Origin of the sequence: Stenotrophomonas sp. Sm2128 (genome assembly GCF_030985535.1) — a bacterium.
Classification (GTDB): Bacteria; Pseudomonadota; Gammaproteobacteria; order Xanthomonadales; family Xanthomonadaceae; genus Stenotrophomonas; species Stenotrophomonas maltophilia.
In genome coordinates this window covers 1-53,004 of record NZ_JAPTFQ010000025.1, presented here as the reverse complement: position 1 = coordinate 53,004, position 53,004 = coordinate 1, and the positions used below count along the sequence as shown (strand labels likewise).

Annotated in this window: 61 protein-coding genes, 1 tRNA gene and 1 pseudogene; 46 read left to right on the top strand and 17 right to left on the bottom strand. The window is 61.6% G+C overall.

What is annotated here, in order from left to right:
- Positions 1-250: NAD(P)H-dependent oxidoreductase (locus O0K41_RS09605; protein ID WP_308304494.1), on the bottom strand; the 250-nt coding region annotated here is incomplete at its 3' end.
- Positions 251-377: 127 nt separating this feature from the next.
- Between O0K41_RS09605 and O0K41_RS09600 the strand changes: the two genes are divergently transcribed.
- Positions 378-1,370: a LysR family transcriptional regulator gene (locus O0K41_RS09600; protein ID WP_049449057.1), complete on the top strand. Its 993-nt coding sequence runs from the start codon at positions 378-380 to the stop codon at positions 1,368-1,370.
- Between the two features lie 81 nt (positions 1,371-1,451).
- Here O0K41_RS09600 and O0K41_RS09595 read toward each other — a convergent pair whose 3' ends face one another.
- Complete coding sequence (locus tag O0K41_RS09595; protein ID WP_164222279.1) at positions 1,452-2,522, bottom strand: DUF4241 domain-containing protein; 1,071 nt, start codon at positions 2,520-2,522, stop codon at positions 1,452-1,454.
- Between the two features lie 124 nt (positions 2,523-2,646).
- Between O0K41_RS09595 and O0K41_RS09590 the strand changes: the two genes are divergently transcribed.
- From O0K41_RS09590 to O0K41_RS09540, 11 genes are all read left to right on the top strand, one after another.
- Positions 2,647-2,736, top strand: a tRNA-Ser gene (locus O0K41_RS09590).
- Positions 2,737-2,819: 83 nt separating this feature from the next.
- Entirely contained in the window at positions 2,820-4,343 is a 1,524-nt protein-coding gene (locus tag O0K41_RS09585) for a site-specific integrase (protein WP_032971218.1), read from the top strand.
- Positions 4,343-5,074 carry a hypothetical protein gene (locus O0K41_RS09580; protein WP_006375976.1) on the top strand — a complete coding sequence of 244 codons (732 nt, stop codon included), beginning with the start codon at positions 4,343-4,345 and terminating at the stop codon, positions 5,072-5,074. The genes O0K41_RS09585 and O0K41_RS09580 overlap by 1 nt, the downstream gene beginning before the upstream one ends.
- A 105-nt stretch (positions 5,075-5,179) precedes the next feature.
- The gene (locus O0K41_RS09575) at positions 5,180-5,533 is read left to right on the top strand and encodes a hypothetical protein (RefSeq protein WP_012480712.1); all 354 of its coding nucleotides are present in this window, start codon (positions 5,180-5,182) and stop codon (positions 5,531-5,533) included.
- Between the two features lie 107 nt (positions 5,534-5,640).
- Positions 5,641-6,297 (top strand): DNA N-6-adenine-methyltransferase, encoded by a 657-nt coding sequence (locus O0K41_RS09570; protein WP_049400621.1) that lies wholly within the window; start codon positions 5,641-5,643, stop codon positions 6,295-6,297.
- Positions 6,290-6,541: a hypothetical protein gene (locus tag O0K41_RS09565; protein WP_006375905.1), complete on the top strand. Its 252-nt coding sequence runs from the start codon at positions 6,290-6,292 to the stop codon at positions 6,539-6,541. Before O0K41_RS09570 ends, O0K41_RS09565 begins: the two co-directional genes overlap by 8 nt.
- Positions 6,542-6,550: 9 nt before the next feature.
- Entirely contained in the window at positions 6,551-6,814 is a 264-nt protein-coding gene (locus O0K41_RS09560; protein ID WP_006375902.1) for a hypothetical protein, read from the top strand.
- A gap of 490 nt (positions 6,815-7,304) precedes the next feature.
- Positions 7,305-7,487 (top strand): ribbon-helix-helix protein, CopG family, encoded by a 183-nt coding sequence (locus O0K41_RS09555; RefSeq protein ID WP_141098938.1) that lies wholly within the window; start codon positions 7,305-7,307, stop codon positions 7,485-7,487.
- A gap of 69 nt (positions 7,488-7,556) precedes the next feature.
- The gene (locus O0K41_RS09550) at positions 7,557-9,488 is read left to right on the top strand and encodes a DUF5906 domain-containing protein (RefSeq protein WP_006375901.1); all 1,932 of its coding nucleotides are present in this window, start codon (positions 7,557-7,559) and stop codon (positions 9,486-9,488) included.
- 118 nt (positions 9,489-9,606) lie between these two features.
- The gene (locus O0K41_RS09545; protein ID WP_024956732.1) at positions 9,607-9,822 is read left to right on the top strand and encodes a hypothetical protein; all 216 of its coding nucleotides are present in this window, start codon (positions 9,607-9,609) and stop codon (positions 9,820-9,822) included.
- Between the two features lie 68 nt (positions 9,823-9,890).
- Positions 9,891-10,916 carry a zincin-like metallopeptidase domain-containing protein gene (locus O0K41_RS09540; protein ID WP_006375900.1) on the top strand — a complete coding sequence of 342 codons (1,026 nt, stop codon included), beginning with the start codon at positions 9,891-9,893 and terminating at the stop codon, positions 10,914-10,916.
- Positions 10,917-10,993: 77 nt separating this feature from the next.
- Here the strand turns inward: O0K41_RS09540 and O0K41_RS09535 are convergent, their stop codons facing one another.
- Positions 10,994-11,713, bottom strand: a complete 720-nt coding sequence (locus tag O0K41_RS09535; RefSeq protein ID WP_024956731.1) for a hypothetical protein — start codon at positions 11,711-11,713, stop codon at positions 10,994-10,996.
- A 419-nt stretch (positions 11,714-12,132) separates the two neighbouring features.
- Positions 12,133-12,411 carry a hypothetical protein gene (locus tag O0K41_RS09530; RefSeq protein WP_006375898.1) on the bottom strand — a complete coding sequence of 93 codons (279 nt, stop codon included), beginning with the start codon at positions 12,409-12,411 and terminating at the stop codon, positions 12,133-12,135.
- 203 nt (positions 12,412-12,614) lie between these two features.
- Between O0K41_RS09530 and O0K41_RS09525 the strand changes: the two genes are divergently transcribed.
- Together O0K41_RS09525 and O0K41_RS09520 are read left to right on the top strand one after the other, a co-directional pair.
- On the top strand, positions 12,615-13,187 hold the full coding sequence (locus tag O0K41_RS09525) for a glycine zipper 2TM domain-containing protein (RefSeq protein WP_006375897.1): 573 nt from the start codon (positions 12,615-12,617) through the stop codon (positions 13,185-13,187).
- A 379-nt stretch (positions 13,188-13,566) separates the two neighbouring features.
- Positions 13,567-13,905 (top strand): hypothetical protein, encoded by a 339-nt coding sequence (locus O0K41_RS09520; RefSeq protein WP_032971199.1) that lies wholly within the window; start codon positions 13,567-13,569, stop codon positions 13,903-13,905.
- On the opposite strand, the gene O0K41_RS09515 is transcribed toward O0K41_RS09520, so the two are convergent.
- A complete protein-coding gene (locus O0K41_RS09515; RefSeq protein ID WP_046431413.1) occupies positions 13,872-14,153 on the bottom strand; it encodes a hypothetical protein in 282 nt (93 codons plus the stop codon). The two genes, O0K41_RS09520 and O0K41_RS09515, sit on opposite strands and share 34 nt — an antisense overlap.
- A gap of 347 nt (positions 14,154-14,500) precedes the next feature.
- Here O0K41_RS09515 and O0K41_RS09510 point away from each other — a divergent pair, with 347 nt between their 5' ends.
- The gene (locus O0K41_RS09510; RefSeq protein WP_006375896.1) at positions 14,501-14,857 is read left to right on the top strand and encodes a hypothetical protein; all 357 of its coding nucleotides are present in this window, start codon (positions 14,501-14,503) and stop codon (positions 14,855-14,857) included.
- A gap of 210 nt (positions 14,858-15,067) precedes the next feature.
- Here O0K41_RS09510 and O0K41_RS09505 read toward each other — a convergent pair whose 3' ends face one another.
- Positions 15,068-16,042: a hypothetical protein gene (locus O0K41_RS09505; protein ID WP_006375894.1), complete on the bottom strand. Its 975-nt coding sequence runs from the start codon at positions 16,040-16,042 to the stop codon at positions 15,068-15,070.
- 114 nt (positions 16,043-16,156) lie between these two features.
- Between O0K41_RS09505 and O0K41_RS09500 the strand changes: the two are divergent.
- The 12 genes and pseudogenes from O0K41_RS09500 to O0K41_RS09445 form a co-directional block, all read left to right on the top strand.
- Positions 16,157-16,348, top strand: a pseudogene (locus tag O0K41_RS09500) (transposase); the annotation flags it as partial.
- A gap of 228 nt (positions 16,349-16,576) precedes the next feature.
- Complete coding sequence (locus tag O0K41_RS09495) at positions 16,577-17,008, top strand: hypothetical protein (protein WP_125892011.1); 432 nt, start codon at positions 16,577-16,579, stop codon at positions 17,006-17,008.
- Positions 17,009-17,074: 66 nt separating this feature from the next.
- Positions 17,075-18,277, top strand: a complete 1,203-nt coding sequence (locus O0K41_RS09490) for an ankyrin repeat domain-containing protein (RefSeq protein ID WP_075677511.1) — start codon at positions 17,075-17,077, stop codon at positions 18,275-18,277.
- 216 nt (positions 18,278-18,493) lie between these two features.
- Positions 18,494-18,973, top strand: a complete 480-nt coding sequence (gene radC / locus O0K41_RS09485) for a DNA repair protein RadC (protein ID WP_006375809.1) — start codon at positions 18,494-18,496, stop codon at positions 18,971-18,973.
- 259 nt (positions 18,974-19,232) lie between these two features.
- A complete protein-coding gene (locus O0K41_RS09480; protein WP_099596791.1) occupies positions 19,233-19,529 on the top strand; it encodes a hypothetical protein in 297 nt (98 codons plus the stop codon).
- Positions 19,522-19,977 (top strand): hypothetical protein, encoded by a 456-nt coding sequence (locus O0K41_RS09475; RefSeq protein ID WP_143568961.1) that lies wholly within the window; start codon positions 19,522-19,524, stop codon positions 19,975-19,977. Before O0K41_RS09480 ends, O0K41_RS09475 begins: the two co-directional genes overlap by 8 nt.
- A gap of 117 nt (positions 19,978-20,094) precedes the next feature.
- Positions 20,095-20,595, top strand: a complete 501-nt coding sequence (locus tag O0K41_RS09470; protein ID WP_006375771.1) for a spore coat protein U domain-containing protein — start codon at positions 20,095-20,097, stop codon at positions 20,593-20,595.
- Between the two features lie 130 nt (positions 20,596-20,725).
- The gene (locus tag O0K41_RS09465; protein WP_099596794.1) at positions 20,726-21,385 is read left to right on the top strand and encodes a fimbria/pilus periplasmic chaperone; all 660 of its coding nucleotides are present in this window, start codon (positions 20,726-20,728) and stop codon (positions 21,383-21,385) included.
- Between the two features lie 3 nt (positions 21,386-21,388).
- A complete protein-coding gene (locus O0K41_RS09460) occupies positions 21,389-23,584 on the top strand; it encodes a fimbria/pilus outer membrane usher protein (protein WP_099596795.1) in 2,196 nt (731 codons plus the stop codon).
- A 325-nt stretch (positions 23,585-23,909) separates the two neighbouring features.
- Positions 23,910-25,880, top strand: coding sequence for a site-specific DNA-methyltransferase (locus O0K41_RS09455; RefSeq protein WP_099596796.1), 1,971 nt, complete (start codon positions 23,910-23,912; stop codon positions 25,878-25,880).
- On the top strand, positions 25,870-28,254 hold the full coding sequence (locus O0K41_RS09450; protein ID WP_158230229.1) for a DEAD/DEAH box helicase family protein: 2,385 nt from the start codon (positions 25,870-25,872) through the stop codon (positions 28,252-28,254). The genes O0K41_RS09455 and O0K41_RS09450 overlap by 11 nt, the downstream gene beginning before the upstream one ends.
- A gap of 392 nt (positions 28,255-28,646) precedes the next feature.
- Positions 28,647-29,459, top strand: a complete 813-nt coding sequence (locus O0K41_RS09445) for a hypothetical protein (protein WP_099596798.1) — start codon at positions 28,647-28,649, stop codon at positions 29,457-29,459.
- Between the two features lie 55 nt (positions 29,460-29,514).
- Here the strand turns inward: O0K41_RS09445 and O0K41_RS09440 are convergent, their stop codons facing one another.
- Positions 29,515-29,991 carry a hypothetical protein gene (locus O0K41_RS09440; RefSeq protein WP_099596799.1) on the bottom strand — a complete coding sequence of 159 codons (477 nt, stop codon included), beginning with the start codon at positions 29,989-29,991 and terminating at the stop codon, positions 29,515-29,517.
- Between the two features lie 157 nt (positions 29,992-30,148).
- Here O0K41_RS09440 and O0K41_RS09435 point away from each other — a divergent pair, with 157 nt between their 5' ends.
- Positions 30,149-30,691: a hypothetical protein gene (locus O0K41_RS09435; RefSeq protein WP_099533947.1), complete on the top strand. Its 543-nt coding sequence runs from the start codon at positions 30,149-30,151 to the stop codon at positions 30,689-30,691.
- Entirely contained in the window at positions 30,688-31,302 is a 615-nt protein-coding gene (locus O0K41_RS09430) for a hypothetical protein (protein WP_099533949.1), read from the top strand. Before O0K41_RS09435 ends, O0K41_RS09430 begins: the two co-directional genes overlap by 4 nt.
- 276 nt (positions 31,303-31,578) lie before the next feature.
- Here the strand turns inward: O0K41_RS09430 and O0K41_RS09425 are convergent, their stop codons facing one another.
- Positions 31,579-31,953: an HNH endonuclease gene (locus O0K41_RS09425; RefSeq protein ID WP_087786710.1), complete on the bottom strand. Its 375-nt coding sequence runs from the start codon at positions 31,951-31,953 to the stop codon at positions 31,579-31,581.
- Between the two features lie 297 nt (positions 31,954-32,250).
- On the opposite strand from O0K41_RS09425, the gene O0K41_RS09420 reads away from it, so the two are divergent.
- The 5 genes from O0K41_RS09420 (at position 32,251) to O0K41_RS09400 (ending at position 36,912) form a co-directional block, all read left to right on the top strand.
- Entirely contained in the window at positions 32,251-32,928 is a 678-nt protein-coding gene (locus O0K41_RS09420; protein WP_143568979.1) for a hypothetical protein, read from the top strand.
- A 420-nt stretch (positions 32,929-33,348) separates the two neighbouring features.
- Positions 33,349-33,867, top strand: a complete 519-nt coding sequence (locus O0K41_RS09415) for an H-NS family nucleoid-associated regulatory protein (protein ID WP_099596953.1) — start codon at positions 33,349-33,351, stop codon at positions 33,865-33,867.
- Between the two features lie 2 nt (positions 33,868-33,869).
- Positions 33,870-34,289 carry a hypothetical protein gene (locus O0K41_RS09410; protein WP_099533955.1) on the top strand — a complete coding sequence of 140 codons (420 nt, stop codon included), beginning with the start codon at positions 33,870-33,872 and terminating at the stop codon, positions 34,287-34,289.
- A 429-nt stretch (positions 34,290-34,718) separates the two neighbouring features.
- Positions 34,719-35,141: a hypothetical protein gene (locus O0K41_RS09405; protein ID WP_099596954.1), complete on the top strand. Its 423-nt coding sequence runs from the start codon at positions 34,719-34,721 to the stop codon at positions 35,139-35,141.
- Positions 35,142-35,169: 28 nt separating this feature from the next.
- On the top strand, positions 35,170-36,912 hold the full coding sequence (locus O0K41_RS09400) for a hypothetical protein (RefSeq protein ID WP_099596955.1): 1,743 nt from the start codon (positions 35,170-35,172) through the stop codon (positions 36,910-36,912).
- A gap of 146 nt (positions 36,913-37,058) precedes the next feature.
- Here O0K41_RS09400 and O0K41_RS09395 read toward each other — a convergent pair whose 3' ends face one another.
- The 5 genes from O0K41_RS09395 to O0K41_RS09375 form a co-directional block, all read right to left on the bottom strand.
- Positions 37,059-37,373 carry a hypothetical protein gene (locus O0K41_RS09395; RefSeq protein WP_099596956.1) on the bottom strand — a complete coding sequence of 105 codons (315 nt, stop codon included), beginning with the start codon at positions 37,371-37,373 and terminating at the stop codon, positions 37,059-37,061.
- Positions 37,374-37,484: 111 nt separating this feature from the next.
- The gene (locus O0K41_RS09390; protein ID WP_239503570.1) at positions 37,485-38,324 is read right to left on the bottom strand and encodes an HNH endonuclease signature motif containing protein; all 840 of its coding nucleotides are present in this window, start codon (positions 38,322-38,324) and stop codon (positions 37,485-37,487) included.
- Positions 38,325-38,327: 3 nt separating this feature from the next.
- Entirely contained in the window at positions 38,328-41,708 is a 3,381-nt protein-coding gene (locus O0K41_RS09385) for a UvrD-helicase domain-containing protein (protein ID WP_308304493.1), read from the bottom strand.
- 56 nt (positions 41,709-41,764) lie between these two features.
- Complete coding sequence (locus tag O0K41_RS09380) at positions 41,765-42,130, bottom strand: HNH endonuclease (RefSeq protein WP_099596957.1); 366 nt, start codon at positions 42,128-42,130, stop codon at positions 41,765-41,767.
- Positions 42,131-42,284: 154 nt separating this feature from the next.
- Positions 42,285-43,406, bottom strand: a complete 1,122-nt coding sequence (locus O0K41_RS09375) for a hypothetical protein (RefSeq protein ID WP_143568980.1) — start codon at positions 43,404-43,406, stop codon at positions 42,285-42,287.
- 165 nt (positions 43,407-43,571) lie between these two features.
- Here O0K41_RS09375 and O0K41_RS09370 point away from each other — a divergent pair, with 165 nt between their 5' ends.
- The 4 genes from O0K41_RS09370 (at position 43,572) to O0K41_RS09355 (ending at position 45,296) form a co-directional block, all read left to right on the top strand.
- On the top strand, positions 43,572-43,808 hold the full coding sequence (locus O0K41_RS09370; RefSeq protein ID WP_133120050.1) for a hypothetical protein: 237 nt from the start codon (positions 43,572-43,574) through the stop codon (positions 43,806-43,808).
- Positions 43,809-44,181: 373 nt separating this feature from the next.
- Entirely contained in the window at positions 44,182-44,391 is a 210-nt protein-coding gene (locus tag O0K41_RS09365; protein ID WP_099596959.1) for a hypothetical protein, read from the top strand.
- A 50-nt stretch (positions 44,392-44,441) separates the two neighbouring features.
- Positions 44,442-44,636 (top strand): hypothetical protein, encoded by a 195-nt coding sequence (locus O0K41_RS09360; protein ID WP_099596960.1) that lies wholly within the window; start codon positions 44,442-44,444, stop codon positions 44,634-44,636.
- A 126-nt stretch (positions 44,637-44,762) separates the two neighbouring features.
- Positions 44,763-45,296, top strand: coding sequence for a hypothetical protein (locus O0K41_RS09355; RefSeq protein ID WP_099596961.1), 534 nt, complete (start codon positions 44,763-44,765; stop codon positions 45,294-45,296).
- An 86-nt stretch (positions 45,297-45,382) separates the two neighbouring features.
- On the opposite strand, the gene O0K41_RS09350 is transcribed toward O0K41_RS09355, so the two are convergent.
- Entirely contained in the window at positions 45,383-45,682 is a 300-nt protein-coding gene (locus tag O0K41_RS09350; protein ID WP_099596962.1) for a hypothetical protein, read from the bottom strand.
- A gap of 62 nt (positions 45,683-45,744) precedes the next feature.
- Here O0K41_RS09350 and O0K41_RS09345 point away from each other — a divergent pair, with 62 nt between their 5' ends.
- From O0K41_RS09345 to O0K41_RS09335, 3 genes are all read left to right on the top strand, one after another.
- Complete coding sequence (locus O0K41_RS09345; protein ID WP_099596975.1) at positions 45,745-46,359, top strand: hypothetical protein; 615 nt, start codon at positions 45,745-45,747, stop codon at positions 46,357-46,359.
- Between the two features lie 223 nt (positions 46,360-46,582).
- Positions 46,583-46,951, top strand: coding sequence for a hypothetical protein (locus O0K41_RS09340; protein ID WP_099596963.1), 369 nt, complete (start codon positions 46,583-46,585; stop codon positions 46,949-46,951).
- A 165-nt stretch (positions 46,952-47,116) separates the two neighbouring features.
- Complete coding sequence (locus O0K41_RS09335) at positions 47,117-47,314, top strand: hypothetical protein (protein ID WP_099596965.1); 198 nt, start codon at positions 47,117-47,119, stop codon at positions 47,312-47,314.
- Between the two features lie 144 nt (positions 47,315-47,458).
- Here the strand turns inward: O0K41_RS09335 and O0K41_RS09330 are convergent, their stop codons facing one another.
- Entirely contained in the window at positions 47,459-48,547 is a 1,089-nt protein-coding gene (locus O0K41_RS09330) for a hypothetical protein (protein ID WP_143568981.1), read from the bottom strand.
- 175 nt (positions 48,548-48,722) lie between these two features.
- On the opposite strand from O0K41_RS09330, the gene O0K41_RS09325 reads away from it, so the two are divergent.
- Both O0K41_RS09325 and O0K41_RS09320 read left to right on the top strand, forming a co-directional pair.
- Complete coding sequence (locus O0K41_RS09325; protein ID WP_099596967.1) at positions 48,723-49,424, top strand: uracil-DNA glycosylase family protein; 702 nt, start codon at positions 48,723-48,725, stop codon at positions 49,422-49,424.
- Complete coding sequence (locus O0K41_RS09320) at positions 49,421-50,209, top strand: hypothetical protein (protein WP_099596968.1); 789 nt, start codon at positions 49,421-49,423, stop codon at positions 50,207-50,209. The genes O0K41_RS09325 and O0K41_RS09320 overlap by 4 nt, the downstream gene beginning before the upstream one ends.
- Here the strand turns inward: O0K41_RS09320 and O0K41_RS09315 are convergent.
- Both O0K41_RS09315 and O0K41_RS09310 read right to left on the bottom strand, forming a co-directional pair.
- Positions 50,206-50,502 (bottom strand): hypothetical protein, encoded by a 297-nt coding sequence (locus tag O0K41_RS09315; protein WP_143568982.1) that lies wholly within the window; start codon positions 50,500-50,502, stop codon positions 50,206-50,208. The two genes, O0K41_RS09320 and O0K41_RS09315, sit on opposite strands and share 4 nt — an antisense overlap.
- Positions 50,503-50,598: 96 nt before the next feature.
- Entirely contained in the window at positions 50,599-51,087 is a 489-nt protein-coding gene (locus O0K41_RS09310) for a helix-turn-helix transcriptional regulator (protein WP_308304492.1), read from the bottom strand.
- A gap of 293 nt (positions 51,088-51,380) precedes the next feature.
- Between O0K41_RS09310 and O0K41_RS09305 the strand changes: the two genes are divergently transcribed.
- From O0K41_RS09305 to O0K41_RS09295, 3 genes are read left to right on the top strand one after another with little or no spacing between them, the layout of a single operon-like run.
- The gene (locus tag O0K41_RS09305) at positions 51,381-51,980 is read left to right on the top strand and encodes a hypothetical protein (RefSeq protein WP_239503569.1); all 600 of its coding nucleotides are present in this window, start codon (positions 51,381-51,383) and stop codon (positions 51,978-51,980) included.
- Positions 51,977-52,339, top strand: a complete 363-nt coding sequence (locus O0K41_RS09300; RefSeq protein WP_099596972.1) for a hypothetical protein — start codon at positions 51,977-51,979, stop codon at positions 52,337-52,339. The genes O0K41_RS09305 and O0K41_RS09300 overlap by 4 nt, the downstream gene beginning before the upstream one ends.
- 59 nt (positions 52,340-52,398) lie before the next feature.
- Entirely contained in the window at positions 52,399-52,881 is a 483-nt protein-coding gene (locus O0K41_RS09295; protein ID WP_099596973.1) for an ABC transporter permease, read from the top strand.
- Positions 52,882-53,004 lie beyond the last annotated feature (123 nt).

The window sequence follows — 53,004 nt, the reverse complement described above, 5'->3', positions numbered from 1 at the left end:
GCGCGCCGATCACCACGATGTCAGCCTCCAGGAACTGCTGCATCACCTGTTCAGCATCGGTCGCCTCGGCGGCATCGGTCCTGGCCAGCGAGCTGCTGCGCAGATGCGGTACCGGATTGGCGTCAAGATCGCGATAATCGACCTGCAGGCCATCGATCTGGCCCGTGAAGCGGGCGACCACGGCGGCCGACAGCTGGCGCGAGACGGAATTGTCGCCAAGCACGCTGGCGTCGAGATGCAGAAGCTTCATGGCAGTCACCTATGTTCTGGAGGGAAGGGGCGGGGTGGCCCCGCCGACGGAGAGAACGATAGGTTGTTGCAAAGGCGGAATAAAGGTGATTGAATGCCACGTATTGTTCTAGATATGGAACTCGGGCATGCATGACCTGAATGATCTGTACTACTTCGCGATGGTGGTCGACCACGGCGGATTCGCCGCCGCCGAGCGCGCACTGGGTATTCCCAAGTCGCGACTGAGCCGCCGCATCAGCCAGCTGGAAACCGACCTGGGCGTGCGCCTGCTGCAGCGCTCCACGCGCCGTTTCGCGGTCACCGACGTCGGCACCAGCGTGCACCGCCATGCGCAGACGATGCTGGCCGAGGCTCAGGCCGCGCGCGAAGTGGTGGACCGGCTCAGCGCGGAACCGCGCGGCGTGGTGCGCGCCAGCGTGCCGGTGTCGCTGGCGCAGATGCAGCTGCCCAAGCTGCTGCCCAAGTTCCTTGAGCAGTACCCGAAGGTGCGCCTGCAGCTGAACATCAGCAACCGCCGCGTGGACATCATCAACGAAGGCTACGACGTGGCCCTGCGCGTGCGCTCGCGCCTGGACGATGACGGCAGCCTGGTGATGCGCAGCTTCGGCCAGGTGCAGGAATTGCTGGTGGCCAGCCCGAAGTACCTGGACCGCGCCGGTCGCCCCAAGGACCCGGAAGAGCTGACCCAGCACGTCACCCTCAGCATCAGCGAAGACGAAGCCCGCCAACGCTGGGAGCTGCACGGGCCGGAAGGCGAGGTTCGCCGGGTCGACCTGCAGCCGCGCGTGGCCGGCTTCGACTTCCCGCTGCTGCAGAGCATGGTGAAGGACGGTTTCGGCATCACCATGCTGCCGGAAACCGTGTGCGCCGACGCCGTGCGCAACGGCGAGCTGGAAGTGGTGCTGCCGGACTGGTCGCTGCCGCAGGGCGTATGCCACGCCGTGTTCGCTTCGCGCCGCGGCCTGCTGCCGGCTGTGCGCGTGTTCATCGACTTCCTGGCCGAGCACCTGCCGCCGCAGCTGGAAGCCTCGCGCCTGGATTGCGGTGGCGCCTGTGAAAAGGCCAAGGAGCGGATCAGGGCCAGTGCACTGGGTGCGCTGGCGGTGGACGCGGGCTGAGGTACCTACCCGCAACTGCACCGCCGATCTGTGAAACGGTAGCGCCGGGCCATGCCCGGTGTTGCTGCTTTCTGGCGCCGATTAGTTCCGCCCGAACAGCCGGTCCCAGAAGCTGCGCCGCGGGGGTGCGGCCGGTGTGGGCTCGGCAATGACCGGCGCTTCCAGCACCGCCATCAGTTCCGCGCTGCGCGGCTTCTTCAGGAAGCGCGCGTAGTCCAGATAGCTGGTCACCTTGCTCATGTGCAGGCGCTCGGGCATGGCCGGCAAGGCGCCGCCCTGCAGCAGTATCCGCAACGCCTCTGGGCGGTCCAGACGGATCGCCTCGAACAGGGCGGTGCCACCGCATCCGGGCTCAATCTGGTTGGCGCGCTGTGGCGCATCCTTCAGCAGCTCTCGCAGCGCATCCGGGTCATCGTGGTCCACGGCCGCTACAAGCCGTGCCAGCGCTTCAGCCTCTTCAGGCGGAAGGCTGTCGCGATAGGCCTGGTCGGCGATCTCGCGCTCGTCGCGCCCATCACCGCGCTGGATGCACAGGAAATCGGTGACCAGAGCGACCGGAATGCCGGACGTATCCAGCCCCCAGTAGCTGGGATAGACACCGTCGCCCCAGCCGCTGGTGAATACGACCAGGCCATGCGGTGAGTCCTCGCCCCAGGGACGGTACTCGGCGCCTTCATCCAGGCCGTCATGGTCGATCAGCGCATCCGACCACGCGTTGTCTTCGTCGCCATCGGCCTGTTCGATCAGGGCCAGCAGCGCCCGCTGGGTGTCTGTATCCATGAAGCAGCCGATACCAGCGTCGACCGGATAGCCAATGAAGCTGTCTTCATCCAGGCCGGTCAGATCCTGCGTGGTCCAGCGCGCCATCTGCCAGTGCAGGGCGGTTGCGCTGAGGGCTTCGCGGGGCTTGAACCAGACCACGGCCAACGCCGGGCGGCCGCTGTGCACGATGACTTCGACCGGATGTCGGCCCAGCGGGGCGGTGTAGTCGGCCAGCGCGGGCGCCTCGGCCTGGACCAGCGGATCGCAGACCACCAGATGCCCGCTGCTGACCGGCAGGTGCCCGGCGAACGTGCGATGCAGGGCCATTGCGGCCAGCTGGGTGTCGTCCAGCAGGGTGGTGCGCAGGTTGGCCAGATCGAGATGGGCCATGGCGGCTCCGAGTGCGGTGAAGGCCCCCACCGTGCCGGATGCGGAGGACACGGGCAAGGTGGTCTTGGGCAAATGCCCTTCACGTGCGAGAATACGCCGCTGCCCGGGCGACCGGGACCCGATTGGAGAGATGGCCGAGCGGTTTAAGGCACCGGTCTTGAAAACCGGCGAAGGGTTAAACCTTCCGTGGGTTCGAATCCCACTCTCTCCGCCAATCCTTAGTAAGTGTTTGTTTTTAAACGACATTTTTTAAGGTCTTGAAGGGCGGCTTGGGGCACAAATCGGGGCACAACTCCGATGCGATTACCAAGCTATCTCACTCGCTCTTCCACAGGTCGTTACCAGTTTCGCATGCGCGTTCCGACGGACATGCGCGGTATCGTCGGCAAACCTTTCGTCAAGCATCCCTTGGGCATCCAACTGCATAGCGCAAGAGTGGCTGCCTTGGCCATCGCGCAGCGTTATGCTCAAGCATTCGATGCCATCAGGGATGGGTGCATGACCAAGAAGGGACTCACGGTTGAGGATGTTCTGCGCAGCGTCGCGGAGAACGGCTCCCGGCGTTATGAAATTGACTTGCCGGGCTTCCGTCTTCGGACCACGGATGCGGCCGACCATGCTCGAGCAATGGAGGCGCTGGAAGAAATCGGCAAGTTCCACTTCCGTGATACGGGTGCAGTTCCGGCGGCGGCTGGGCCAAACCCGTTGGAATCAGCGGCGGCGCAGCCCCTGCCATCTGAGACCATCAGCCTGATCGATGCGAAGCGAATCTGGCAGGATAAAGTCGCCGCCGAGGACATCGAGGTCAAAACGGTCGGCATCAAACTGCTTCCCGTGACAGAGCTGATCGAGTTCTTGGGCGCCGAGCGCGAGCTGCACACCATCACGCGGCCTGAGATGGCCCGCTTCTACGACCATTTGGCCAAGCGCGGGTTAACGCGTTCTACGCTCAACAATCGCCAGAGCTACCTCGCAGGAAAGAGAGGATTCTTCACTTGGGCAATGGCTTCAGGCTACGTGCTCAAGGGAGACAATGTCGCCGCAGGTCACGTCAGCGTTTCGATGGCGGAGAAGCGCAAGCGCAGAAAATTTGGCTTCCAGGCCTTTACCTTGGATCAGGTTCATCAACTCTTCGCGCCTGATAGCTTCAAGCAGCTTTCAACGGGAGCGCGCTGGGCGGCTTTGTTGGGCCTGTATACGGGCGCCCGGGCAGGTGAGGTGGGGCAGCTGTTTACCCTGGACGTCAAGGAAGAGGAGGGAATCCCGTGCATACGGTTTACCGATGAGGGGGAGGATCAGCGATTGAAGACCGATGTTTCCAATCGGGTCGTCCCGTTGCATCCCGACCTGATCAAGCTTGGTTTCTTGGACTACGTCGCCGAACGAAGGGAGAGCGGGGACTGGCGATTGTTTCCGCAGGCTGACAGTAAGGCGAAGAATGGTGCGGGGAACTGGATATCGAAGGCGTTCAGCTACTACCTCCAAAAGCACAGTGGTGGGTGGTCGAAAGCGAAACGTGGTTTCCATAGTCTCCGAAAGACCGTGATTCAGGAGATGCAGGGCAGCGGTGTGGCCTCTGAGATGCGAGCCCAAATCGTCGGCCACGAATTGGACGACGAACACCACGCGACTTACAGCAGGCCCTTTACGGTGAGTGAGAAGCTCAACGGTGCCGGAGGAACGCCAGCTTTGGGTGTCCTAGATTACGGAATCGACCTGGAGGCGCTGCGCACCCTGCCGGCGCGCAAGGTCGGGCGGCGAAGCAGCAATGCTGCCGCGCGCTCTTCAAAGGTCGGCCGTAAGGGGAGCGAGCCGAACTAATGGCCCTTACTGCTGCTGATGCTTACCGCCGCGCCATCGATCGCTTTCTCGGCAAGCTCTCTGGCACCGAAAACGTGGGCCAGATGGAGAAGAAGATCGCAGACCATTTGCGCCTAGCGAAACAGCGGCCCAAGGTGGACGTGGCGTTGAGCTTCAATGAGGCCGCTGGGGTGTTGGCGATCAGCACGGCCCAATTGCAACACCTCTTGAAGGAACACTCCCCAAAAGGGACGCTGTTCACGGTGAAGGGAACTCGCAAGCGCTCGACCACCCTTGTTCCGTTGATGGCCTGGGCAGCCGAGCTCAAGGCTAAGGGCCTGTGGAAGCCGTTGAGCGAACGGGGCGTTGCGATCGACACCCTCCTAACTGCAGAACTGCCGTTTCTGGTGGCCAAAGGGTCCAAGGCTAAGCAGTTCTTCCTGGAGCCACTGACTGACCAACCCATCAGCGATGCGTTAATTCGCCAGCTCCAAGCATTGGGCGTGCAAATAGGGCTTGGGATTCGGGTCTGCACGCTGACCGAGGCCTTCGCCCAGCCTTGGCAAAACCCTGACGTCAAGCGCCAGTGGGTGGACGCATTCAACAACGCAGCCCAAGCCCAGGCCAGCCGTCTGCGGGACCTGGCTCAGCAGCTCGACGCCTCGCGAGCTGGGGTGATCGAACAAGCGCTGCACGAACGCCTGCAGCCGGCGCCTCCAAAGATGCCCGACAAGCGCAATGGGCGAATGTAACGGCTGCTAACGGATATTGGAGGCCTCCAATATCCGTATCGATGGAGGCTCTCAGTTCGGATGATTACTCCAACGCCTCGGTGGTCGGGGCGATGGAGCAAGCCGATGGGCCTCGATATGTATGCGGTCAAGACCCGCACTGATGTGCGAGATCGCACTCAAGAACTATTTTTCTACTGGCGAAAGCATCCGAACCTTCATGGTTGGATGTTCAAGTTGCACAGTGCTAGGACGGGGCAGGTTGATCCCTTCGATTTCAACCAAGTTCCCGTATTCCTTGGATTGGACGATCTTGATGCGTTGGAACAGGCTGTGCTGAACGATGATTTGCCTTATACCCAAGGCTTCTTCTTCGGTGAATCGGATCCCGATCGAGCTGAAGAAGATCTGGACTTCATTGCGCAGGCCCGCGCATTGATCAACGACGGTTGGGACGTGTTCTACAACTCTTGGTGGTAACCCGCCGCCAGCAGCGCCTCTCGGGCTGGTTCAAGCCCAACTCCCAAAACCCATTCTTCAACGCGGCAACGCAGCCGTGCTGACGGAGCCTTGCCTGGAGAATCCTCATGCAGCCCAAGTCCAACGTTCTGCCGTTCAACGCAGCAACCCGCTCCAAGCGCCTCGTAGCGGCTAAACCCACCCGGCTCACCTCCGTTTGCTACAAGGCAAGCGACAAGGCCCACACGAGCGTCGATTGGTATACCCCGCCTGCCATCGTCAGGGCGCTGGGGGGAAGGCGCGGCTTTGACCTCGATCCTTGCACGCCCGAAGACCCGTCGCGGCTGCCCGCACCCACGGCCAGCCGGATGATCCCGCCGAGCCAGGACGGCTTGGCTACGCCGTGGCCCAAGCAGGCATTCGTGTGGATGAATCCGCCTTACGGAAAAGGGATTGAGAAGTGGTTGAGCAAGCTGGCCAACCACCCCGGCGGCGGTATCGCCCTGGTGCCGGTCAACATGGAGACGGGATGGATGCACGACTGCGTGCTTTCCCACCCCAACGCGACGGCGATCCTGTTCACCCGTGGGAGGCTGAGGTTTGTGCGTCCCGACGGAACCACCGGCACGGCAGCGCCGTCGGGATCGTTGGTGGTGACTTACGGCAAGCGCGCCGCCGATCACCTTCAGCAAGCGCAGGCGAGCGGTGCGTTGCACGGGAAGTTCTTTGCCATCCAGCGGGTAGGGCAGGTGGCCACGGCGAACCAGGAGAGCTCCAATGGCTGATCGCTGGAACGTTGTTGTCTTGGGCCGCGCGACGGCCGAATTGGAAATCCGAATCGACGCGGACTCAGAGGCGGCAGCCTTGGAGATTCTGAACTCGATGGGAGTGGCTGACATTCATGCCGGTGGCTGGCGTACCGAGTTGGAGGAGATCTACGGCTTTGTGGAGGTCATCAGCCCCGATGGTTCCGAACGCGAAGATCTCAACTGGCCTTGTCCAACCATGCGCCACCACCTCAACTATTAGGAGGAGCCGATGGGAACTTACGAATTCGTCGTCCGGGGTGACTACTTGGTGAGCAAGGTGATTGAGGTCTTTGCCCAGACCCAGTCCGAGGCAATGGAGGCATTCGCGCGACTGTCCTTGGCGGAGTTGGATGCCATCGATTGGCACCATGGCGCCCTTACGATTGAAGAACACGTGGTGGTGACGGAGGTGGAAAGCGGGAGGGAGTTTCAGCATCCGTTCTTGACCGATCGCAAGCGCGAGCAACTGGAGTGTTTGGCCGAAAATGAGTAGGAACTTCCGGCTGCTGGTCTTCCACTAGCCAGCAGCGATCGAAGGCCAGCAGGAAGACCAGTAGTGCAAGGTCGTTGAATCCCAAGGGATTTCTGCGACTAAAAGTGCGCTGCTGGCTTGCTGGCTTTCGATTCAACTCCCCTGTGCAAATGCGTCCAAATCGCATGGAAAGTGTTGGTATCTCAAATTTCAAAACCGATTCTTTTTTGACCCAGCAGACCAGCGGAACGGTTTTCTATGAATGCAAAGCTTTTGGAATCAAGGGTTTGTAGCTGCTGGTCTTCCTGCTGGTCTTCTCTTTCTGCTGGCTAATGGAAGACCAGCAGGGAAGGGAAAGCCAGCAGAACAGGGCTTCCGGAAAAAGTGCGAGAGATTCCGCAGTTTTCGTGTTTAGTCAAAAACCGTGGGTTGCGGAAAGCTCCTGGAGTGGTTGAGTGGAAGTGTCCCCCATGTGGGACACACCAAACCTTTCACCTTCGGAGTTGCCACCGTGAACGCCGCCACCCATCCCTCGTCGCCGCCGACTTACAGCATCCGCGCCAGCGTGAAAAAGCACGTTCGGATCAAACGCCCCTTGGCCGAACGCCTTCGTCTCGCCGCGGCCGAAAACGAGATGACAGAGAGCGAGTTCATTCGCCGCGCCTTGGAAACCGCTCTCCCGCGCGCTGCCTGAGCAAGCCTGTCCCCCCATAACGACAAACCCCCACCGGCCAGGGCGAGGGTTTGAGAGGAGCCAACAACAATGTCTACAACCAATGTGTCCCCAAAAGGGAAGGCTGTCAACCCGACGACGGAAGAGCCAAGCAACATCGTGCCATTCGAAGCGTCGCGTTTCCTGGGTGCGGAAGCCTCCGCCCGCAAGGTCAACCTGGAGGCAGAGGAGCACAAGCAGCTCTACCGCCACTCGGTTGATCGAGAGGGCCAGCGCAAGCCACCGTCGCTCCCCATCCTGTTTGCCCGCCGCACCACCGAATGCGTCGATCGCTTGTGGGCGTGCCAAGCCACCAGCGGCACCGGCGAGATCGTACACCATTGGAACGGTACCTACTGGCAAGCGATCAGCGACGCGGAAGGTGTGGGTGTGGCATCCGATTGGATCGACCGCAACGCCGATTTCGCGGGCAGCCCCAAGCTCGCCAAGGACTGCTGGGACATGGCTTCCCTTCGGCTGCGCCAGAAAAACCCCATGCCAGCCCAAGCCAAGCGGGCCATCGTGCCGGTGGCAGACGGCTACGTGGAAATCCTTCCCGGCGGTTTCCATGTGCTCGCTCCTGATCCCGCCTTGGGCATGACCCACGCGGTCAGGGTGGCCTGTGGTGGCAGGCAGGGCCATGCATACAAGCCCCAGCCTTTGCCGGCTGACTCGCGATTCGCCAAGTTCCTCCGCCAAGCCCACGACGACCCGCGCGTCATCGACCTGCTCCAGGAGCAGTGCGGCATGACCCTGTTGCCGGGTGTCTACAGCCAGGCCGCCTGGTGGCACGGCGTCGCAGGTTCTGGCAAATCCACCCTGGCGGAAATCGTGGAAGCGATGCACCGTCAGGTGGCCCGCTGCAACCTTGAAACTTTGGGCGACCGCTTCAGCCTGGAACCCATGATTGGCGCCAGCCTGATCCTGGTGGACGAAGTGGAGTGCGAGAAGTGGGCCGAAGGTCGGTTCAAGACGATGGTCTCTGGCAATGGCATTGGCATCGACCGGAAGAACCAGAAGCAGCTGGCGAGCTACCATTCCACGGCCAAGTGGATCATCACGTCCAATTCGGCCCCCTTCATCCGCGACAAGAGCAACGGGGTGTGGCGCCGCCTCACCGTCGTGCACTGGAAGAAGGCGGTACCGGTCAACCAGCACGACCCTGATCTGGTCAAGAACATCCTGGCAGAGGAAGGCCAGCTTGTGCTGGACTGGATGCTCGAAGGCGCCCGACGCATCGTGGCCCGTGGTAGGGCGTTGTCCGACACCGACGCCGACATGCCCGAAGCCGTGCGCGCAGCGAAGCTGGCCGCCCGCCATGGCAGCGACCAGGTCATGGCTTGGGCTCAAGCCGAGCGCGTGGTGCGCATTGAGACGGATGAGTGCACGCTTTCCATGCGGCAGGTCTACGAGAACTACAAAAACTGGGGCTACCGACAAGGGCTGGCGGACATCGATCTCCTCACCGGTCGCCAGTTCTGGCGAGGCTTGAAAGAGATGGGCCTGGACGACGGCGCCCGCTCGAACCGTCGCATCAATGGCAAACAGGAAGAATGCGTGCGCCTGCGAATCAACGGAGCAGCCACCGTCGGCGAGGCCTGTGGCGATCTGCCGTTGAGATCATCGGCGACCGTGACAGCACTGCGCGTGGCGCAGGAGCGCTCTCAGTCTTTGGAGCCTTGGGAAACCGATGTGACGCCCACCCTCGAACAGCAAGGGGCTCGGCAGGAAGAGATGGAGCGTCGATTCGACCGCTTGAGCGCTCAGCAGCAGGCGGCTGAGATGGGAGCTCTCCATGCCGATGCGTTGAGGGAGGAGGCAGGGCGCACCAGAGCCAAGGCAATCCAACTCCAGCTGCAGGAACGTATCAATGAACTGGAGATTCGTGCGCTGTTCGGTGAGCCGTTGGCGGGCCGAGAAAGCAGCGAAACCCAAGGTGGCGGAAAGGTGGGAGATGGGGATGCGCGCCAACGGCGGTCGTAAAGGCGGGGCCAAATCCGTGTTCCCATCTTCCGTATCAGCTCTAGCCAATGGATTGGTCGGTGACGCTAACGGTCCAGCCCGGACTTGCCAAATCCGTATCCTGTCGCATGCTGAAACCATGACCCCTTCCGATGCCTTTGTAGACGACAGCATGGACCGCCAGGACTCCCTGGCGGCGTCCCCCCGTTTCACCGTGCAACGAACCCCCGAGGGCATCCGCGTGCAGCTCCAGGAGGGCGACGGGGGCCCCGGCACCGCTTTGACCATCGAACGGGCCTTGGCTTTGCTGGAGAACCTGTTGGAGCAGGGACGCGCCGTCACCATTCACGATTGAAGTTTCCAGCCTAACCCCCTTGGCGTTGCCGACAGGCGCCTTTCCTTGCCTTCCAGGAGAGCCTGCCCGTGTCCGATGCCACCCCCAACGAAAGCTTCCTTCAGCGTCATTCCCGCGACGTCGTCGAGCGCTTGATCCGCCAGATGGAGGAGGGCACCGGTCCCTTTCTCAAACCCTGGGACGCCCGCGTGGACCTCGGGTTGCCCATGAACCCCACGACTGGCAAGAGCTACCGGGGCGGAAACCTGCTCCACCTGTGGGCCCTTCAGAGCGCCTGGGACACCCAGGACAACCGGTGGATGACTTACAAGCAAGCCGCGGCCGTGGGCGCTCAGGTGCGCAAGGGCGAGAAGGCCAGCGTGATTGAGTATTGGGATTGGTCGCGGGTGGAGGAGGCCAAGAAGAGCGGGGACCCCGACCTCATCGCCAAGGCCCACCCCAAGGTCTTCTTCCCACGCGTGTTCAACGCGATGCAGATCGATGGGTTGCCGGCACTGGTCCTGCCAGCCGCGCGCCCAGAGCCCGACATTCACCAGGCCTGCGAAGCGGTGCTGAGAGACAGCGGAGCCGAGATCCACCACGACGGGGGCAACCAAGCGTTCTACCGTCCGATGACCGACAGCATCCACTTGCCCCAGCGCAACACCTTTCACTCGGCCAGCGGCTACTACGCCACCGCGTTGCACGAACTGGGCCACTGGACCGGCTTTCCCACCCGCCTCAACCGCGATCAGAAAGGGGCTTTTGGGAGCATCGACTACGCCAAGGAAGAACTGGTCGCGGAGGTGTCATCCATGCTGATGGGCGAACGCCTGGGCATTGGCCACGATCCCACCCAGCACGCGGCTTACGTGAAGTCGTGGATCCAAATCCTCCGGGACGATCCCCGGGAGCTCTTCCGAGCCGCGGCGGCGGCCGAGCGGGTGGTGGAGTTCCTGAAGGTGCCCGAGTTGGTTCGAGAGCCGCTCCAGAAGGTTGAGCAGCAGCGGCAGTCCGTGGCGGCCAATCTGCATGAGATCGAAAAACATGCCGCCAACGACCGGTCTCGATCGCGCTTCAAGGCAAGAGGGGCGCGCCTGAACTTGGCAGTTTGATTCGTGAACAAGCGACTGAACGCGCACCCGCCTGTCGGGAGGCAGCAGGGTGCGCGACAGTGGCTGACAAATTCTGGTTATTTATTCTTCGACAGCACGTCCATGCGCAGGAGCATCTGCTTGAGAACGTCGATGACGGAAACCTCGTCAGCATCCTTGGCCGGAGCCAGGGCAAGTGCCCAGTTGCGGACCGATGGGCTCAAGTCCTCTCCCAGTTCCACCACCAAGTCCTGAAGGTCGTCTAACGGCAGATAGGCCGTCGCAGCCAAGATATCATCGAGCTTTCCCGACAGGTCTTCTTCGTGTGCCTTCCGAAGTTCTCTCGCGGTGGCTCCGCGCTTTCTAAGCTCGGCGGCGTGCTCCACCTTGATCTCTTCAATCTTTGCTTTCGCTGATTTGCTCTTCTTGCGAACGGCGCCGCGAACAATGTCACGCACCAGCTTGGCGTCGTGCGTGTCTGTAAGGCTGGCAATGAGTGTGTCACTTTTAACGCGTGCCGGTCGGTAGACGCGGACCTTGCTGACCTCATCCCCCAGCACTCGCTGCGTCCACTTTTCCATCGTCTCCTTTGCCTTCTTTTGACCGGTTAGAGGCGACGGAACGTTCTTGAGGCGTGGTTTACCTTCGAAGTCCACCAGCAGGCCATAAGTCTTGAGGATGCGGTGGCTGTAGGTTGTGTCGGACATCCAATTTCCCCCTGTGAGTGATCCTGCAATTTTGCCAGTTCCGTAGACGGTTTGGCAGGTTGAGGGAGAGCGTTCCCACATCATCACAGGTTGAATGTCGATCAGGAACATTGCACGACAGGAGAGCTTGCCGGTTTCAGATTCCTTGCCAGACGCGGAGGGGCGAGAGAGAAAGGGGAAGAAATGGCCAGTCTGATCTACGTGCAGTAACAGAAATTCCGATCCGTGTGCTATCGAGCATGCGCGAACCCATCGTGCATCCCAACGTGTAGGCGCGGACTGCACCGCACTCCGCCGGCTGCTAGCCCTGCATGAACGGCCTCAGTGCGCTCGGGTTTGAGCGTCACGCCGCACTCTGGCTGCGCCAGCGGGGCATTGAGGTCAACGTGGCCTTTTGGTCCAAGGGCTTGAGCCACAAGTTGGTAAGAGCGGCCACCAAGGTTGCTAGCTTGGATGGCCACTTGCAGACATTGACGAAGCCTGCGCGACGTAGAGGGAAACCGCTTGTGGCAGTGGGCCAGGCAGAGCGGTTACTTCTTGGATGCCATGCGCTGGTAGAGCTTGTAGACGCCGAACATCGCCGCACCACCCGCAATTGGTGCAGCCGCGACCACCCCCAGTCCAGCAAGCATGCCACCGCCCACAACGCTCCCGACGGTTGCCAAGCCGGAGGTCACGGCGGCTGCACCGGCGGTCCCGGCCGCTGCACCACTGGTTACGCCGAGGATCGCAGAAGTTGCGCCAGCGACGGCTCCGCCGCCGGTCGAAATCGCGGCACCTGCGGCCGATGAACTCTTCTTCCTTGCCATACATTTCCCTGTTGGTTTTGAGTTGTGGGCAGAATCATCGCCTGAGCATCAATCTCTGTCCATATGCTTCATTTTGTCGCTTTTCCGTCAATTTAATGACGCGGACTGCAGTCTGTGTAACCGCGCTCCGAAGCCCCCCCCCTTGCGCATTCCCAGAATCGATCTATGCATAGGTGAACCTACTCACGAAATGGAGGTGCACCTTGAAACCCATCGTTCTGGCCCTTGCATTGGCGTTGTCTGCTCCGGCCGCCTTTGCCGCCGATTCCACCTCCGCTCGCCGTTACGGTTCGTCCGAGGCCCTATCCGTCCAGGACGCCCGACTGGGCGAGGTCCTGATGGTTCGCACGGTTCAACTGACGTCCGACCAGCGTCTGAACGCCGGCTCCGCCATCGGGGCGGCCGTTGGTTATGGGGCTGCTAACCAGGTCAAGAACCGGGAATACCGCAATGCAGCCCGGGTGACCGGTGGCGTCATCGGTGCGGCTGCCGGAACCGCGGTTCAAAAGGGCCTCAGCGGCCGGCGTGCGGTGGAGATCTACGTGCGCGATCTGTCCGATCGCCGCCAGCGCGTCCTCGCGGTGGTCCAAGACGCCGATGTGGATGTGCGCGAAGGTGATCGGGTCTTCTTGGTGGGGAAGGGTAAGAAGACCCGGGTGGTGCCGCTTGATGCTTCGCCGGTGCGCATTGGCGATTATTCGTGCGGAAGCCCTTGTGCCATTGGCATCAATGCCCGGTCGGACAACAACAGCGCTCGCGTGCGCGTGGGGCCGTAAGGATGCACAAAAGCGAACACGTTGGTGGAGGCGTGTATTGCGAAGGCACGGCTTGCGGGCTTCTGGTTGAGCTCATGAAGCGGCCATCCGTTGCCCACCGCCGCTCCGAAGTCGCCCGGATGGTCCGAGAGGGACACGGCCGCGCCGCCATCGCCCAAGCCCTGGGCGTTCCATCGCCCGTGGTGAGCGCCGATCTGGCCCACCTGGGGTTGCGTCAAAAGCCCCGGCGCCCACTGGCTGACCAACACGCTCTGGTGGTGCGCCTCCTGGAGCAGGGGAACAACGGCCCTGCAATTGCCAAGCGCCTGGGCGTGACCCGACAGGCAGTCCACGCTTACCTGCAGGCCCATGGCCTGCTCCCAACCCAGAGGAGGATCCCATGACCGTTATTCTGGTGGTCGTGCTGTTTGAGCTCGCCATGTTTGCGATCACCTTCGGAATCGCGTGGCTGTGCGCGTCCAAAGCCCGCAGCGCACGCAGGGGCTGGGAGGCGTTCCAAGCCGGCCAAGAGGACGCCCCATCCGTGGTTGCGTTGATGTGGCATTTGGCCGTGTTCTACGCGTGCTTGGCACTGCTGGCTTACCAGCTACAGCACGTGGTGAGCCAAGTCTGGTTGGATCCTTCCAACCTATACCTGTCATCCACGCTGGCTCTTGTCGTTTATTCGATCGCATGCGGGCTGCTTCACGGCAGCGGGCTGGCGCGGAGGCGGGCATGAGAACGAGTCACGGTCGGTTGCGCCCAGACCCCGTCGACGCCCGCCCACGCCACGATGGGCTGTTCCAAGGCGAAGACACAGGCGAAGAGATTCACGAAGAGCGTGACCCGTTGCTTCAAGCGCTTTACACCGAATCGCTCCATGCCCGCGGGGACGTGGACGCTGTCGATCGCTTGCTGGATGCCCACCGAGAGGCGCTTGGGGAGCCCGAGCAAGTCGCCTATGCCCGTCAGCAAGACGAACGCCATGATCGGACGTTGCCATTGCCGAGCGGTGGCCTGCCGTTGAGGCCGTCCACGGAGCGCTACCTAGAGGAGCATCGGTCATGGAACCCGCCGACCGCCAAAGAGGCCGCCATCGCACGTTCCAGGGGTCCCACCATGGTGCTCGAAGGGAAGGCATGGCGCGCTGAAGACGACGTTGCCGAGGTTACGGTGGAGGCTCCCAAGGACGACCCGTGGCAGCGGATGCGTTGAGTTCGTGTCTCAGCTGGAGAGACAGTTGGGCACCATCATTGCTGCTAGGAACACGGTGTTCCCTTCGGCTATCCTGCCCAGGGTATCCATCACTGGTATTGCTAACAACAGGGGGCGTTATGGCAAGCGTGACAGTAAGGACGCGGGATGAGCTGGAAGCGGCCAAGAATGCAAAGGCGCAGCAGATTGTGGTTGTGGGCAAGTTGGCAGACGACCTGAAGAAGACGCGCAAGTTCGCCAAGCTTGGTGCCGTCGGTGTTGCAGCAATCGTTGCTGCAGTTGGGCTCGCTCCAGTAACGGCTGGGCTCAGCACGCTCAGCCTGGGGGCGGTCGCGACAGTCACTGGAGTCGAGATCATCGGCATCATCACCGCCGCAAGCCTTGGTCTCTCTTTGATCCTCGCAATCTACAAAGGCTACGATGTGGAATACGAGGCTGGCGGAAAGGTCATTTTCAAGCGCAAGGAAGGAAAGTGATGCCCGGCTTCGTTCCAGGGGCGCCTTACCTTTTTGTTTGCGAGAAGTGCAGTCATCACTTTCAGCGGAAGATCAACTTGGGGCTCTTCTGTCCGGCATGCAAGTCGCTGTCCGTGAAGCCTCGTTTGGTCTGTAAGTAGTGCTCGTTGGCCGCCATAAAGTTGGCGGCCACTTCCAATGACCGGTCGAATCGGGTTTAACATCGCGGTCTCAGGTGCCCCGTAACCCTTTTGCTTCAAAGCGCTCCAGTATCGCCGTCACGGCTTCTGCGGCACGGTCCGGTGACGCATCTATGCGTTCCAAGCCCGTCATGGCGACGGGCAACGGCGCATTCGGATCGGTCGTGGCCACCACGGCCAGGACTCTTCCTCGGATGGTGTCTTCCACCGTGGTCCATTCGTCGGCGAGACGCTGGGGTTTATCGGTGAGAAGGACCACCATGACGGGGCCGGGTGTCAGCAGGCGGTTGGAGCGTCCCCGAAGTGCTGCGCTGTTGTGGACATGGATGGCCCGGCGGTGCCCATCTTCGGTCAGTTGGACCAGGACGCTGTGGCAGCTCGGCGCGCCCATCTCGTTGCAAACGATGTGGATGCGACCCTTGGCCCATTCCTGAAAGCCCACTGAGGAGGGCGCCAACTCATCGCTGGTAAAACAAGCCTCCACGAACCGTCGGCCTGCGAGGCTCAGTCCTTTCTCTTCGATCAGGCCCCAGCGTTCAAAGGTCTGGCGATTGATGCTGCTTTTCGACTGCAGTCCAAGGAATTCTTTTGGGTCCAGGTTACCCCCGCCGGTGCCAGGAAACACGTGGTGACGCTCGGTGATTAAAGCGCGTCGCAGAAGATCGACCTGGCCAAACGACAGGTCGCTCAGCGCCTTAATGAAGTGGCGCTTGAGATGGCCTGCGGTTTTGCCGGTAGCGATTGAACAGGCAAGGCGGCCATAGACGGTGGCCTTCTCGGCCTCGATGTCCATCTCCAATGCCCGCAGCATGGCCAGAAAATCTTCCGAGGTCATGGCCTCCGCGTTCTCGGGGAACACCTGACCCTCAAGCGCGGCACGGGTGAACTCCCGGTAGCGCTCCTCAGTGCGCTTGGCAAGCCAGGCGGCGATGAATTTTGGGCCCTTCGAAAGAAGGGCGAACGGACCGGAGATTTCCTCCAGGGGGGCAAGGTCAGGGTAGTCCATCGGGGTCTCGTGACGGTTTGCGGGTCCAGGTAGCTCATCCTCAAGCCTTCAAGCCCGTTCTTCAATCCTCCGGTTGAATTCCCCATTGGCAACGCGCGTGAGCTCGAACAGGTTGAGCGCTGGGAGCGCTGCAAGGCTAGTCTGCGCGCGAAGGTCGAGCATCCGTTCCGGGTGATCAAGCGGCAGTTCGGCTACACCAAGGTGCGCTATCTCGGCTTGATCAAGAACACGGCACAGGTGCTCACCCTGTTCGCGCTGTCCAACCTGTGGATGGTGCGCCGGAAGCTGTTGGCGGCACAGGGGTAACTCCGTCTTGAGGTGCCCGCAAGGGCACTTCGAGAGCGGAAAACATGGCAGTCCGCCGCGTCTGAAGGCCCAGGATGACTCCGGCGCTGAAAACCCACGACTCAGTGTGAATTGATCAGACCATCCCTATTTCTACTTTTGGCCGCTGCTAAAAATGGGGGGATTACCCGACGAGCTCCGCCAGGCCGCTTTTGACGAGCATTGGGACGACGAGACAAATTAAGATGAGTGGAAGGAGGACGCCCGCATCGACAGCGGCAAGACTACGAGGCCTTCCTGACGGCCGCGACCGAGTATCCGCTCCACTTCGCTGTTGCATGCGGCGATGCAGAATGGGCCGGTGACCTGCTCAAGGCTGGACGCACGCCTCAGGATCCCGATTTAGAAGGAACAACGCCCACGGATCTTCTGGGGCGGCCAGGTAATGATCAATCCGATCAGGTCATTCGTGCCCACAACCGATCCAAGCTTTTTGACGAGCTCCTTCCCGCTGCCAATGCTTGGAAGCCACCGGAAGGCGGATTTGGGGCCGACGCCAAACGTCAAGTCGGTGCGGCCATGAAAGCCCAGGGTGAGGAAAGGGAAGCCAGAAGCCTCGAATCCGACAACGGTTTTGACATGGAAAAAGAAAGGCGGCAAGAGCCGTCTTCTTCTATTTAATTCCCTTGCGAGGTTCTGATTTTCTGCTAATGGTGGGAGGTCAAAATACTATTGTGGAGGTGTGGGTTGAATATTTCGAATCTCAAAGACGTTCTTCTGAAGCAAATCGGGCTTACCAAAATCCCCGCTGATGTGAACGCAAGGGATGAAGATTGGCTGGATCAAACGCCACTTCATGATGCGCATCACCCGCGCGAAGTTCGGAGGCTGTTGGATGCTGGGGCTGACATCGAAGCGAGGGATGGCCTTGGAAATACGCCGCTTCATTCTGTGACAAGCGAGGGAGCCGTGATTGAACTGATCAAGGCCGGGGCAGACATCAATGCGCAGAATAACCAAGGGGAAACACCGCTTTTTAACGCGAGAGGGCAAGGGGATGCCAGGGCGTTGATTGCGGCCGGGGCAGACATTCATGCGCGCGATAACCGAGGGAAAACGCCCCTTTTCGGAGCGAGCGAAGGGGCTTTAAGGGAGCTCGTGAAGGCTGGCGCTGACATCAACGCTCGCGACACCCAAGGGAACACCCCGTTGTTTGGCGCACACAACGACAGTCTCAAAGCGTTGCTGAAGGCGGGAGCGGATGTCAGCGCGAGGAATAATGAAGGGCAAACCCCTCTCTTCCGAGCAACCGGGCAGACGGAGGCCCGCGCCTTGATTGCGGCCGGGGCAGACATCCTAGCCCGGGATAACCGAGGGCGAACCCCTCTCTTCGAGGCGAACACGGGCGCGCTTAAGGAACTTCTGAAAGCAGGCCTTGATCCCGCGGCGAGCGATGACCAGGGGAATCAACCGCTGCATATAGCCAGGGACCCCGAGGCGGTGGCCTTGCTCACCCGTGCAGGCGCAGACGTCATTGCACGGCGAATGGACGGCCAGGCGCCGATCCACCGTGCGATTTTTCCAGAGACGATTGAAGCGCTCGCCAAGGCAGGGGCGGATATGAACGCCCAAGACAACAACGGGAATACCTCTCTTCATGCGGGCCGCGATGCCACTGTCTGGAGTGCGCTGATTGAGGCGGGCGCAGATCCCCACATCCAAAACCAAAAGGGCGAAGCGCCGATCAACAGCGGCAAGCCATTTTTCAACGACTTGCGGGCTCAAGAGAGGGCCAAGCTCCTGGTCAGCCTGCTCCCGCCCGCCAACGCTTGGAAGCCACCGGAAGGCGGGTTTGGGGCCGATGCCAAACGCCAGGTTGGTGCGGCCATGAAGGCCCACGGGCAGGACAGCCAAACCCAGGAAGCCCCTCGCTTGCGAGCGCGCTTCTAAGCCCAAGGGAAAGGCGGCGAAAGCCGCCTTTTTCTTTTCTAGATCCCGTTGCGCAAACCAAACCTTTTGTTATGGGTAGTGCAACCCATTCATGAAAGGAGGCCTCATGCGCGTCTTGGTTCTTTCTCTGGCCCTTGTCGGCCTGCTCCCACTGACCGCCTCCGCCGCAGACACCACGCCCGCCCGTCGCTAATCCCGCGCCGGTGGAGAAAGCAAGTGAAGCGAGCCAACGACATTCGGGCCCAATACCAGCTGGCCATGGACGATGAGGGCATCCTCTTGGCCGCCTCGCACATCTTGGAGCGTCGCCTGCAGCGCCACGAGGCCATCACCGACCCCTCCAGTGCCAGCAACTACCTCACTGCCCGCTGCGCGCACCTGGATCACGAAGTGTTTGGCACGGTGTTCCTGGACGCCCGCCACCGCATCCTTGCCACCGAGCACCTCTTTCAAGGCACCATCGATGGGTGCGAAGTCCATCCCCGCATCGTCGCCAAGAAGGCGTTGGACCACAACGCCGCCGCGGTCATCTTCTTTCACAACCACCCCAGCGGAAACCCCGAGCCCAGCGTTGCCGACCGCGCCATCACCGACCGCCTCAAGCAGGCCCTTGCCCTTTTCGACATTCGAGTGCTGGATCACCTTGTGATCGCGGGCACCTCGCACGTGTCGATGGCTTCACGAGGGTGGGTGTGACCACCCCCTTTAAAGCAAAGACCTGCGGCGGAAGCCGCCGCCGACCGCTGCGCGCCGGCATCTGAAAAAGCATCCGCATGGATGGAAAGCACCAACGCCTTCGGCGCGATAAGTGATGTTAGGAAAAACTGTGGCCTTAGCTCCGCATTTTTTGCTTTTAGTCAAGATTTTGTCCACTAAGGCCGTGGACAAATTTTCAGGGTGATCTACCTTGAATTCAGTGGTAGGCAATGCCGCCGACCAAGACAAGAGGTGTCACATGAGCGCAACCGTCACAACCAACGAAATCAAGATGATCGCGTTGGGATTGAATCCCGGCTTGATTGAAAATTATGCAGCGGTGTCCTTGGAGCCCGTGAGCTTTGAAGAAGAGGACAGCCTGGGCTGGGCGACCACATTGAGTGCGGTTCATGCCGTCGAGCTCCACAACGGCGGGAAGGTCAACGTTTACGGACGATCCTTCCACGTCCCCCAAGCCAAGCCCGGTTACAAACACCTGCTCAAGTGCTGGCGAGAAGAGCAGGGGCGGCGCGCAGAACTGGCTAATGATGGGTGACGTGACTCCTCCGATGAACGGTTGTTGGGGAGACGGAGAGCTGGGAAAGAGTGAGAGGGCATCCGTGCTTCACGGCATCCATTTCGTCAGTCCCTCGGTGGGTGGCCCGCTCTTCAACACGGTGTGGCTTCCCACGCTTGCCGACTTGCGGGCGCTGCTCACCGACGCCGACCTTTGCAAAGCAGCCGAAACCGAGGTGAGGGCGTTCATTGACACGTTCGTGGACCCGTTGCCCCCTGAGCTCGACGAGGTCATTCACCAGCCATCGATAAAACAGATTTCCAGCTTGGCGGATGATTGCGGAATCGGCGTGGGCGTTTTTGTGACTGACGGGTTTGCGTTCGTCCTTCAGCGGATGATTCAGGAGGCAATGGCTCAGCACCGTGCGCGTGAGCTGGATGGGTTATGGAAACAGTCAGCGGCTGGTGGCAAACGAGCCAGGCTCTGACCGCTGGCTCAATGCCCCCCCCCCCTTGCGCGTTTTCAGATTCGAGGTATCGGTAAGGGGATGGCCCTTTCTGGGGCTACTCATCCCCACTCAATCCCTCTCAAGGAGACGATACCCATGACACGCAAGACCTTCCTTCGCGCCCTTCTGCCCATCGCCCTGGCTTCGCTGGCAGTGCCCGCGTTCGCCGCCGACACCACCGCGGATCTGACGATTCAGGGCACCTTGACCAACACCTGCCAGCTGTCCGTGACCTCCATCGAAGGCATGGACTGGTCGGGCATCTCTGAAGCTGCCGCCCGCACCTCCGGGCTGAGCATCGTGTGCAACGCGGGCACGACTTACTCCATTTCGCCGGGCCAGGGGCAGAACTTCGGCCTGCTGTCCGGGTATGAGACCTACCGGGCTGTGACCAACGGCGCCGGGGCTTACATCCCCTACGGCTTCTTCAAGGACCCGCAGGGAAGCCAAGTCTGGGGGGATGACACCGACGCGTTCACCGGCGTTGGCGACGGCACCGTCCAAAGTTACAACTACGCGGTGCGCTTCCTGGCCCTCAAGCAGGCCGTGGGCGGCAACTACACCGACACGGTCACCGTCACCGCTACTTACAACTGATTCCCATCGGTTGTCCCGACGCCCCCGGCTTGCCCCGGGGGCTTTTTGTTGCTGCAAAGATGAGTAGGTATGGGTTGACGGAATGGTATTCCGATCTAGCTTGAATGGAGACACCCCCAAAGGAGACCCCATGACCCATTCCCAACGTTTTTTGGCCGTGGCCGCCGCGTCCTTGCTGTCCTTTTCGGCGTCCGCCGGTTCCATCTCCGTTGGCCCCACCACCCTGATGGCCGATACCTCGGCCAAGCACGTCGCCGTGACGCTGCACAACAGCGGGGACACCTCGGTGCGTTACCAGGTGAAAGCCGTGGGGTGGAATCAGGCCACGGGGCAGAACGTGTTTTCACCCACCACTGAGATCGTGGGGGCGCCTACCTTCGTGGACGTCCCGCCCCAATCCAAGCGCACCGCCCGGTTGATGCGGGTGGGCGCGCTGGGCGAGCGGCGCTACTACCGCGTGCTGCTGATGCAGCTCAAAGACCCCAACGCCCAAGGCGTCCAGTTGTTGGTCAACCAGGACTTGCCCGTGGCCTTTGAAGCCGCCAACGCCACCGTCCCCCAGGTGACCGTCCAAGCCGTGGCCAAGGGCTACCGCCTGACCAACCACGGCCAGACCGCCGCCCGTGTGTCGTCCATTGGCCCGGCCGGTGGGAAGCCGTGGCGCGAGGGTGCATTGGGTTGGACGCTGCCGGGGGCTTCGATGACCTACGAGACCCAGCCTGGCCAGCGCGCTGAAAACCTTTCAATCACCGTCAACGGTCAGCCCGTCGCCGTCCCTGTGGGGCGGTGATCGATGCGTGGCCAAGCCTTGGCGTTGTTGTTGCTGGCTGCATCGTCGGCCAGCGCAGCGGTGCCCGATGGCGTGGCGCCCGCGTTTCTGGTGCCGGTCATCGGCGGCAAGGCCAAGGCGGATCCGCTCACGTTCTGGCAGCAAGACGGCCAATGGTTCGCCGACCCGGCCACCTGGCGCGAGGTCGGGCTCCAACTTCCGGCCGGTCAAACGGAGCCGATGAGCGCGCAGGCGCTGGGCGTGGGCTTTGCCGTTGACGAGGCCACCGCCACGGTCGCTTTGGACCTGCCGGCAGACCGGCTCAAGGCCCAGCGCGTGGCCCGTGACCGCGCCGAGCGCGGCCACATCGCGCCGCCCGCTCCCGGGGTGCTGGTGAACTACAGCGTGGCTGGCATGGTGTCCGAGCAACAGCAGGCGCTCTCCTTGGGGCATGAGGTCCGCAAGGCCGGGCGTTGGGGCGTTGTCAGCACCAGCGGGCAGGTCAACACGGACGCGTCGGGCACCGGCTACGTTCGCGGCGTGACGCGATGGCAGAAGGACGATTCCAACCGCTTGGTGACTTACCAGGCCGGCGATGTCTTCGCCGGTCCATCGTCCTCGCCGGTCAACCTGGGCGGGGTGCGCGTGGCCAAGGACCCGCGGGCCTTGGATCCGTTGACCCCCACCTATCCCGTCCCGATGCTCGGTGGCGTCGCGCTCGATCCGGCCACGGTCGAGGTCTTGGCCAACCGCGCCCGCGTGCTGCAGGGCCAGGTGGGGAAGGGGCCGTTCACGGCCGATGGCAGTGCCTTGGGCACCGGTGCGCAGCAAACCCAAGTCGTCGTGCGAGACCCTTACGGCCGCGAAACCGTGGTGAGCGATCAGCGCTTCTACGTCGCCCCCACGTTGCTCCGCAAAGGGCTCACCACTTGGGAGGTCGCGGCCGGCTGGGTGCGCCAAGGAGAGAGCGATTACGGGACATTGGGCACGACCGGGTCGGTGGCTTGGGGCCTCAACGACCGGTGGACCCTGCGCGGCACCGCCCAAACCTCAACAGATGGGAAGGCCAACGTGGCGTTGGGGGCCACCACGGTGCTTGGCACCTACGGCACGCTGGATCTGGAAGTGGGCACGTCCACCCAAGGCGGCCAACGCCAGGCCGTGGCCTACGACTACCGCGGCCCGAGGTTTGGCGTCCGCCTGGAGCACGAACGCCAGCAGGACTATTGGCGCCTACGCGCGCCCGGCGCGTTGGAGGTGGAGGAGCGCACCCGGGGCTCGGTCTTCTGGCGGCCCACGCCCCAGTGGTCCATCCGTGCAGGGTTCTCCGACGTGCGCACGCCGCGCTTTCGCACCGCTTACGCCGACGCCGGGCTGACCTGGCGTGGCGACGGGCACACCGTGGCCGTCTCCGCGTTGCGCGATCTGGAGCGCAAGGAAACCCGGGTGGAGGTGGGCTACAGCTACGATTTCGGCCGGGGCAAGGGCGTGAGCGTTCGGGCCCGGCAAGCCCCCGATGCCAACGCCTGGGCTGTCCAGGGACGCGCCCGTCCCACGGTGTTGGGAACCCCGGTCGGCTTGTCCGCTTCGGTGGACGAGGGGGCGGCCGGCCAGACGGCCCGGGCCAACGCCAACTGGACCACCCGCGCAGGGTGGGCCCAGATCAACGCCGAGCACGGACCCAGCGGCGCGTGGGCTTCCGGTTCGATGGCCGGTGCCGTCCACCTGGACCGCCAGGGCGTGACGTTCCTGGGGCCGGCCGAATCCTTCGCCGTCGTGGACGTGCCGGGCCAAGACGGGGTGCCGGTGAGGGTGGGCGGCCGCTTGGTGGGGAAGACCAACGCCCAGGGCCGCCTGGTGGTGGGCGAGGTGACCCCGATGCTCCCCACGGAAGTTCGGGTGGATGATCGGGCGCTGCCGCTGGGCACCCAGTTGGCCGAGATCGAGCAAACCGCCACCGCGGGCCGCCAAGCCGGCATGCACCTCACCTTTCCGGTCCTGACCGAGACCGCGCGCACCTTCCGCTTCACTGGCCCGGCCATCGAAGCGGGCACGGTGGCCAAGACAGCGACCGAGACCACCCAGGTGGGCTACGACGGCGTGCTCTACCTGGAGCAGCCGCGCCCCGGCCAGACGGTGGAGGTGGAAGGGGTCTGCAAGGCCCAACTGCCTGCGGACCTTGGGGCTGCGCAAACGGTGGCTGAGGTGGCTTGCCGGTGAGTGGGAAAAGCGCTGTCTGCGCAGTGCGAGTTGGATGGCATAGATGGTCCCCTAGCGCCTTCGTTGCAGCTCAACGGTTTGCGGGTCCTACATCCATGCGCGGAGGGGCTAACTTGCTGATTGTATTGGTCGAGGCGAAAATGGCGAAGGGGATGAGTTGCGACCTTTCGGAGGCGCAACGGCTGTGCGACGGCGCAGCCCATGAGACGGAGTTCGGGTATGTTCCGAAGCGTCGTCCTAGGGCTTTTTCAGCGCACAGGCTTCCCATGGCCCTAAGGGGCCATTTTTGCGGCTGGTCCGCGATCGAAGAACACAAGGTAATCAGATGAAATACGAAGAGCTGTCCAGGGCAGCGCTCATCAAGCTGCTGCAAGAGCACGATGCCGAACGCGCTGAAGCAGGGAGAGATGGCATCGTCTTGAACTACAGTGGGCGCACAGCTCCTTGGCAGATCGTTCGTCAGGTCAAGCCTCGGATGTTTGACTTCAACAAGCGCGCTTCCGTGGGCAGCGCTGAGGAGGAGTGCGTTAACGAACTCTGGGATGGCGAGAATCTCGCCACCATGGTCACGCTTTACAAGTATCGTGGCCAAGTGGATCTCGTGCTGACGGACCCGCCATACAACACCGGCGAGGACTTCCGTTACAACGACAAGTGGGACAAAGATCCCAACGACCCGGATATGGGCGATTTGGTGGCCAAAGACGATGGTTCGCGCCACAGCAAGTGGCTGCGATTCATGACGCCTCGTCTTTGGATGATGCGAGAAATGCTCAAGCCTGGTGGCGTCATCGCCATCTGCATCGATCATCGAGAACTCTACAGGCTGGGGATGCTGATGGATGAGATTTTCCACGAGGAGAATCGCATTGGCATCATCAATTGGCAAAAGTCATACTCTCCCAAGAGCGACGTAGGTGGAAAGAAGGGCGGCCTCTCTACCGCGACGGAATACGTTCTTGTCTATGCGAAGGATATTGAGCGGGCGAAGACTGGGCTTCTCGACCGAACTGAGAAGATGAATTCGCGCTATCGAAATGACGATGGTGATCCGGAAGGGGATTGGACTGCTGCTGACGCCACTGCCCCCGAGTATCGAACGACCGGAACCTACGCCATTCAATCGCCTTTCACAGGAAAGCTCTACTACCCCACAAGAGGACACTGGGTCTTCGAACGAGCCGAAATGAAGCGCCTGCTCCAAGGCTGGGGTAGTCAGTACGTGTCCCACAAATTGGATGACGAGTGCGAGGCGAGCGCTCTTGTAATCAAAGGGTGTGCCTTTGCAAATGGCGAGCCGGTCTCTGATCAGGTATGCCTTGAGCGTGCAAGAGAAAAGGCGTTTGCTATTCGGAATGGAAGTGTCTGGCCGGGTCTCGTTTTCACGGATGGCGGTGAAGGTGGGCCTCGAGCAAAAAAACACCTTGCCAAAGTGAAGAAGGGTAAAGTGCCGCTCACATACTGGGCGAATGAGGACTATGAAGGTCTTCTAGACTTGGGCGTCCAATCATGGGACCACGCCGAATCCGGCCATAGCCAGGCTGGCATCAATGAGCTGGATTCTATTGTGGGCAAAGGTCATGGGTTCCGAACCGTGAAACCCTTGCGTCTGATGAAGAAGATTATTCAGATTTGGTGCAAGCCGGACGGAATCGTGTTGGATCCCTTTGCTGGCTCTGGCACCACGGCAAATGCGGTGTTGGAACTCAACAAGGAATCCGACGCCAACCGCCGCTTTATTCTTGTAGAGCAGGGCAATGACGAGAAGGGCGATCACTACGCCAAGACCCTTACGGCTGACCGCATCCGGCGCGTGATCACTGGGAAGTGGAAGTCTGGGGATCGTGAGCCGTTGGGTGGAGGCTTCCGCTACTTCACGCTTAAGCGTGAAAAAGTGGACGCCAACGGCGTGAATGCCCTGGCGCGCGAAGAAATGATGGATCTCCTTTTGGTCAGCTATTGGGATCGCAATGACAAGGCCAAATCCTATCTTCGTAGGTTGCCTGTCGGCGGGCACAAGCACCTCTTTGCTGTGAATAGCCGCAACGAAGGCTTCTTCTTGGTCTGGAGCGCTCCAGATCAGCCCTCCATCCTGACGCGGACTGTGTTCAAAGAGATTGTGCAAGAAGCAAAGGCGGTCGGTTTGGCGGGGCGTTATCACGTCTACGCCGCTTTGGCGCCCTACACGGGCAGCGACATCGAGTTCTATCAGATCCCGGACAAAGTTCTGGAGCACATTGGCTTTAACGCCCGCGCGGACGCTTACAACAACGATGGTGGCATGGATGCAGATTGAGCTGAAACCGTTCCAGGTGCGTGCAGCCCAGCAAATCGCTGGCCGATACGCCTTCTTTGCCGGCCACCCTTACCGGCCGGTCTACAAGGGCAAGCTTCCTCGTCCGTTCTATCAGGCGCTGTCGGCCATCACGGGCGCCGGTAAAACACCGGTGCTGGCCGAGGCCGTCACGTTGATGCGCATGCACATGGGCGTTGAGCCCATCGTGTTCTGGATGAGCAAAGCCAAGTCGGTTGTCCAGCAGACCTATACAAATTTTTCCGGTGGCGGAAAGTATGCCGAGATCGTTGACGATTTCCGTGTCATCCGGGCGGCACAGCTGGAACCCAACCTGATCTCGGATGGGAGTTCTCCCCTCATCGTGATGGCCACGACCGGGCTGTTCAACAACAAAGAGCAGGCCGATGGCGCGTTGAACATCTACAAGAAGGATCAAGACCTGTTCGGTGACCAGTCGCCCTGGGAGCGATTGATCGCCCGTGATGTCGGTGGGGTTCGGCGGCCGTTGATCATCGTCTACGATGAAGGCCACAACCTGTCCGAACAGCAGACCCAGATCTTGGCCGAGCTGGAGCCGGAGGCCTACCTCTTGGCCAGCGCGACGCTCAAGCTGCCCTTGAACTTTGCTAAAACCGTGCTGGCTCCCCAGGAAAGCTGGGTCGATGAGGCGGGCGAGGATGAAGCCAGTCTTGAGCGTTTTGCCCTGTTGGCAGCGGTGGACGGGAAGGGTGCTGCCGACGCCACTGCATTTGCCATCACCGCGGTGGACAGCAACGCGGTCATCAAGGCTGAGCTGATCAAGACTTCCATTCAGTTCGACGGCACCACCGCGCCGATGGAACGTTGCTTGGACGATCTCCATGATCGGCTTCAGTTGATTGAGCAAGAAATTCAGGGCCGGGCGCTGGGGTTCACACCGAAGGCCATCTATGTGTGCAAGACCAACATCACCGACGACGGTGATAAGGACGATCACACCAAGCCCTTTGAACACCGCAATGCGCCGCCGATCCGCATCTGGCGCTATCTGGTTGAACAGAAGAAAGTGGATCCGGCCAAGGTGGCCATTTACGCCGACCTGAAGTTCTCCGATGGCAACAAGCCAGATGATTTGAATTTGTTCTCAAAGGGCGAGAGCGACTTCGACGAGTTCCAGGCCGGCGACTTTCAGCACATCATTTTCAACCAAGGCTTGCAGGAAGGTTGGGACGATCCTGCTTGCTACCTTGGCTACATCGATAAGTCGATGGGTTCTCAGATCAAGGTTGAGCAGATCATTGGCCGCGTTCTGCGCCAATACGACGCCAAGCATTACGATTCACCGTTGCTCAATAGTGCCCATTTCTTCTTGCGTGTGGACAAGAAGAATGTTTTTACCGAATCCATCGAGGCCGTGCGGGCCAAGCTCCAAGAATCTGGAGCAGCCATTGAGATCGTTCATACCTATGGCGGTGGGGATGGCGGCTCGGAGGATCTCGCGCCCAAAGAGGGGATCTCGGTGCTCCTTCACCAGGTCCATGCGGACGCCGACGACGCAGTGGGTGCCATTGCCCAGTTGGTAGCGCAGTTCCCCACCTTTAAGGAAGGAGAGATCGATACTCAGGGCGACGCGCACAGCAAGACCGAGACGGTGGACATCTCTGACTTGGCCAAGGAGATCGGCCACGACTGGACGGCCAGTGGGCACGCGAACCGGGTGCGCCTGCGTTGGCTGGTGAGCAACGCCATCCGTGGGCGCTCGAGGGCCGCACTGGCCGTGGTAGACCTAAAGGCTTCCAAGTTTGACGTGAGGGTGGAAGCCGGCAGCAACGCCGCAGCTGCAGCTGACACCCTGGCTAGGGAGATCGTGTCCACCTACTACCAGCTGACCTCGCTGGTGTATGAATCCGAGCTGGAGTTCACGTTTTCGACCATGCGCGTGCCGAAGAAGGCGCAGGCCTTCGAAAACGGCCTCTATCCGCGATACGCAGGCCTCAACAAGTTTGAAGCCCCGTTCGCCGCCGCCTTGGACAAGGCCGGACACACATGGCACCGGAACCCAAGCAATGGCGGTTTCCGTATTCCGCTGTTGTCGGAGGGGGACAGCGCCTCCTTCTCGCCAGACTTCCTAGTCTGGAAGGGCAAGTATGTGTTCTGCCTGGACACCAAGGGCTCGCACCTGCTCACCGATGCCGTGGCTCGCAAGCTGTTCGATATCCAAGACGAGGGGGCGACCAAACTGTTGACCCGCTTTATTTCCGAGGGCAAGCAAACCACGATCGGTGGCAAGGCAACAAAGGACGGCTACACCGTATGGAAGATGAAGAACGGGTCGCCCACTCCGATCCATGTGTCTAATCTCGACCAAGCCGTGAAGGAATGTTTGAAGGCTTAACAGACTGACCCTAGGCATGTCCCATGACTAAGGAATGCTGTCTCACATTGGAGAATGTTGGATGAGTGAAGCGGATCTCGTATGCGAAAGCGTCGAGTGGGTGAGGCGCGAACTGCGTGACCTGATGGGTAAGCAAAGGAAGGAACGTCCGTGGCTCAACTGTCCTACCGAGCGGGAGTGGGCCATTGCCAAGCTTTGGGATCGGGAAATGTCTGAGACGGAGTGGGCCCACGTTCTGAAGGTCCTCCGCCCGATCCTTGCTGAACCAAAGCGACAGCGGAAGCGCCTCTCGGAGGTGGCCGGTGGTGCCGCTGCAAATCCAAGTAGCAAGCCTCGTCGAAAAATGTAGAACCTGCATGCGGCCGTTGTTTCTTGCTCTGGCGATCTGAAAGATGAAGATGGCAGCCAATTTCAACCAAATTCTGATCGTGAATTCCCTCCCGGAAGGCCAACTCAACACCGCAGCCCGCCTTTTCGCGGATGCCCAAGACTGGGCGCGGGTGATCGGCGACGTTCCTCACATCGCCAGCGTTCGTGTTCCTTCCAGCGGGGCTTTTCTCGATCTGTTGGCCCAGCTTGCTCAGCAAGCATCCAAGGAGCCCTACGTGCCGTTGCTTCACATCGAATGCCACGGTGGAGAGGGCGGGCTGGAGTTCGCTGACGGGTCTTGGTTGACGTGGGATGACATGAAGCCGGCGTTCGTAAACCTCAACGTGGCCACGCGCTTGAACCTCATTACGGTGGTGGCCGCATGCCATGGGGGCGCCATCGCCAGTTTTGTTCGTGCTGAGCATCGGGCGCCGTTCTGGGCATTCCTGGCCCCCAAACGGCAGATATTGGCCGGGGATCTGGAGACAGCGCTGTCTGCGTTCTATCAAGCCCTGCTGATGACCCGGTCGTCGGAGCGGGCCATGGGTGCCCTTCGGGCAACCCAAGCTGGCGATGAGTTCTGGCAGTTGAGCGCGCAGACCATCTACCGCTTAATCGTTGAAGGCTACGCGGAACGCCACCTGACGGACGAGGCCGTGGGACAGCAGGCTGAACGTCTCCGGGTCCGCGCTGCGGAACATGGCGCTGTTTGGACGCAGGTGCAAATCGAGGCCATGATCCGTGACCCAGGAATCTTTGAAGGGTTTCGCCGGGAGTTCTTCATGATCGATCTGTATCCGGAACACGAAGAGCGTTTCCCGCCCGTCGCGCTCTAGTCATCCCCTCGATTCTCCAGTGCCTACGCCCGTCCCCCGGAGGCGGCATATCCCTTCATGGGCCCAATCCCGATCTGAGCGTTCCATGGTTCAGCAGGTGAAGCAGGCACTCGGCCACGTCCAGTGCGGCGGCGGCCCACTCGTCATCATCGCCAAAATGCGGCTCTTCCTTGCCCCCGTGGAAGAGGTTGTTGCGCACCCGGCGTGCCGCTTCGACCAAAGCACCGGCATTGGATTGCTGAAGGGGCAGGCGCTGGAAGACAGTGCGGTTGAGGCCGTTGACCACCGCCACCTCCTGGACCATCGGGCGATCACGTGGAGGTGTGAGGATTTGCTCGTGCGTGCTGTCCGACACCCGATCGAAGAAGAGTGAATCGTCCAGCCGTGACACCGCCTCATCCACCGCGGGCCAGTTCACCTGGGCCATTCGGTAAGGACCGGCGCGAAGAAAGCCTGGATCGTTCTTGAGGCGAAACTCCAGCTGCGCGAATGCCCGCAGCAGGTCGAACGCGAGGGGATCAGAGACGGGCATGGGTGCCTTCAAGGTCGGTGGAGGATGCGGGCTTCTGAATCTGTCGGCCAGAGGCCGCAGATTCTGAGTTTAGCCGTCCCGAAGCGCTGGACACCGCGCCGCTCTCTGTTTGCATGGGGGAGAAGGAATACAAACGTATTCCAAAAAAGGAGGGCGCATGAAAGGTTGGGGCCGGGTGTGGGACATCCTGAGCGAGGTTGGCAAATTCACCTTGTGGGCATTGGTGGGTTTTTGCGTGCTCTTCACCATCGCCGTCCTGGCGGTGAAGCTGGAAAAGAAGGATGCGGTGGCCAAGAGGGCGCAGGCGATCGAGGCGGCGATGCCCATGGCTGCCGAGATCATTGCCGTGGCCGACGAGGGCGTTCCCAAAGAATGCTCCGATGGAACGTGGGAGAAAGATGGGCTGACGTGCAGGCTGAACGAGGCGCGTGTGGCGGCGGCCGACAATTTTAAGGTGCTCTACCGGATGAACGTGCCGGGCACTGAGAAGATCGAGGCTTACAAGCTCTTCCAGAGGGGAGAAGGCGAGGTCAAGCGTTACCAATGGGCGGTTTGCCTGAAAGGCGACAACAAGGAATTGGTGGAGTGGGAGGCCGACTACGCGCTTGGCGCTTATGAGTCTTCGAAGAGGGTCCTGGAACTTCTTTGCTGCCATTCCAGCCAATACCCTGAGGCGTGCAAGAAGGAAGGCCTCTGGTGATTGATCTCTCGTGCCTCTCTCGGCAGGACATCATCGCCCACGGCTTTTCCTTCGCTGCGCTGCTGGAGACACCCTTGGAAGCGCTGCGCTGGGGCGGTTCGTGCCTGTCTGTGTTGAAGTTACGCGGACAGGTGACCGAGCAAGCCATGCGGCGCTTCGCGTTGGGCCAGGACTTCGATGGGATTCAGCAATTGTGGGAGGGCGCCGCTCATTACGAACGTGCAGCGGGCTACCGGGTGAGCTTTCGCCTGCGCGAAGGATTCACCGAGGCGTTGGCGATGGCAAACGCCGAACAACGGGACCAGTTGCGGCTTTTCCACCTGCGAGCCGTAGGGAACGCGTTGTTGTCCCTCGCGCTTCAACGGGACCACCAGGTGCTGTTTGTCACGTCCGATCAATTGGAGGGCGACTGGACGCATCACTGGCTGTTCGCCACCGCCTGCGCCCCCGATGGGACCTGGGAGCGCCTGACTGAGGCCTTGCGCGTTGGGATCGCCCAGACGGCCTATGGCCGCGAGATGGAAGCCATGCTGGACAGCGCCAAGTTGGAGCGCTCGCTGGGACGTGTTTTCCCCCAAGCCCCCGTGGGCCGACCGAGGCAGAGGCTGTGACGCTGACGTCCAAGCCTCCCTTGACGGCCGTGCTGCCGAAAGTGTCCCTTTCTTCAACCTTGCGCCAGGCATTGGCCGCACGCGCTAGAGCAGCCGGGGTGAGCGAGAGCGAAGCCGTGCGCCAATGGCTCACCGCCTACCTGGCGCGCCCCCAGCTGCTGCGCTCTCCCGTTGCCGGCCCCAGGGACGACCGCTTGCCGCCTATCCGGGCTTCCCGAGACCTGGCCGACCGCGTCCGCCGCGAGGCGCAGCGCCAGAACGTGAGCGTAGCGGAGCTCATCCGCCGGGTGGTGGCGTTCCAGGTGCTTTGACACGTAGTCTGGCCACCACCGGCGGGTGCCACTTGCCCTTCGCCAAGCGTTTCTGCACGAAGGCGCGGTAAGCCTCGGGGGAGGGCGGCGATTTGCGTTTGTGCCGGCGTGTGTTGCAGAGCCAGCAGGCGGCAGCGATGTTGCCTACCACGTCCTTGCCGCCCTCTTGCTGGGCCACCAGGTGCTCAGCGGTGCAACGGAGCGGCGTGGCCGTTTTGGCGCGCAGGCCGAACGGCTTTAGTTCATCGGGAGAGGCGTTCCACATCGGCACGCTGCAATAGCAGCACCGGCCCTTCTGGGCGAGGAAAGCCTCGGTTCTCAACCGTTGGAGTTTGGGCATGCTTAGATCTCAAAAGACAGGAAAAACCATCCCGTCGTCGCTTGTGCGACCGAATCGGGAACCTGTTGCCTTGAGCTAAGCAGGCAATACGCCGGGGGCATTTCCCCTCGCGGCAAGGGAGTTATCGCGCCCCAGGGCGGTGGGTGTCAAGATGGGCCATGACCACCTTTGACCAAACCAATGATCTGCTCGACGCCTCGGTAACGTTGTGTCCGGTTCCGGCCAGCGGGGAGGAGACCGATGCCTGAGGGCGGAGCAGCGCCGGACGCATGGCCCGTTTGGTTGAGAGAGCCGCGCGTGCAGCGGGCACTGGAGTGGGCCGACCACGTGCGGCGTTGGAACGAAGAGCAACTCTATGGATTGGTGTTGCATGGGCCGGAGCCAGACCACATGGCGGTCGTGGCTTTCGCGGTGGTGCACGAGCACCAATCGTCAGCCATGCTCCTGGTCAAACATGGGTTGTTGGGCTCTGCGACGGCATTGATGCGGCCTGCCTTTGAGGCGTTCGTGCGCGGGCTGTGGCTGCAGTGGGCCGATGACCAAGAGTTGGCACGTTTCCAGAAGGGCCATGACACTGCAACCCCCGAGAAGATGATCCGCAGGGTGGTCCAGCGTTCCGGTGAAAAGCGTTACGCGGATTTGTTGGATACCTGGGAGCAGTCTCAAAAGACGATGCACGGCTACGTCCACCATGGCTACCAGTCCCTGATCCGTCGTTCCGGCGTCATCGACACGTCCCCTGACGAGGTGGTGGACCTGCTGGGATTCAGCGCGTCCATGGCGCTCCATGCTTCTCTCGAAACCGTGGAGCTCGCCGGAAAGCGGGTGCCAGAGGAAGAAGTGGCTACCCGGCCGCAGTGGGTTGCGGAGAAGCAACTCGAGATTGTCACCATGCTGCGCGACATGGGTCTGGTTCAGGTGTTGGGTGACGCGGCGCCTGCCCCACCGACCTTTGACGGTGGCGGGAAGGCGTAGGGCAGGCGTGTTTCAGCGCGCAAAAACTTGCGGGAATTCGTCGCAGTTTTTGAGTGGGGACGTGAGGTGCCCCTTTACAGGCCCCGAAAACGTGGTTTCCTGAAACTGTAGCGCTTGTCCATGAATGGGGTGGTGCTGCACAAGGGAGGCCGGCAAAGCCGGCCTGGTGGATTAAACCTTCATGAATTTGTGAGTAAAATCGTGAAGGAGCTTGATTTCTCGGATCGTTTTCTTGATCCCGAAGCATCTTTGCTGCAAGAGCGGCAACTCATGTAGCAGCCAACGGAAGCTTCAACGCTGTGAGAGGTGAAACTCTTACAGCGTTTTCATTTGCAGAGAAGGGCTGGCCCGGCGCCCGGTCGGGTGGTCATGCGAGGGGCGATGGGCTATAACCGTTGGATTCCCGAACGGAGCGCTCCTTTGGCCCTGACCACCCTGAAATCCCTCAACGCCGAAATCAAACAGCTCGAAGCCCAGAAGAAGCTGGTGGAGAAGCGCGACGGCGAGGTGCCCAAAGCCCTGGCGGTCCTCCAGAAGTATGCGAAGGTCCTCAGTCCGGCCCAGCGGCGGCAGGTGGCCAAGCTCATCGGGGAAACGATCGACGCCAAGCCGGCGCGTGCCGCCAAGGCTGCCCCGGGACCCCGAAAAGGCCGCAAGCTCGGCAAGGTGGCGCCGAAGTATCGCCTTCCTTCCGGTGAGACGTGGGCTGGTCGGGGTTTGGCCCCCAAGGCCTTCACCGCATGGGCCAAGTCCGCCGAGGGCAAGGCGTGGGCTCAGGCCAACCCCGGAGCGAAGTTCCCCCCGGCCGGTGGCACGGTGAAGAAGGCACGCGCTAAGGTTGCCAAGAAGGCAGGCAAGCCGGTGAAGAAGGTCGCCCAGAAGGCCGTCAAGAAACTTGCGAAGAAAGCCGTCGTCAAAAAGGCGAGCAAGAAGGCCTGATCATGCGCGGCCTGTTCCCCAAGAAGAAGAGCCGGCTCTCGCCACAAGGCAAGGCCATTGCGGCCGCCCATGCACTCTTGGACACCATGGAGGGCCGTCTTGACGAAAAGGCGGCCGGGCGCTGGTTGCGAGAAGAAGTCGGGCTTCAGTGGTCCATGCTGACCTGCCTTCAATACCTCTCTGGAAAGGAAGCCCTGGGCGCGCTAAAGGCGCTGCCGAATGATTGGTCGGAGCGCGGTCGCACCAAGCAGCATCTCCAAGGCGCTTCCATCCTGGCCGCACATGCCGTCGCAAACATGAGGCAAGACGGGAGAATGCTGTGCGCCAGCGACTTTGCTCACGAATTCAAAGGAAAGACAGTCGAGCAGTGGTTGGCTGAAGCTTCCATTGGTGCGGCGAGCGGCACGGGGCCAAGCGTCTGACAAACTGGCGTCGGAGCGTTGGCAGCGGATCCGTCAGCCCAATCTCTGTCCCTGATCGGAGGTGCCCCCAACCCTGGCGCCTCTAGGCATGCTTTGACCTCGCTGGCGCCCATGGTCACCCATTGTGGATAGAGCGCGTTTGGCTCCCGATGCTTTGTCTTGTTGGCATTCCTTGGGCCGGCAATGCCGTGTTCGAGAAGCCCTCTATTTTCAGATCGTTAGCTCCTCGATCAAGGTCGCGCTCTACCCGGTGGATGCAATAATCGGGGTCTCAAGCTGGGCGCTTGTCGGCCGCTAACCTCACGGACGACCAGGCTTGTGGTGCCAGTTGCGCAAGGGGCGGGGGCGCAAACTATGTTCTCCGCTTTCTCAATGCGTGCGACAAGATTCGGTTCCACTGGCGTCCCAACCAACACAAGGAGCTTCAAGATGGCATTGGATATTTCGGCCACCCAGGCGCGCGGCAACATGGCCGCGGTGCGCGATCAGTGGGTGTCGGCACACTTGGAGCAGATCACTGCAGTGATTTCGGCCGCCTCCGATAGCGGCGAGATGGCAGCTTCGTATGAGCTCCAGGTGGGCGTGAGCGAGGAGGCTGGGCTTGAGCGAGTCATGGAAGCCTTGACGGTCCAAGGATTCTCTGTAGTTCGGCGTGGTAAGCGCACTGTTGTTAAGAAGTCGGCTGTGCGACGCAGCCTTGCTGACCTCGCTGCCGGCAATCCGGTGCCGGAGGGCGAGACGGGTCACAAGGAAGATGTGGTGTTGGATATCAGCTGGGCCGAGGAGGAGGAGGAAGTGTCCGAAGACGCAAGTGGTTTCAGCCTGCCGCTGACCCCGGCGCCGTTGATCTGATCACCTCGCCAAGCGAAAGGAGCTCGTTTTGAACACGATTGTTTCGGCTGCAGACCTCCGCCGGACGGCGCAGCAGCGTTCCGACGCCTGGGCGGACAAGGTGCTGTCCACGTTGACCACCCACATCGATGCAGCGTCCCGCGGCGGGCATGGCGCGCTGCGCTTTGTGATGGATACCCCAGCGATCGCTGGCGGATTGGAGCGGGTGTTGAAATTACTCGATGCTCAGGGTTTTGTGGTCTCCAACGTCGCAGGGGAGGGTGAATGCCCGATTCTGGTGATCCGTTGGGATGAGACTGCTGCGTCCGTGGTCATGGGAACGGTGGCGTTGTCCGATCCGCCCGGTATCGGCAACCTGTATGAAATGCTGTCAACGTCGGCGGTAGCCGTCGCCTTGGAACGCACCCAGATCAACAAGTTCCACACCAAAGGTGGAACGGGCTTCGCCGCCGAAGAGGCAAACGCGTTTGCCGACATCCTTGCTGGCCGTAAGGTTGAGCAGGTTGGCGCGGACAATTCGCTCAATGGCCCGGATCGAATCGTCGATGGCGTTCGGATTCAGACCAAGTATTTCGCGACGGCGAGGGAAACGGTTGGATCGGCGTTTGGAGCGGATGGGTATCGATACGAAGGGCAGTTGCTCGAAGTGCCCTCCGATCAGTATGAGGACGCAATCGAGCTGATGCGCAAGCGCATCAGCAGCGGTCAGGTGCCGGGGATCAGCGATCCGGCGGAAGCCGAGCGCATCATCAAGAAAGGCAGCACGACTTATCGCCAGGCGAGGAACATCGCCCGGGCCGGCAACATCGATAGCCTGACCTACGACATGAAGACGCAGAGCATCGCCTCCAGCTATGCGTTTGCGATCTCCTTCTCCATCAACTTCGCTCGGCAAAAGTGGGATGGACGGACCAACATGGAGGCGCTCAATGGTGCGCTGACCATGGCACTGGAATCCGGTGCAACTTCCTTTGTTTCTGGGATTGCCACCGCCCAGATCCTGCGAACCAAGGCCGCGGCCATTGGAGTGGTGGCGGCCCGGGATGGGGTCAAGTTCGTGTCCCAGAGCGCCCTTGGCCGCAGTGCAATTCAGAAGGTCGCTCAGGTGTCCTTGGGCAAGGCTGTCTACGGGGCCGCTGCAGTCAACCACGTCGCCAAGCTGTTGCGGACCAATGCTGTCACAGGGGCTGTGACCACGGCCGTGATTTCTGGCCCGGACTTCTACCGGGCTGCGTTCAGTCGCAACATTTCTTGGGCGCAGTTCGGTAAGAATCTGGCGGTCAACGGCGCAAGCGTAGCCGGTGGTGCTGGCGGCTGGATGGCTGGCGCTGCGGGTGGGGCTGCCGTTGGTTCGGTGGTTCCGGTCATTGGCACCGCTGCTGGTGGGGTGATCGGTGGCATTCTGGGGGCGCTGGCAGGTGGCACTGCGTCGAGTGTGGCGTCCAAATACCTGCTTGATGGGCTGGTGGAGGACGATGCCAAGGAGATGCTCCGCCTGCTTCCTGGCTATGTAGAAGCCGTGGCGAACGACTACTTGCTGTCCGAATCGGAGACCAACGCGTTGGTTGAGATCATCAAGTCTCGGCTCAATGCGGCATTCTTGAGGGACATGTATGCGAGCAAGGACAAAGCTCGGTTCGTCTACCAAGCCTTTGAGCCGGATTGCGAGAAGATGGCCAAGGCCCGCCCAACGATCACGCTGCCGAAGGAGGCCGTCGTTCAGGCTTCCCTCGACGAGATCGAGGAAGAGGTGCTGGACCAGGTTGAGTGACACGGCTGGTCGTGGCCCGGTGAGTTGTTGCCGGGCCACTGGGTTGGGAGTGCTGAAAGTCTCATCGAGCGTCCCCTAAGAAAGACCCAGCGCCTGATCAGGCGCTGGGTCTCCTTTACCTCCGTTGGCATCTCTGCGTCGCGGTGTCAATCCTGGTGCTTCTGGCCGCTGTTCTCCACCTTGGTCACTTTGACGATGGTCGCATTGTCGATGTCAAAGTCTCCGGTGATGGCGCAAATATCGTCGATCTTGCAAGCAGCAAAGATCTTGGGTGCAACGTTCTTGTCTTCCATCTCGAAATCGAAGGTGCCTGCATCCGGCGTTTCAAAGTTGCAGATCATCGTCCCGCATCCATAGTGGCCGACGATGCGCTCACCCTTCAGGATTTCCGCATGGGCAAGCGCTGGCAGGGCCAGGGCGGCGGCGAGAGCGAGGGTGGAGGTGCGATAAGAGAGCTTCATCCCGAGTCCTTGAGAAGTTGTCAGTTCGCTTGGTGTCCAAGCATTTACGAGCCAATTGTCTGGCACTTTGGTTTATCGGAAGGACATCGGGAATCTTTAGGTTCTACGTTTTTAGTTCGCCAAACGAGCCCGACAGCGGTCGCCATGTTCCTTCAGATGTGCAGGGTTAGGTCGATTCGTGGCCAGCTGGGGGAGCCGCAAGGGAACGCCCTGCAGGTGGGCGTAGTCCGTCTGCAACAGCGATGGAGCCAAAGCAACGGTTTGTTCCTCGGTAACCCAAAGCAACCCGCAATCGAACAGCGTGTGAAGGTCTGCGCGCAGCAGTAAGCCGTTGTCGATTCGGTCAGTGTGGTCACCGCGGTAGGGCAGCACATGGGCTGCTTCCAACACCTCCACGGCTGAGCAGCCAGTGATGGAGCAACGGCTTCCGTAGGCATCGAGCAGTCGGGCGCGGAAAAGCGGCTGGCCGCGTCGCTGGGCCACCGCTTGCATCGCCCACACCCGGGCGTCGTGAGTGCTGTCAAGCGGAGCGTTGAAGGCATTGGCTTGCGCCTCAGCCTCTGCCCTCGCTTGCTCGTCCATCGCCAAAGGAACCGCTTGCCACGTCCGCTCGCCAATCGGCAGCAAATCCCAATGTCCGTGTTCTGCCGGATTGAACAGCAGGTAGCGGGTGCGCCGCGGAGGGCGGGCGTCCACCAGCTTGAACAACAAGTCGTGGGGATGGTCTTGGTCGCTTCGCCAGTTCTCGCGGGCGTAGTTGTAGTGAACCCGGCTGGCACTGTTCACCGTGAACAACTCCAGGTCGGCCCGGGCATTGCCCAGTGGATCGTTGGGAAACCGCTCGCGGTCCCAGGCTTCCACTTCCGCCAGGGTTGCACTGCCCAATTCGGCGATCGCCTCGGCCGCGCGCCAATACTTCACCCCATCGCGCTTGGTGCGTGGTTGGGCCATGGGTTAGCTCCTTTCTCCCAAAGTGTCATTCGGATCCACGGAGGCTCGGTAATGACTTCCGTCGAGTGTTCCCAAGGACGCAAAGAAGTGGCGACGCAATACGAGGTCGCTTGCCAGTTGCCCGTGAGTGACCGACAAGAATTCTTCCCGATCTTCCCTCAGCCCATCGAACGCCCGCTGGATCGCGGCATCAATGTCTTCGTCTGGGTGTCGCTGGCTGCGCGAGAACGTTGGCAGTGGGGTTTCCACCCTCGGCTGCGCGTCTTCGGGCTCATGGCGGTTTGCATCCAGTGCTTCGGACAGCGATTCGTAGGCTTCCTTGAAGCGAAGGTCCTTCAGTTCTTCTTCCAACGCGATTTCGGATCTCGCCAGCTCCAATGCACTTTCTATCGTGGTTCTTTCAGCGAAGATTCGGTGCTTCAAGTCGGACGTCGCGCTTTGCACAGCGCTGGCGCGGGAAACGTTGCGGTTGAACTCCGCAAGCCCATTGTTGAAGGATTCGAGCATGGAGATAACCGTTCGCTTGGGAGGTGCAGACTGGGGGGCGGTGGAGGGCCGCACGGGCTGGCTTGGGTGCGCCACCGACCAGCGTTTTGGGAAAGACGGCGGGGCGGCTAGCAGGGGGGGTTCTACTACGCGCCGCCTCGGCTTGTAGCTGCAAACGGGGAAGTTGGAACAGGCGCGAAACTCCCCGTAAGGGCCCGTGCGCACCACCAAGACTCCTTGCTTGCAGGCCGGGCAGTGCGTTTCCTTGACGACCTCGCCATCGGTGTTGGTAAGCACCACGGCCCCGTCTTCTTCCAGTTCGCGAAGGAACGTCGAGCATTGCCCCTGGGCGGTGAACATGGCCACGGTGCGCCGAGCCCGGGTCAGGGCCACGTAGAACAGCCGGCGCTCTTCGCCCAGCGGGAACGTGTCTCCTTCGGGCATGGCCAAGGCCAACACTGGATCATCGGTGCGGGTGTTGGGGAAACTGCGCCGACGCGGGGCGCTGATCATTTCCGGGAGGATGACGTAGTCCGCTTCGCTGCCCTTGGAGCGGTGGATCGTCAGGAACGACACCTCCACCCAGCGGTTGAACCTGCTTTGCCTCATCGGCACATACTGCCGATCAGCGTTGTAGCGCCCCAGGACGTAAACCGACACCTTGCCGTTGCGCCCCGGTGGGATCGTGCCATCGCGCACGCCTTCGGCCAGCTTCACCACGAATTGGTCGATTGCATCGGCCAGTTTGTCCTTGCTGTCCACCTGGAACGCTTGGAGCACTGGGCCATGGGCGGGGGTGGCCGAATGCACGCGCTTGGCGATCTGCGCCGGGTTCTTGGAGACAAACGCACTGGAGAGGTCGCACAGCGCCTGGGGGCAGCGGAACGTTTGCTCCAGCTTGAGCACCTGGCCGTGGCCAAACCACTGGCGAAAACCGGTCATCACGGACACGTCCGCGCCGGCAAAACGGTTGATCGACTGCCAGTCGTCGCCCACGGCGAAGAAGAAGCGGCCCTTATCTTGGACCAGTGCACGGCACAACCGGGCCCGGGCGCGCGAGGCGTCCTGGAACTCGTCGGCCATCACCAGGTCGTAAGGCGATTCCACGCGGCCGCTTTCCAGGTGGCCGGCGGCGAGGTTGAGCATGTCCTCGAAATCGATCCCACCCTCGGCCGCTAAGGCCTGGTCCCACGCCGCCATCACCAGAGCCGCGATGTCCAGGAACATCTGGTAGCGCAGCTTGAAGGTGTCGGCGGGCATCGCGGCCAGCCGCTGCTGCAGATCCGACGTGCTCAAGCCGTTGCTCTTGGCGTGGCTCATGAACGTGCGCAACAGCCCAATGAGCTCGACCGAGGCCATGGGCTGCTGGCCGTCCTTGGGAATCTCCCGGTCGGGGTTGGGATCGAGCACCAAGCCACGGGCGGTCAGTTCGCGCTCCAGCCGATCAAAATCGTCGCTGTGACGCAACCCGTGGCTGGTGGTTTCAAACAGCTCGGTGCCTTTCTCTGCGTGAAGCTGTCGCTTCCAGATCACGCCTTCCAAGTAACCTTCGAAGTGCGCTGGTGGCACGCCGTTGGCGTCGAGTGCGAAGTGTTCGTGGAACAGGTTCAAGTCGGGGTAGTAGAAATCGGGCTTGTATTGCCGGTGCGTTTCGTCGGCGGTTCGGTGGGGGTAGGGGGCCTCGTAGCGGTAGTTGACTCCGTTCAAGAAGAGCAAGTTGGCGATCATCACCTCTTCCACGCTCTTCACCCGCTCGCCGCGGTTGGTGACCAGCGCGCCCTTGCCCTGGGCGTCCCACACCTCCGCTGGTTCCCGCTCACCAAAGGCTGGGAGGTCTTTGCCAAAGACGAAGCGGAACAGGTCCCACTGGCGGCGGAACGCGGGCGACCGGTCCTTAACCTGGTCCACGATGTCGGTGAGCTTTCGCACCCCTCCGGCCGCGTCGGTGGCCCAATCGGGAATGTCGGGCTTTTCTCCGGTGGCCTTGCCGATGAGGCGCAAACCCAGCGCGTGGAAGGTAGACGCCTCCACGGTCACCTCCGCCATACCCAAGCGCTCAAACGCCAAGCCCGCGCGTTCCTTGAGTTCTTCGGCGGCCTGCTTGTTGAACGCCAGCAGGACGATCCGTTTGGGATCCACGAACCCGCGTTGGATGGCGTAGGCCGCCTTGGCCACCATGGCCGAGGTTTTGCCTGACCCGGCCGAGGCCACCACCTGCACGCGGTTGTCGAAGCACACCACGGCCCTCGCCTGTTCCGGGGTGAGCGGTTTGCTCTCCACCCGGTCCAGCAAGTCTTTGCTGGCCACCAGCTCGCGTTCCACGTGGGCAGCGTTGAGCGCGGCCCAAGCAGGGCGGTGGTCGGCTTCCCAAGCGGCCAGCGAGCGCTCGATCGCATGGGCAGCCGGTCCCAACCGGATCGCCACGCCTGGTTTCTTCAGGCGCGATCGGAGGGCGTCCGGGTCAACCGTGGGGCGGGCCGCCAAGACATCTTCCTGCTGCTCGTGGGTGAACCAGCGGCGCTGTGCGAAGCAGGTCCGCTCTTGTTCTGCCTTGTGGTCCAGCCATGAGTCGATCGTGCCCTGCTGGTCCTTGAGGAATGCCACCTCCTCGCGCAGGCGCTTCTCCTTCAATGCGACGTTCAACGCTTGAATCAAATTGGCGCCTTGGGCATTGGGCAACCCGTCGGCCGTCACTTCCCGGTGCTGCCCCGGGTGGAACGTGATGTCGGTCCAAAAGGTGCCGGCGTTGACGCGGTAAGCCGCCTCGTCTTCGACGTTGACCCGGTGGGTGCGTCCATCCAGCGTCAGGTCGAGCTCCAAGCCCTCCAAGCGCAAGCGCCAATCCGACGATCCCGTGACGTGCTGACCCAGCCACGACGGGGTCCATTCCTTCGCCATCCTTTTGCTGTCCATGCCCCGCGATCATCCAACGCTAAATTGAGAAGCCGATCACGTCATGATAAAGCGTGAATGCCTGTGTGGGCGGCCACCTTGGCCAACCCCGGGTGCCAAGTCCCCTTGGCCATGCGCTGCTGGACGCGGGCGCGATATGCATCGGGTGAGGGGGCCGGTGTGGGGCGTTTGTGGCGGCGCAGGTTGCAAAGGTGGCAGGCGGCCACGACGTTGTCCGCCACGTCCTTCCCGCCGTCCTGACGGGCCAACAGGTGTTCTGCCGTGCATTGGAAGGATCCTGCCGAACGGTGGCGCAGGCCCAACTCGTCGGGCGAGCACAGCCACATCGGACCGCTGCAGTAGTAGCAGCGGCCTTGCTGGGCGTGGAAAGAACGGGTGCGCAGGATTTTGAGGGTCTTCGTTCTCAACGGTGGGCTCCGGAATCGAAAAGGATTCCCGCGCCCCCATTGGGTGGACCTCGGGCACCCGGAGCCTATTGGCTATGCGGGCACAACACCGACGCTTTAGCGACCGGCAGGGGTTTTATACGCCGTGCCACGGGCCTGAGCAAGAGGGCGCCACTCACAAGTGGCCGTAGTCTCGGTTAGAACAACCCCGCTGAATCCAGGTGGTGATGTTGGCCTGGCAGAGATCCTCGTCCTGTCCGTCTACGTTGGTCATGCCCGATGGCGGCGCGGACCACATCTTCTGCAGCACGTAACGAGGCTCAACGCCCATGCTGGTCAGGTAGCCAACTATTTGCCGGTAGGGCTGGCTGTCAAAGGGGATGGCATGACCATCGGGTGTGTAGATCTGATGGAATCCGAGCTTGGGATAGGGCGACCAGTTCTGCCGTTCAACCCCAGCCATGAAGACCAGAGAGCAGGCGGAGTAGCAGTTGTTGTAGAGGGTGGTGTCCAGCCGCTTGCGTCGAATGTAAGCACCGGCCTTCATGGCTTCATCGACGTAGCCCCCGCCGCTTCCCAGCATCACCACTTCTACTGTGGGGTTGGCCTCGATGGCGTCTTCGATCTTCTGTGCAAACCCGGCCTCAATATCACCCAACACCTTCAGGGCATGGCCTTCGTTCGTCACCACATAGAACGAGGATTGTCCCTCCTGCTTGATGTAGGCCTTGGGCAGGCCAAGCTGGCCGGCACAGTCCAGGTTCCAAGTGATCACACGTTCGTCGTGCGGCATGTCCAGCATGCGCTGAGCAACGCTGGCGAAGTTGTGGAGCGAATTGCTCATGATTCGCAGGTCGGAGGCGTTCTCCGTGGTCTGCGTGTCGTAGTCGGGTTCGTAATCGATGGCCAAGGGTCTGACCAAATCGGCTTTCCCCAGCAACTGGCCAAGCACGTAACACTTGTGCTCGGGGATGTGAATCTCGTTGAAGGCCGTTCCCGCGTGGGTGTGGCCATCGATCGCCACGCCGGCGTCGAAGACCTTGGAGCCCAAGGCGGATCGTTCGTCGATGAGCTTGCGCAGCCGGGCAACCACCGCCGGATCATCGACGTGCCCGCTCGGTTCATCGGCGGCGGGAGCAGGCTCTTCCACCGGCGCCGGCTTCGTTTCCGGTTCGGGAATCGGCTCGGGTAAGACCGGAGCGGGAGTCGGTGCCGCCACGGGCGGCGAGGGTGGTGTGGGCGCGTTGCATCCCGCGAGCATGGCCGCGAGGGCCAGGCCAATGATCCGTTGGCTCATGGTGGTGTCTTCCCCTGTCGGGGAAAGGATACCGGAAAGAGATCTTCACCACTTTTCAAATGAAAACCCTTGTGCTGCAAGGGTTCTTCGGTTTTTCGGATTGGTGGGCATAAGTATTACGTCAAGCCCGCTCGGCTTCGACGTTAACTGATGAGGATTTCAATTATGAGCAAACAAACTGTAACGCTGTATCGAATGACCGCCGACCACACCGGCGAGCACCTCCATGTCCTGTTCCAGGACGACCATCCAACGCTTCCATCGGTCTTGGGGCCGTTGGAACCGGTTGAGGTGGCAGCCGACCATCCCGTGAGGATGGTTGAAAGAGAACGCTGGCTGCATCGATGCAACCTGATGGACCGAGGATGGACCGTGCTGGGGTCAGAGCATACCTTCGGATGAGAAGGGGCCTTCGGGCCCCTTGTTCGTTCTGGCGCTGGTCTTCGACGGATCGAAGTCCCCGCCGATGGCTGGCAACGATCGAGGTCTAAGGGGGCGGGCCAGCTGCCTGCCCAGTGGCACTTGTCGCCAAGCTCTCCACCAAGCCACGAGGGGAGGGCGTTCTGAAACCGGGCCACTTCTCCATTGGGCGCGGTTGCCGGGTGCGAAACCTTGGGTCCACGCGCCCGAGCGCAAGTGCGTTGCACTCCTCCACGGTGTTTCGGCCTCTCTGGCCTCCTGCGCTGCCGCTCCGTTGCTGCCGAGGTGCTGCACGGCCTTTCGTCTCCCCGGATCGGTTCGCGAGCAATCCGCTCGAGCCCAACGGAGCAACACCATGGCCAAGAAGAATCCCCAGCCCGCCACCGACCGCCTCGACGCCTTTCTGGTAGAGGAATACGAAGTCCAGGGCGAGAAGCGTAGCAACTGGTCGAAGATCGGCGCTGCCTGGCCGCACCAGGATGGCAAAGGTTACCGCCTCGTTCTCAACGCCCTGCCAGTCAACGGGGTGGTCGTGCTCCGCCTCCCGGAGCCCCAAGACGCCTGAACCCCACGGGGCCCTTCGGGGTCCCTTTCATTTCCTAAGGGAGAACGCCCGTGACGACCATCAACGCCCAGTGGTGCACCGCTTTCAACGCCGCTCTGCAAGCGCACTTCGCCCTCACCATCCAGGACGCCGGGCTCACCGACACCGAGCTGCCCCGCTACGCCGACTTGGGGCCCAAAGAGGCCGCCCTCACGTTCGGCGAAGACCACGATCTGGACCGCGTCGATCACGGGTGGTTTGGCTAGCCGCTTTGGCTGCCATGCCATGCCCGACGGATGCCACTGCGACCAACTTGGCTCGGGCAGACTGTGAGGTGTGTCACGCAATCGGTAAACTGTGCCCGCGCCAAGGTAGGCGCTATCAGGGGCACCATGAAAAAGTTCGTTCTTCCTCTCGGCTTCTTGCTGCTGTCAGGCTGCGCCACGTTTGCGCCAGCGCCGCCGCGGCAGGTGGCTTTGACCACCACTTTCGATCCCAGCGAAGTTGCTTGGTTCTCTGAGAAAGGCACTGGCGCCATCACCGGCCAAGCCTTCTTCCAGACCCGGGGTGGTCAGCCCAGAACCTGCGCGGGGTTGGAAGTCTCTTTGCAGCCCAAGTCCGGCTATGGTCGCGAGCGCCTGATCGCGCTTTACGGCAGTGCCGAGAGCGGGTATACCACCGTGGGTTCGGCCAACGTGCAGTTCATCCCTGACAGCGCCGATTACAAGCAGGCGCGCAAGACATCGGTTTGCGACGCCCAAGGCAACTTCAGTTTTACGGGCCTGCCTGCAGGAGAATATTTCCTGACCACCGGCATCATGTGGTCCGTTCCCGGTCAAGAGTTCATGCCTCCGCAGGGTGGACTTCTGATGCAAAGCGTCAAGCTCTCGGATGGGGAATCCACCCGAGTCATCATGACCCGCTGAGGTTGGCCTGCCCAAAAACACCACGCCTTCAGCCGGCGAGTGAGTGAAATGGACTGAGTGGGGGGCATTGCGTGCCCCCAAGTCAGTCAGCCAAGAAAGTTGGATGCTTGGTCGCTCCCTTGCCCAAGGGCATTGAATTGTTGAGTCAACGCCTGCAGCCCCTGCTGCAAGGCCGTGTTGTAGGTGAGCGTCTGGTGGCCGGCATGGGCGTCGGCCACTCCCGCAAGAGCCATGTTCCAAGCGACGGGCAGTAGTTGGGGGCTCGGGTGGCTGGCAATGATCGTTCGCAGCCCATACTCCAACGCCTTGAGGTATCCGCGATGGGCTTCCAGATCGACTTCGCAGGCATCCAATCGCGCTGCCAGCTCTTCTAGGGTTTGGGCCATGATCGGGCTCGACAGGGGGGAGATGAGGCCCGATAGTGGCAGAAAGCCGCCAGACTTTTGCGATGAGCATCCTCAACGTTCTGCTGAGTGCCAACCAGCTGGTTGTGACCGTGGACACATGGGCCGAAGACGCGCACAGCGGACTAGCTTCGGCCGGAGCCAAACTGCTCCTCATTCCCCAGCACCAACTGTTGCTGGCGACCCGTGGGTCAGCCCAGTTCTTCCTTCGCATCTACCAATTGTGCCTGGAGGCAAGTTTTCGGGCCGATTTCACGATGGAGCAACTGAGTGCTGAGCTCGGGCTCGTGATCGATCAGCTTTGGCCCAACTACATGAAGGCCGTTGCCGAGGCTGGGTTGCCGGCGGAACACTGCACCACGGAGTTGGTCTTGGGTGGTTGGTCGCCCAAGAACGGCCGGATGATGGCCACGGCCTATGCCAAACACGACTTGACCGTTCCAGCGGTTGTCCAGCCCATAGGAGGACAGCTGGCGTCGCCCGGCGATCCGCTCAGGGAGTGGCCGCCCAGCATGGCCACCCAGGACCTGCTGGTGGCAGCGCAGCTCCAGGCTCGATACCTCAACGCCAGCATGGGGCGGACCGTCGCCGGCGGACGGTTGCTATTGGGCTTTTTGAAGCCTGGCCAGGCGGTGGTCAAAGACTTGGGCCAGATTTAGCCCTGCCAATTTGGTCACTCGGACCGTTCAAAGCATTGCCCCAGTCGAGCGCCGGCTGACGGGCAAGTGCAGCCGCGCCTGCAGCGTGATCGGGCTTTTCTCCCAATTTTTAGCTTTAGTCAAAATAACCCCCTTGTGGGTTTTGCGTGTCGGTGTATCCCGAACGTATGACGTTCGCGATGCGTGCGTCTGACACCGACCAACGGAATGCAAAGGGGGAGAAATGTTCATTGGATTCAGACTGACGAAGCGGCTTGTCGTCAACGTCTTGGTTGCCCTGGTGCTGGCGCGATTGCTTTTCATGGGCATGGACGGCTTGGACCGGTTTTCCGATACGTGGAACCGCACCTTTGGGGCGAGCATGCCCAACGCCAGCGGGTTGCGCGGCGCCGTCAACGGCGCACGCCAGGTGTTCCCGTCTAGGCTGGACGAGTATGCGCGCCAAGCCGAACGGGACGCGGCCCAAAGCACCACGCTCATGGACGTGTTTGCCAGCGTGTTCGGACGCGTGAAAAACGAGGAGGTCATGTTGCCCTCCACCATCAATTCCGCTGGAGGGGAGGGCTCGATCTATGACCGCTACGACCATTGACCTTGAGTGGCTATCCATTCTCTCCGGGTGGTCCTTGCTCAACGACAGCGCGGCCTTGCTGTGCACCCCGGGCCAGCGCTGGGCGGGCTTGGAGGGATTGCTCGTCGGCTACGGCCTCATCGCTGGACAGTGGTTCGTCCTGGCCACCATAGCCGGAGCGCTGGCATGACCACCGTGGGCGCAGTGCTGGCCGCCGTCCTGGCTGCAGCGTTCCTGACCACCGTGCTGGGCCTGGCTGGCATCTTCTGGGTCAATGCACGGCACGCCAGCGGGGCGCTTCGTGTGCGTTACCGCTTACGTGCCCAAATCCTGGCCGGTTTGGCGTTGGCGTGGGTGCTCACCCTGGCGAGGCTGTCCACGTGAGCCGGCCACCTTATGTGCAGATGGCCGTTCGCGTGCCACGGCAGCTGAAAGAGCGGCTGGAACAGGCGGCAGCCCGAGAGGGGCTGCATGCCAGCGAAATGGTTCGCTTGTTGCTTTGCGAGGGCTTGGCACGCCGTGCGGCGATCAATGGGCAGGGGTCCTCACGATCCGGTAGTTGAGCAGCGGCCGAACAAAGTTGGCCGGCGTGGACTTGTCCAACGGTTGGGCGCGCACCTGGTATTGCCCGCTCTCGCACAAGCGCAACAACTCAGCTTCGTCGTAGATCTCGCGCTGGCCATCCTTGGTGTTGCCCATCTTGGCTACCCGGAACGCCACGTTTCCCGTGTCTCGGTCCCTCATCCGCACCGGGACGATCACCCTTCCATCGGGGCGAACCAGGTAGAAGGCTCGGGCAAAACGGTCGCCGTTGGACGCCCTAGCTGGTGAAATCGGGTCAGGCGGCGTGGACGGCTGGATCAGTGCCGGTGCGAGGCAAGACGGAGTTGGCGAGGGCCGTGCTGGGGCCTTGTGGCCCAATGCTTGGCGCGCCAGCAGCTTCTTGCGGCCCGGTTCGGTGGTGACGTCGCCGTCGATCCACGCTTGAAAAGTGCCGTTGGCCGGGCTGGGGTGTGAGGCAAATACCCACGTTCGGCCCTGGGCGCGAAAGGCCACCTCGTTGAGGTCTTGGAAGTCGTTGAATTGCTGGCGCATGAGCGCCTTGACCTCCTTCATGTAGGCATCGGTGGTCCCCAACAAGACCACGCGCTCCACGCTGTCAGGAAGCGGATCCAAGTGGCGTGCCACGCATGTTTTCATCGCTTCCAAAGGCAACGACGAACGCATGGCCTTGGGCATGATGGTGCCACTGCTGACCAGCTTGCCTTTCTCCATCACCGACAGCCCACAGCGCACCAAGGAGGCGGCGCCCATGTGGCGGCTCTCGGCGGTCAGGGCGTCGTTGATCGTTTGCCCACCCAGATCGATCCCAAGCTCGTGCAATACAGCTGCGAGGCGAGGGCGCATAGCACCCGCGAAGGCGACCCCATCGAAGCTCCCGTGTTGGGCGGCGGCAATTTGGGTGGCCCCCTTGGAAAACCCCAGGACCAAGGTTTTAGGGACGCTGGTTCCCCAGTAGCCGGGATTGGCACGGAGGTGCCAGCCTCCCTCTACACGCACATCAAGTCCTGGTGCATGGCATGCGCGGCACGCCTGCCAGCCGTGGTGAGTTGTCATGGGGCCTCCGCATGATCCTTGAAGGCCCATACAGTTAAAGCACGTGCGAGCGGTATGCAAGAGCTTTTTGTCGGCTAAATGTGGCGGAAAAATGGGATGGCATGGGATGGCGTGCAATAGCTGTGTGGCAGCACGGTGTGGAGTAGCCTGACACCATCATACGAAGGTCAATGGCATGGATGATCCGGCTGAATTGAACATGGAAGCGTGGCCGTCTGAGGTGGCCTTCGTGCCCTACGTCGGCCGCGGCTACTGGAAGGGATTTGAGGGGCGCCGCGTCTTGCTACTGGGCGAGTCCCACTACCGGGAGGCTGGGTGGACCGACGACCCAGATATCACTCGTCCTTTCACCCGCGAAACGTTCGGCGACATGGAGACTTGCAACAGGAAAGGTGGTGGCAAGTTCTTTGATGAGCTGGATCGCCTGCTGACTGGTCAAAGCAGACCAAATGTTGTGGATGCCGCCAATGCCTGGCAGCACGTTGCATTTTGCAACTTGTCCCAGTGCTTCGCCGGCACGAGAGCTGGCCACCGTCCGTCTGGAACCGACTTCAACCATGGGGGGCGAGTGCTGGTAGAGGTGGTCCTACCCATTCTCCAGCCAGACGTGATACTCGTTCTTGGGCGCACTGCTTGGCGAAGATTCGATCACGGGAATCCGTCGGACCAGCCAAGCTTCCATGCGAGCCATGCCAACTCCGAGGGCAGGAGGCGGCGCTATCTGGAGGAGCGCAACGTATGGTCTCTCGATTACGGCAACGGATGGGCGTGGATGACTTGGGTCTACCATCCATCCTGGAACGTAGACCGCTGGGAGGATCGTGCCGCAGCTCTGAGGCACCTTTTGAAATGCGGGAGTGAAAGGCAAAGGACATGACGCAAGAATCGTTGAAGGATGCGAACCGTGATGCGCGGGAGCCGCAGACCGCAAAGCGCCTGCCCACGGCGTTGGACATCGCACAGGAGGCCAGAGAGGCCAAGGCCAGCCTGGAATCGAACATGTCCTGCATGGCCCGCATCACTGTTCCCGCCGGCAGTGAGCGCCACCGGGTGACCTTCCAGCTGTTGAGGGCCTCGATGGACTACGGGCGTGCGTTGCTGTTCCTGTTGGAAACCCATCCCATCGATCTTCCAGCGGTGGCCTTGGCAATGCACCGCTCCCAGATTGAGCAATTCCTGCGGGCGGTGTTTGTCCAGTTCCTTGCCGATGACGAACAGCTGGCGGACTTTCTCCAGGAAGATCGCGGCCCCCGAAAGAAGAACGAGAAAGGAAAGTGGGTGGCTATTGCCCTCAAAGACCTGGCCGCGGACGTGGAGCAGGCCATTGCACGCATCGGGCAGGACGATGAGCCTCAGAAGCTGGCTCGGACGGTGACCAATTCGTGGGACCCTCTTTGCGGGCTGGTCCATGGCGGGAAGGCCATTCGGGTGATGTATCAAGATCCCAATGGACAGATCGGAGCGCACGTGCCGGCAGCCATTCTGTTTCAGACCACCGTCAACGCGGTGGCCACCACCAACTTGTGCGTCATTGCAGCACTGACGGCGGTTGGGGTTGGGGCCTTTGAGGAAAGCCCCGTTGTTGAACAGTGCGCCAGCGGGATGTTGCACTACATGCAACGGAGGAAAGCCCGCATGGAAGAGCTGGCCTGGCCGCCTTAAAGGACCGGACGCGTATTGTCGCGCTGCTCTGTATCCCCACCAACGATCGCTGGCGGGGAGAGTTGCAATCGGAGGTCTGCGAATCCTCGGTTTAGGCGGTGTGCCTTCTGGCCAAGGGATTCCCAGGTTGAGTCTGCGGCGTCGGATGGAGGCTTTTCGTTGAGGATCAGCTGGGCCGATGCCTTGAATCTCTCAAGAAGTGCTGCTTCATGCCCCGGTGGGTCCAGTTCAACGCGGCTGCGGGCCTCCGCTGCGTTGAGCTCCAGCATGTTCAGTTCGATCAGCGTGGCCATGGCAATGGCGGACCGGGTGGGCTCCGTCCTATTGCGGCGGCAGAGGTGGGTGATCCATGTCCACATGGGGTCAATTCGTCCTTGTTCGCCGACGCCCTAATCCTTGACGGGCGGCAACAGCTGCTCGATGAGTGCGTTGCGCTTCTTCGGTGGCAGCTCACCCAAAACGCCCAGCAGTTCGGCAAAACGTTCCTGCTGGGCCACGCTCTGCTCGCCCAAAGCCAAGATCGCATCGGCCATCGCCGGGCTGGTCGCCAAGAGATAGGCCGGGGGCACTTCCAAGGCCTGGGCCAGCTCAAAGAGGGCTTCCAAGCTGATCGACATGCCCTCGGATTCATACCGAGAGATGCGGGCCGACGCCGTGTCCTTGTCCATCCCCATCCGCACTCCGACTTCGCGCTGGCTTAGGCCCCGGAGGACGCGGCCTTGGCGCAGACGCGCGGCCACCACGGCTCGGGGAGCGGGCGGGGCGGCGGTCACGGGCTGAACGGATGCAATGCAGGCATGCGGACAGGATGACCCAGAGGCTACGCCCCGGGTAGACTCTACGTGTCGCGTAAGTTGGCTGCAAGATCCCAAATCCATTGGTGGGAACAGGGGGGTCCATGAAGGGAGTTAGAAGGGCCGTGCTGACCGGGGCGTTTGCCCTGACTGCGGCGGCTGGAGTGCAGGCGCAATCGGGGGCTGGATCGGATCTGCTTCGCCAAATCGGCCGAGCCATCCAAGGCACGCCCAAGGTGGTCAGTGATAGGGCAAGGAGCCCTTACCTCGAGCCGGCCGGGACCTATTGGGACCTGGATCAGGAAGGCTTGGAAGGGGTTCAACACCTGCGGGCCGGAGTAACGGCCGTAGGCGGTGGTGGCGTGGACACTTGCGACATGCAGCTGCTCGCGATGGCCCATTCGGCGTATCGAATCGAGGCCGACAAGCGCCAGTGGTGCCTGCGGCAGTGGTGGTTGATGGACACGAAGGTCCACGGCGCCAACGGTGTCTCGGGCGATGATCCGGCTGCCATCGAGCGCCGTTATGGCCCGGCTTTCGACGCGCGCCTGCAGCGCTTCAAGGCCATCCGACGGTTTGCCGTTCGTCCCACGTTCCAAGCCCTGGGGGACGTCGCCTACCGGGCCGACCGTGGGGTGCTGGAGGGATTCATCCCCATGCCACAGGTGTCCGCGGCCGGGCAAAGCGTCACCGGCAAGGGCTTTGTGCCGTGGGTCCACCGAACCGCCGGAGGAGTGTCCAGCCCACCGAACGCCGGCCGCTTCCACCTGCTGGTCCGAATGGACACCCAAGAGGCCGCCAATCTCGCACGACAAGGTCGCAGCTACCGAGACGATCTGGTGGTGTTCTCCGTCAACCGGGTCTGGGTGGAGGGCACGGTGCCAAAAATGGACGTGACGATAGAGAGGGTTCGGCTCGGATACCGCGACGAAACCATCGACGTTGATTTGACCCATACGCAAGGAGCTCCGGCATGAAAGCAACCCTCGTTTCCCTCGCCCTGATCACCGCAGGGTTGGCTGCCTGCAGCAGCAAGGCGGATTTGCCCACCGTTGAGCAAGTCGCCCATGCTTACGAGGCGCATGCCAATGCCAACCTCTCCAGCGAAATGGGGCAACGAATCGAGGTTCGGGGTTGGAAAGACCTCACCGCGGATTGCACCTCCAGTGGTCCCCAGCGGGCCACGTGCGTGACGGGTGGAACGCTGGACGTGGTCGGGTTCCAGGGCGGCCAGCAGTTGAAACCCGATCCCGTTCCCGTGCCGCCGGCTTACGACTTCATCTTTGAGAAGCAACCCACCGGCTGGGTGCCGGTCGGAGCCCAGAAGAAGGGCTGACCTTGCCAGGGCGCGGAATCGCGCTATGCATTGAGGGAACACCACTTCAAGGAGGTCCCATGTCTTACAACGCTCACCACACCCCCGGCGGTCACATGCAGTGGGGCTTGTTGGCCCCGGCCACCGTCATCCTCGGTGGTGCAGGCCTGCTGTTTCTTGCCGGGGCCCAAGAGGTCGGCCAAAACGTGGGCTACGGCTGGCAGGCCGGCCTGGCAGCCGCTGGTGGGGCAGCCGTGCTGCTCCTGCTGGCCTTGCTCTACGTGTTGAACTGGCGCGCGGCCCGTGTGCGCGCGGCAAGGGCAAGCGGGCTACTGGTTTCGCCACGCAAGGGGGGCTTCGGAAAGGGCGCCCTGGTGGGCTTGCTCTGCGTCGTTGCCCTGCAGCTGGCCAGCCTTGCCGTGGGCCTGCTCTACCCGGGCCTGGAAGAGGGCGAGCGAAACTTCTTCACCTCCGTCCCCCCAATGGTTCTGACAGCGCTGATGCCGGTGGCGCTCATCGTCGGTGGCATCGCAGGCAAGCTCTGGCGCTCTACCAGCCTGTAAGATCAATCCATGTCCTTTGGGGCCTCCGCGAGGGGGCCTTTTTTTTGGTTCTTCTCCCATCTGAGGGGAGAGGCTCACGGCCGACCCGCTAGATTGTGGTTGTCGAGACTACAAACTGGGGCC

Excerpts from the sequence above, each read along its gene's own strand:
- O0K41_RS09600 (WP_049449057.1), top strand. The coding sequence starts at position 378 with ATGCATGACCTGAATGATCTGTACTACTTCGCGATGGTGGTCGACCAC.
- O0K41_RS09595 (WP_164222279.1), bottom strand. The coding sequence starts at position 2,522 with ATGGCCCATCTCGATCTGGCCAACCTGCGCACCACCCTGCTGGACGAC.
- O0K41_RS09585 (WP_032971218.1), top strand. The coding sequence starts at position 2,820 with ATGCGATTACCAAGCTATCTCACTCGCTCTTCCACAGGTCGTTACCAG.
- O0K41_RS09580 (WP_006375976.1), top strand. The coding sequence starts at position 4,343 with ATGGCCCTTACTGCTGCTGATGCTTACCGCCGCGCCATCGATCGCTTT.
- O0K41_RS09575 (WP_012480712.1), top strand. The coding sequence starts at position 5,180 with ATGGGCCTCGATATGTATGCGGTCAAGACCCGCACTGATGTGCGAGAT.
- O0K41_RS09570 (WP_049400621.1), top strand. The coding sequence starts at position 5,641 with ATGCAGCCCAAGTCCAACGTTCTGCCGTTCAACGCAGCAACCCGCTCC.
- O0K41_RS09565 (WP_006375905.1), top strand. The coding sequence starts at position 6,290 with ATGGCTGATCGCTGGAACGTTGTTGTCTTGGGCCGCGCGACGGCCGAA.
- O0K41_RS09560 (WP_006375902.1), top strand. The coding sequence starts at position 6,551 with ATGGGAACTTACGAATTCGTCGTCCGGGGTGACTACTTGGTGAGCAAG.
- O0K41_RS09550 (WP_006375901.1), top strand. The coding sequence starts at position 7,557 with ATGTCTACAACCAATGTGTCCCCAAAAGGGAAGGCTGTCAACCCGACG.
- O0K41_RS09545 (WP_024956732.1), top strand. The coding sequence starts at position 9,607 with ATGACCCCTTCCGATGCCTTTGTAGACGACAGCATGGACCGCCAGGAC.
- O0K41_RS09535 (WP_024956731.1), bottom strand. The coding sequence starts at position 11,713 with ATGTTCCTGATCGACATTCAACCTGTGATGATGTGGGAACGCTCTCCC.
- O0K41_RS09530 (WP_006375898.1), bottom strand. The coding sequence starts at position 12,411 with ATGGCAAGGAAGAAGAGTTCATCGGCCGCAGGTGCCGCGATTTCGACC.
- O0K41_RS09520 (WP_032971199.1), top strand. The coding sequence starts at position 13,567 with ATGACCGTTATTCTGGTGGTCGTGCTGTTTGAGCTCGCCATGTTTGCG.
- O0K41_RS09515 (WP_046431413.1), bottom strand. The coding sequence starts at position 14,153 with ATGGCGTTCGTCTTGCTGACGGGCATAGGCGACTTGCTCGGGCTCCCC.
- O0K41_RS09510 (WP_006375896.1), top strand. The coding sequence starts at position 14,501 with ATGGCAAGCGTGACAGTAAGGACGCGGGATGAGCTGGAAGCGGCCAAG.
- O0K41_RS09505 (WP_006375894.1), bottom strand. The coding sequence starts at position 16,042 with ATGGACTACCCTGACCTTGCCCCCCTGGAGGAAATCTCCGGTCCGTTC.
- O0K41_RS09480 (WP_099596791.1), top strand. The coding sequence starts at position 19,233 with ATGAGCGCAACCGTCACAACCAACGAAATCAAGATGATCGCGTTGGGA.
- O0K41_RS09475 (WP_143568961.1), top strand. The coding sequence starts at position 19,522 with ATGGGTGACGTGACTCCTCCGATGAACGGTTGTTGGGGAGACGGAGAG.
- O0K41_RS09470 (WP_006375771.1), top strand. The coding sequence starts at position 20,095 with ATGACACGCAAGACCTTCCTTCGCGCCCTTCTGCCCATCGCCCTGGCT.
- O0K41_RS09465 (WP_099596794.1), top strand. The coding sequence starts at position 20,726 with ATGACCCATTCCCAACGTTTTTTGGCCGTGGCCGCCGCGTCCTTGCTG.
- O0K41_RS09460 (WP_099596795.1), top strand. The coding sequence starts at position 21,389 with ATGCGTGGCCAAGCCTTGGCGTTGTTGTTGCTGGCTGCATCGTCGGCC.
- O0K41_RS09455 (WP_099596796.1), top strand. The coding sequence starts at position 23,910 with ATGAAATACGAAGAGCTGTCCAGGGCAGCGCTCATCAAGCTGCTGCAA.
- O0K41_RS09450 (WP_158230229.1), top strand. The coding sequence starts at position 25,870 with ATGCAGATTGAGCTGAAACCGTTCCAGGTGCGTGCAGCCCAGCAAATC.
- O0K41_RS09445 (WP_099596798.1), top strand. The coding sequence starts at position 28,647 with ATGAAGATGGCAGCCAATTTCAACCAAATTCTGATCGTGAATTCCCTC.
- O0K41_RS09440 (WP_099596799.1), bottom strand. The coding sequence starts at position 29,991 with ATGCCCGTCTCTGATCCCCTCGCGTTCGACCTGCTGCGGGCATTCGCG.
- O0K41_RS09435 (WP_099533947.1), top strand. The coding sequence starts at position 30,149 with ATGAAAGGTTGGGGCCGGGTGTGGGACATCCTGAGCGAGGTTGGCAAA.
- O0K41_RS09425 (WP_087786710.1), bottom strand. The coding sequence starts at position 31,953 with ATGCCCAAACTCCAACGGTTGAGAACCGAGGCTTTCCTCGCCCAGAAG.
- O0K41_RS09410 (WP_099533955.1), top strand. The coding sequence starts at position 33,870 with ATGCGCGGCCTGTTCCCCAAGAAGAAGAGCCGGCTCTCGCCACAAGGC.
- O0K41_RS09405 (WP_099596954.1), top strand. The coding sequence starts at position 34,719 with ATGGCATTGGATATTTCGGCCACCCAGGCGCGCGGCAACATGGCCGCG.
- O0K41_RS09395 (WP_099596956.1), bottom strand. The coding sequence starts at position 37,373 with ATGAAGCTCTCTTATCGCACCTCCACCCTCGCTCTCGCCGCCGCCCTG.
- O0K41_RS09390 (WP_239503570.1), bottom strand. The coding sequence starts at position 38,324 with ATGGCCCAACCACGCACCAAGCGCGATGGGGTGAAGTATTGGCGCGCG.
- O0K41_RS09385 (WP_308304493.1), bottom strand. The coding sequence starts at position 41,708 with ATGGCGAAGGAATGGACCCCGTCGTGGCTGGGTCAGCACGTCACGGGA.
- O0K41_RS09375 (WP_143568980.1), bottom strand. The coding sequence starts at position 43,406 with ATGAGCCAACGGATCATTGGCCTGGCCCTCGCGGCCATGCTCGCGGGA.
- O0K41_RS09370 (WP_133120050.1), top strand. The coding sequence starts at position 43,572 with ATGAGCAAACAAACTGTAACGCTGTATCGAATGACCGCCGACCACACC.
- O0K41_RS09365 (WP_099596959.1), top strand. The coding sequence starts at position 44,182 with ATGGCCAAGAAGAATCCCCAGCCCGCCACCGACCGCCTCGACGCCTTT.
- O0K41_RS09355 (WP_099596961.1), top strand. The coding sequence starts at position 44,763 with ATGAAAAAGTTCGTTCTTCCTCTCGGCTTCTTGCTGCTGTCAGGCTGC.
- O0K41_RS09350 (WP_099596962.1), bottom strand. The coding sequence starts at position 45,682 with ATGGCCCAAACCCTAGAAGAGCTGGCAGCGCGATTGGATGCCTGCGAA.
- O0K41_RS09345 (WP_099596975.1), top strand. The coding sequence starts at position 45,745 with ATGAGCATCCTCAACGTTCTGCTGAGTGCCAACCAGCTGGTTGTGACC.
- O0K41_RS09340 (WP_099596963.1), top strand. The coding sequence starts at position 46,583 with ATGTTCATTGGATTCAGACTGACGAAGCGGCTTGTCGTCAACGTCTTG.
- O0K41_RS09335 (WP_099596965.1), top strand. The coding sequence starts at position 47,117 with ATGACCACCGTGGGCGCAGTGCTGGCCGCCGTCCTGGCTGCAGCGTTC.
- O0K41_RS09330 (WP_143568981.1), bottom strand. The coding sequence starts at position 48,547 with ATGACAACTCACCACGGCTGGCAGGCGTGCCGCGCATGCCATGCACCA.
- O0K41_RS09325 (WP_099596967.1), top strand. The coding sequence starts at position 48,723 with ATGGATGATCCGGCTGAATTGAACATGGAAGCGTGGCCGTCTGAGGTG.
- O0K41_RS09320 (WP_099596968.1), top strand. The coding sequence starts at position 49,421 with ATGACGCAAGAATCGTTGAAGGATGCGAACCGTGATGCGCGGGAGCCG.
- O0K41_RS09315 (WP_143568982.1), bottom strand. The coding sequence starts at position 50,502 with ATGGCCACGCTGATCGAACTGAACATGCTGGAGCTCAACGCAGCGGAG.
- O0K41_RS09310 (WP_308304492.1), bottom strand. The coding sequence starts at position 51,087 with ATGGATTTGGGATCTTGCAGCCAACTTACGCGACACGTAGAGTCTACC.
- O0K41_RS09305 (WP_239503569.1), top strand. The coding sequence starts at position 51,381 with ATGCAGCTGCTCGCGATGGCCCATTCGGCGTATCGAATCGAGGCCGAC.
- O0K41_RS09300 (WP_099596972.1), top strand. The coding sequence starts at position 51,977 with ATGAAAGCAACCCTCGTTTCCCTCGCCCTGATCACCGCAGGGTTGGCT.
- O0K41_RS09295 (WP_099596973.1), top strand. The coding sequence starts at position 52,399 with ATGTCTTACAACGCTCACCACACCCCCGGCGGTCACATGCAGTGGGGC.